This window comes from Pseudomonas sp. zfem002 (genome assembly GCF_032621685.1).
Taxonomy (GTDB): domain Bacteria; phylum Pseudomonadota; class Gammaproteobacteria; order Pseudomonadales; family Pseudomonadaceae; genus Aquipseudomonas; species Aquipseudomonas japonica.
This window is the reverse complement of sequence record NZ_JAVYJH010000016.1, coordinates 71,624-128,291: the sequence shown is the minus strand read 5'-3', so window position 1 is coordinate 128,291 and position 56,668 is coordinate 71,624. Positions and strand designations below refer to the sequence as shown.

General features: G+C 64.0%; 49 protein-coding genes, 2 tRNA genes and 2 pseudogenes. 38 read left to right on the top strand and 15 right to left on the bottom strand.

Annotation, left to right across the window (positions count from 1 at the left end; genetic code table 11):
- A pseudogene (locus RTI28_RS18815) lies at positions 1 to 226 on the top strand (group II intron reverse transcriptase/maturase); the annotation flags it as partial.
- Between the two features lie 211 nt (positions 227 to 437).
- Here the strand turns inward: RTI28_RS18815 and RTI28_RS18810 are convergent.
- A complete protein-coding gene (locus tag RTI28_RS18810; RefSeq protein ID WP_316921857.1) occupies positions 438 to 1,943 on the bottom strand; it encodes a histidine kinase in 1,506 nt (501 codons plus the stop codon).
- 135 nt (positions 1,944 to 2,078) lie between these two features.
- Between RTI28_RS18810 and serB the strand changes: the two genes are divergently transcribed.
- Complete coding sequence (serB, locus tag RTI28_RS18805; protein ID WP_316921856.1) at positions 2,079 to 3,293, top strand: phosphoserine phosphatase SerB; 1,215 nt, start codon at positions 2,079 to 2,081, stop codon at positions 3,291 to 3,293.
- A 151-nt stretch (positions 3,294 to 3,444) separates the two neighbouring features.
- The gene (locus RTI28_RS18800; RefSeq protein WP_316921855.1) at positions 3,445 to 3,852 is read left to right on the top strand and encodes a lectin OAA; all 408 of its coding nucleotides are present in this window, start codon (positions 3,445 to 3,447) and stop codon (positions 3,850 to 3,852) included.
- Between the two features lie 74 nt (positions 3,853 to 3,926).
- On the opposite strand, the gene asd is transcribed toward RTI28_RS18800, so the two are convergent.
- From asd to RTI28_RS18785, 3 genes are read right to left on the bottom strand one after another with little or no spacing between them, the layout of a single operon-like run.
- On the bottom strand, positions 3,927 to 4,787 hold the full coding sequence (gene asd / locus RTI28_RS18795) for an archaetidylserine decarboxylase (protein WP_316921854.1): 861 nt from the start codon (positions 4,785 to 4,787) through the stop codon (positions 3,927 to 3,929).
- A gap of 9 nt (positions 4,788 to 4,796) precedes the next feature.
- The gene (locus RTI28_RS18790; protein WP_316921853.1) at positions 4,797 to 5,606 is read right to left on the bottom strand and encodes a rhodanese-like domain-containing protein; all 810 of its coding nucleotides are present in this window, start codon (positions 5,604 to 5,606) and stop codon (positions 4,797 to 4,799) included.
- A gap of 46 nt (positions 5,607 to 5,652) precedes the next feature.
- Positions 5,653 to 7,188, bottom strand: a complete 1,536-nt coding sequence (locus RTI28_RS18785) for an HDOD domain-containing protein (protein ID WP_316921852.1) — start codon at positions 7,186 to 7,188, stop codon at positions 5,653 to 5,655.
- Between the two features lie 131 nt (positions 7,189 to 7,319).
- Here RTI28_RS18785 and motA point away from each other — a divergent pair, with 131 nt between their 5' ends.
- Both motA and motB read left to right on the top strand, forming a co-directional pair.
- Complete coding sequence (motA, locus tag RTI28_RS18780; RefSeq protein ID WP_316921851.1) at positions 7,320 to 8,171, top strand: flagellar motor stator protein MotA; 852 nt, start codon at positions 7,320 to 7,322, stop codon at positions 8,169 to 8,171.
- A 3-nt stretch (positions 8,172 to 8,174) separates the two neighbouring features.
- Entirely contained in the window at positions 8,175 to 9,200 is a 1,026-nt protein-coding gene (motB, locus tag RTI28_RS18775) for a flagellar motor protein MotB (protein WP_316921850.1), read from the top strand.
- A 219-nt stretch (positions 9,201 to 9,419) separates the two neighbouring features.
- Here the strand turns inward: motB and RTI28_RS18770 are convergent, their stop codons facing one another.
- Together RTI28_RS18770 and rsgA are read right to left on the bottom strand one after the other, a co-directional pair.
- Positions 9,420 to 9,890, bottom strand: coding sequence for a TIR domain-containing protein (locus RTI28_RS18770; RefSeq protein ID WP_316921849.1), 471 nt, complete (start codon positions 9,888 to 9,890; stop codon positions 9,420 to 9,422).
- Positions 9,891 to 10,051: 161 nt separating this feature from the next.
- Entirely contained in the window at positions 10,052 to 11,083 is a 1,032-nt protein-coding gene (gene rsgA / locus RTI28_RS18765) for a small ribosomal subunit biogenesis GTPase RsgA (protein ID WP_316921848.1), read from the bottom strand.
- A gap of 93 nt (positions 11,084 to 11,176) precedes the next feature.
- On the opposite strand from rsgA, the gene orn reads away from it, so the two are divergent.
- Both orn and RTI28_RS18755 read left to right on the top strand, forming a co-directional pair.
- Positions 11,177 to 11,719 (top strand): oligoribonuclease, encoded by a 543-nt coding sequence (gene orn, locus RTI28_RS18760; protein WP_316921847.1) that lies wholly within the window; start codon positions 11,177 to 11,179, stop codon positions 11,717 to 11,719.
- Between the two features lie 100 nt (positions 11,720 to 11,819).
- Positions 11,820 to 12,431 carry a trimeric intracellular cation channel family protein gene (locus RTI28_RS18755; RefSeq protein ID WP_316921846.1) on the top strand — a complete coding sequence of 204 codons (612 nt, stop codon included), beginning with the start codon at positions 11,820 to 11,822 and terminating at the stop codon, positions 12,429 to 12,431.
- Here RTI28_RS18755 and queG read toward each other — a convergent pair whose 3' ends face one another.
- A complete protein-coding gene (gene queG / locus RTI28_RS18750) occupies positions 12,432 to 13,508 on the bottom strand; it encodes a tRNA epoxyqueuosine(34) reductase QueG (protein ID WP_316921845.1) in 1,077 nt (358 codons plus the stop codon).
- Between the two features lie 64 nt (positions 13,509 to 13,572).
- Here queG and RTI28_RS18745 point away from each other — a divergent pair, with 64 nt between their 5' ends.
- The 13 genes and pseudogenes from RTI28_RS18745 to RTI28_RS30400 all read left to right on the top strand — a co-directional run bounded on the left by RTI28_RS18745 (position 13,573) and on the right by RTI28_RS30400 (position 27,912).
- Positions 13,573 to 14,433, top strand: a complete 861-nt coding sequence (locus tag RTI28_RS18745; protein WP_316921844.1) for an NAD(P)H-hydrate dehydratase — start codon at positions 13,573 to 13,575, stop codon at positions 14,431 to 14,433.
- Positions 14,421 to 14,891: a tRNA (adenosine(37)-N6)-threonylcarbamoyltransferase complex ATPase subunit type 1 TsaE gene (gene tsaE, locus RTI28_RS18740; RefSeq protein ID WP_316921843.1), complete on the top strand. Its 471-nt coding sequence runs from the start codon at positions 14,421 to 14,423 to the stop codon at positions 14,889 to 14,891. The genes RTI28_RS18745 and tsaE overlap by 13 nt, the downstream gene beginning before the upstream one ends.
- Positions 14,892 to 14,893: 2 nt before the next feature.
- Entirely contained in the window at positions 14,894 to 16,330 is a 1,437-nt protein-coding gene (locus RTI28_RS18735) for an N-acetylmuramoyl-L-alanine amidase (RefSeq protein WP_316921842.1), read from the top strand.
- Entirely contained in the window at positions 16,327 to 18,228 is a 1,902-nt protein-coding gene (gene mutL, locus RTI28_RS18730; protein WP_316921841.1) for a DNA mismatch repair endonuclease MutL, read from the top strand. Before RTI28_RS18735 ends, mutL begins: the two co-directional genes overlap by 4 nt.
- 2 nt (positions 18,229 to 18,230) lie before the next feature.
- A complete protein-coding gene (gene miaA, locus RTI28_RS18725; protein ID WP_316921840.1) occupies positions 18,231 to 19,205 on the top strand; it encodes a tRNA (adenosine(37)-N6)-dimethylallyltransferase MiaA in 975 nt (324 codons plus the stop codon).
- Between the two features lie 92 nt (positions 19,206 to 19,297).
- Entirely contained in the window at positions 19,298 to 19,558 is a 261-nt protein-coding gene (gene hfq, locus RTI28_RS18720; protein ID WP_009399549.1) for an RNA chaperone Hfq, read from the top strand.
- Positions 19,559 to 19,570: 12 nt separating this feature from the next.
- Positions 19,571 to 20,872, top strand: coding sequence for a ribosome rescue GTPase HflX (gene hflX / locus RTI28_RS18715; RefSeq protein WP_316921839.1), 1,302 nt, complete (start codon positions 19,571 to 19,573; stop codon positions 20,870 to 20,872).
- Between the two features lie 96 nt (positions 20,873 to 20,968).
- Positions 20,969 to 22,138, top strand: coding sequence for an FtsH protease activity modulator HflK (gene hflK / locus RTI28_RS18710; RefSeq protein WP_316921838.1), 1,170 nt, complete (start codon positions 20,969 to 20,971; stop codon positions 22,136 to 22,138).
- Complete coding sequence (gene hflC, locus RTI28_RS18705; protein ID WP_316921837.1) at positions 22,138 to 23,007, top strand: protease modulator HflC; 870 nt, start codon at positions 22,138 to 22,140, stop codon at positions 23,005 to 23,007. Before hflK ends, hflC begins: the two co-directional genes overlap by 1 nt.
- Positions 23,008 to 23,273: 266 nt before the next feature.
- Entirely contained in the window at positions 23,274 to 24,461 is a 1,188-nt protein-coding gene (locus RTI28_RS18700) for an ATP phosphoribosyltransferase regulatory subunit (RefSeq protein WP_316921836.1), read from the top strand.
- A 56-nt stretch (positions 24,462 to 24,517) separates the two neighbouring features.
- Complete coding sequence (locus tag RTI28_RS18695; protein ID WP_316921835.1) at positions 24,518 to 25,810, top strand: adenylosuccinate synthase; 1,293 nt, start codon at positions 24,518 to 24,520, stop codon at positions 25,808 to 25,810.
- Positions 25,811 to 26,313: 503 nt separating this feature from the next.
- Positions 26,314 to 27,006 (top strand): annotated as a pseudogene (locus RTI28_RS30405) (methyl-accepting chemotaxis protein); the annotation flags it as partial.
- A 21-nt stretch (positions 27,007 to 27,027) separates the two neighbouring features.
- Positions 27,028 to 27,912 carry a methyl-accepting chemotaxis protein gene (locus tag RTI28_RS30400; protein WP_410479011.1) on the top strand — a complete coding sequence of 295 codons (885 nt, stop codon included), beginning with the start codon at positions 27,028 to 27,030 and terminating at the stop codon, positions 27,910 to 27,912.
- On the opposite strand, the gene RTI28_RS18685 is transcribed toward RTI28_RS30400, so the two are convergent.
- The 4 genes from RTI28_RS18685 to RTI28_RS18670 form a co-directional block, all read right to left on the bottom strand.
- Complete coding sequence (locus RTI28_RS18685; protein WP_316921833.1) at positions 27,913 to 29,478, bottom strand: iron ABC transporter permease; 1,566 nt, start codon at positions 29,476 to 29,478, stop codon at positions 27,913 to 27,915. It lies immediately after the preceding gene.
- A complete protein-coding gene (locus RTI28_RS18680) occupies positions 29,478 to 30,491 on the bottom strand; it encodes an extracellular solute-binding protein (protein ID WP_316921832.1) in 1,014 nt (337 codons plus the stop codon). Before RTI28_RS18680 ends, RTI28_RS18685 begins: the two co-directional genes overlap by 1 nt.
- A gap of 249 nt (positions 30,492 to 30,740) precedes the next feature.
- Positions 30,741 to 30,827 (bottom strand) — tRNA-Leu (locus tag RTI28_RS18675).
- Between the two features lie 76 nt (positions 30,828 to 30,903).
- Positions 30,904 to 30,990 (bottom strand) — tRNA-Leu (locus tag RTI28_RS18670).
- Between the two features lie 278 nt (positions 30,991 to 31,268).
- Between RTI28_RS18670 and rnr the strand changes: the two genes are divergently transcribed.
- Entirely contained in the window at positions 31,269 to 33,866 is a 2,598-nt protein-coding gene (rnr, locus tag RTI28_RS18665; RefSeq protein ID WP_316921831.1) for a ribonuclease R, read from the top strand.
- Entirely contained in the window at positions 33,863 to 34,609 is a 747-nt protein-coding gene (gene rlmB, locus RTI28_RS18660) for a 23S rRNA (guanosine(2251)-2'-O)-methyltransferase RlmB (RefSeq protein ID WP_316921830.1), read from the top strand. Before rnr ends, rlmB begins: the two co-directional genes overlap by 4 nt.
- A 133-nt stretch (positions 34,610 to 34,742) precedes the next feature.
- On the opposite strand, the gene RTI28_RS18655 is transcribed toward rlmB, so the two are convergent.
- The gene (locus tag RTI28_RS18655; protein ID WP_316921829.1) at positions 34,743 to 35,666 is read right to left on the bottom strand and encodes an IS110 family transposase; all 924 of its coding nucleotides are present in this window, start codon (positions 35,664 to 35,666) and stop codon (positions 34,743 to 34,745) included.
- A 437-nt stretch (positions 35,667 to 36,103) separates the two neighbouring features.
- Here RTI28_RS18655 and rpsF point away from each other — a divergent pair, with 437 nt between their 5' ends.
- The 8 genes from rpsF to RTI28_RS18615 all read left to right on the top strand — a co-directional run bounded on the left by rpsF (position 36,104) and on the right by RTI28_RS18615 (position 45,661).
- Positions 36,104 to 36,529 (top strand): 30S ribosomal protein S6, encoded by a 426-nt coding sequence (rpsF, locus tag RTI28_RS18650; protein ID WP_010221605.1) that lies wholly within the window; start codon positions 36,104 to 36,106, stop codon positions 36,527 to 36,529.
- 28 nt (positions 36,530 to 36,557) lie between these two features.
- Positions 36,558 to 36,788 carry a 30S ribosomal protein S18 gene (gene rpsR, locus RTI28_RS18645; protein WP_009403887.1) on the top strand — a complete coding sequence of 77 codons (231 nt, stop codon included), beginning with the start codon at positions 36,558 to 36,560 and terminating at the stop codon, positions 36,786 to 36,788.
- 36 nt (positions 36,789 to 36,824) lie between these two features.
- Entirely contained in the window at positions 36,825 to 37,721 is an 897-nt protein-coding gene (locus RTI28_RS18640) for a hypothetical protein (RefSeq protein WP_316921828.1), read from the top strand.
- 21 nt (positions 37,722 to 37,742) lie between these two features.
- Complete coding sequence (rplI, locus tag RTI28_RS18635) at positions 37,743 to 38,189, top strand: 50S ribosomal protein L9 (protein ID WP_042120276.1); 447 nt, start codon at positions 37,743 to 37,745, stop codon at positions 38,187 to 38,189.
- A 110-nt stretch (positions 38,190 to 38,299) separates the two neighbouring features.
- A complete protein-coding gene (gene dnaB / locus RTI28_RS18630) occupies positions 38,300 to 39,697 on the top strand; it encodes a replicative DNA helicase (RefSeq protein ID WP_316921827.1) in 1,398 nt (465 codons plus the stop codon).
- 106 nt (positions 39,698 to 39,803) lie between these two features.
- A complete protein-coding gene (locus RTI28_RS18625; protein ID WP_316921826.1) occupies positions 39,804 to 42,107 on the top strand; it encodes a YgiQ family radical SAM protein in 2,304 nt (767 codons plus the stop codon).
- A 186-nt stretch (positions 42,108 to 42,293) separates the two neighbouring features.
- The gene (locus tag RTI28_RS18620) at positions 42,294 to 44,759 is read left to right on the top strand and encodes a circularly permuted type 2 ATP-grasp protein (RefSeq protein ID WP_316921860.1); all 2,466 of its coding nucleotides are present in this window, start codon (positions 42,294 to 42,296) and stop codon (positions 44,757 to 44,759) included.
- Positions 44,759 to 45,661 carry a transglutaminase family protein gene (locus tag RTI28_RS18615; RefSeq protein ID WP_316921825.1) on the top strand — a complete coding sequence of 301 codons (903 nt, stop codon included), beginning with the start codon at positions 44,759 to 44,761 and terminating at the stop codon, positions 45,659 to 45,661. Before RTI28_RS18620 ends, RTI28_RS18615 begins: the two co-directional genes overlap by 1 nt.
- Here the strand turns inward: RTI28_RS18615 and RTI28_RS18610 are convergent.
- Positions 45,646 to 46,233: a TIGR00730 family Rossman fold protein gene (locus tag RTI28_RS18610; protein ID WP_316921824.1), complete on the bottom strand. Its 588-nt coding sequence runs from the start codon at positions 46,231 to 46,233 to the stop codon at positions 45,646 to 45,648. The two genes, RTI28_RS18615 and RTI28_RS18610, sit on opposite strands and share 16 nt — an antisense overlap.
- Positions 46,234 to 46,582: 349 nt before the next feature.
- Between RTI28_RS18610 and azu the strand changes: the two genes are divergently transcribed.
- The gene (gene azu, locus RTI28_RS18605; RefSeq protein WP_316921823.1) at positions 46,583 to 47,029 is read left to right on the top strand and encodes an azurin; all 447 of its coding nucleotides are present in this window, start codon (positions 46,583 to 46,585) and stop codon (positions 47,027 to 47,029) included.
- Positions 47,030 to 47,111: 82 nt separating this feature from the next.
- On the opposite strand, the gene nadE is transcribed toward azu, so the two are convergent.
- Positions 47,112 to 47,939: an ammonia-dependent NAD(+) synthetase gene (nadE, locus tag RTI28_RS18600; protein ID WP_316921822.1), complete on the bottom strand. Its 828-nt coding sequence runs from the start codon at positions 47,937 to 47,939 to the stop codon at positions 47,112 to 47,114.
- 3 nt (positions 47,940 to 47,942) lie between these two features.
- Positions 47,943 to 49,148 carry a nicotinate phosphoribosyltransferase gene (pncB, locus tag RTI28_RS18595; RefSeq protein ID WP_316921821.1) on the bottom strand — a complete coding sequence of 402 codons (1,206 nt, stop codon included), beginning with the start codon at positions 49,146 to 49,148 and terminating at the stop codon, positions 47,943 to 47,945.
- Positions 49,149 to 49,610: 462 nt separating this feature from the next.
- Here pncB and RTI28_RS18590 point away from each other — a divergent pair, with 462 nt between their 5' ends.
- The 7 genes from RTI28_RS18590 to RTI28_RS18560 all read left to right on the top strand — a co-directional run bounded on the left by RTI28_RS18590 (position 49,611) and on the right by RTI28_RS18560 (position 56,634).
- Positions 49,611 to 50,747 carry a branched-chain amino acid ABC transporter substrate-binding protein gene (locus RTI28_RS18590; RefSeq protein WP_316921820.1) on the top strand — a complete coding sequence of 379 codons (1,137 nt, stop codon included), beginning with the start codon at positions 49,611 to 49,613 and terminating at the stop codon, positions 50,745 to 50,747.
- Between the two features lie 163 nt (positions 50,748 to 50,910).
- On the top strand, positions 50,911 to 51,825 hold the full coding sequence (locus tag RTI28_RS18585) for an ABC transporter permease subunit (RefSeq protein ID WP_316921819.1): 915 nt from the start codon (positions 50,911 to 50,913) through the stop codon (positions 51,823 to 51,825).
- A 2-nt stretch (positions 51,826 to 51,827) separates the two neighbouring features.
- Entirely contained in the window at positions 51,828 to 53,117 is a 1,290-nt protein-coding gene (livM, locus tag RTI28_RS18580; RefSeq protein ID WP_042120263.1) for a high-affinity branched-chain amino acid ABC transporter permease LivM, read from the top strand.
- Positions 53,114 to 53,989 (top strand): ATP-binding cassette domain-containing protein, encoded by an 876-nt coding sequence (locus tag RTI28_RS18575; RefSeq protein WP_316921818.1) that lies wholly within the window; start codon positions 53,114 to 53,116, stop codon positions 53,987 to 53,989. The genes livM and RTI28_RS18575 overlap by 4 nt, the downstream gene beginning before the upstream one ends.
- Positions 53,986 to 54,702, top strand: a complete 717-nt coding sequence (locus RTI28_RS18570) for an ABC transporter ATP-binding protein (RefSeq protein ID WP_316921817.1) — start codon at positions 53,986 to 53,988, stop codon at positions 54,700 to 54,702. Before RTI28_RS18575 ends, RTI28_RS18570 begins: the two co-directional genes overlap by 4 nt.
- Before the next feature lie 139 nt (positions 54,703 to 54,841).
- Positions 54,842 to 55,168 (top strand): hypothetical protein, encoded by a 327-nt coding sequence (locus tag RTI28_RS18565; RefSeq protein WP_316921816.1) that lies wholly within the window; start codon positions 54,842 to 54,844, stop codon positions 55,166 to 55,168.
- Between the two features lie 695 nt (positions 55,169 to 55,863).
- Positions 55,864 to 56,634, top strand: coding sequence for an SDR family oxidoreductase (locus RTI28_RS18560; RefSeq protein WP_316921815.1), 771 nt, complete (start codon positions 55,864 to 55,866; stop codon positions 56,632 to 56,634).
- The last annotated feature ends 34 nt before the right edge of the window (positions 56,635 to 56,668 follow it).

The window sequence follows — 56,668 nt, the reverse complement described above, 5'->3', positions numbered from 1 at the left end:
ATGTTTCAGCTGGCGGCAATGGAAGCAACCCTCTACGAGGGCCAACAACCTGATGCGTCTGGGGCTGAGTCGAGAGCGTGCTTGCAAATCTGCCTTCAATGGCCGAGGCCCATGGTGGAACTCGGGTGCGCCGCATGTGAATCAGGCGCTGCCGAAGAAACTATGGGATCGGCTTGGGCTTGTCTCGATACTGGATACGATCAACCGGCTTAGTCGCATGACCTGAACCGCCGTGTACGGAACCGTACGCACGGTGGTGTGAGAGGACGGCGGGTGTGAATCCGCCTCCTACTCGATCTGGCAAGACGCTCTCTGTAGGAGCGGGCTTTGCCCGCGAAAGGACCGCGAAGCGGTCCCTGATAGCGCTGCCGTCTGGGACCGCTGCGCGGTCCTTTCGCGGGCAAGCCGCGCTCCTACAGGGGCGCGCAGCCAGCCGGTCAGCTTTTTACTTGCCGCTCATGCATCCGCGCCAGTTGCCGTTCCAGCATCGACGGGTATGGCTCCATCAAGCGCTCCACGCAGCAAGCCCCTTCCGGGCTGGCAATCGGGCGAATCCGTGCGCGCTGGCGAATCAGCGCGTCATCGCTGATTTTGCGCTCCACCAGCAGCAGATTGCGGCTGTGCTGCGACAGGGCCAGGGCGTCCTGGGCCTTCTCGGTCAGCAGCAGGTCGATCTGGCTGAGGCCGTGCAGGTCTTCGCCCAGGGCCAGGCCCAGTTGCAGCTGCAAGGTGATGCCGCTGTCCGCCACTTCCACCTGCAGGGCATGGCCCAGCGCCCGTAGCAGTTCGCCACAGCAAATGGCGTTGGTCAGGTAGTCCTCGCCGCTGTCCTGGCTGTGGAACAGCAGCAGGGTGCTGCCGTCATTGAGGGTCTGTACCTCGCTTTCGTACAGCGACGCGGCCTGTTCCAGGCAGTCGCGGTAACGGTCCAGCAATTCGGTCAGGCGCGCGCGGGGCAGGCGCCGCAGCTGTTCCTGGGAGCCCAGTTGCACGGCGAGGACGGCGCTTTTCTGCGGTTCGCGCGGCGCGGCCGGCTTGATCGCGGCAGCGCTGGCGGATGGCGCCACGTCACCCAGGTCGGCGAAGGCGTCGTCGTCCTCGTCTTCTTCGGCTTCCACGCTGCGCGCTTTCGGGCGCGCCACGGCGGGCGTCTCGTCGAAGTCCGGATCGCGCAGGTCGCGAATCTCGAATGGCTCGCTTTCTTCTTCGAAAGGCTCTTCGACTTCCGGCTCCGGCTCGACTTCCTTCGGCGGCGGGGCGAAGCGTGCGTGCAGTTGCCGGGCCAGGTCGCCGATTTCGTCCTGGCGCTCGGTGGCCGGGGTGTATTCGTCGAGGTCGCGCAGCCAGACCCGCAGTTGCAGCAGCGGCGTGGAGACGTAGCGACCCAGGCGCAGGCTCATGGTCAACGCCAGGGCCAGCAGGATACCGGCGAGGATGCCCATGCTCTGCATGCTGATGGTCATCGGCTGCTGGAACTGGCTCATGTCCAGGCTGATGCGCAGCTGCCCGGCGGTGACGTCCTGGAAGGTGATCTTGGTCTGGTAGAGGCCCTCGGCCTCGCCCAGCAGGCTGTTCTTCGGACGCTGGCCGGCCTCGGCGAGGATGCGGTTGTCCACGCTGTAGATGGCGGCGTGGGCCACCAGCGGGTTTTTCACCAGGTTGCCGAGCAGCACGTTGAGGCTGAGGATGTCGTTGGACACCAGCAGCTCGGTGGCGGACGTGGCGGTCTGGGTGGTCAGGCTCTGCCCGAGGGCGTCGGCCTGTTCATGCATGGCTTCCTTGAACTGCAAACCCATCACGCAGGCGTAGATCACCAGCGCCAGGGCCACCAGGAAGATGTTGTGACAGGCGATGCGCAGTGCCAGTGGCACGCGACGCTGACGCAGGGCACGAAAGATCAGCAGGAAGAAATTGTCGGTTTTGACGGGCGTGGGCCGGTTCACTGAGCGCGGCTCTTTATGACGGAGAAATTGCTGCGCAGTATAGCGAGCGGCCTCGGGGCGGCAAAGTATCGACTGCGCCCGATGGTCTGCAAAAGGCGGTAGAATGCGCATTTTTTCCACGACTCGGAGCCCGTCTTGCGCGAAATCGTCTTGATCAACATCACCGGTGAGGACCGTCCGGGTCTGACCGCGGCCATTACCGGCGTTCTGGCCCGTGGTGGTGTGAATATCCTCGATATTGGCCAGGCGGTGATCCACGACACCCTGTCCTTCGGCATCCTCGTCGAGATCCCCGATACCGACCAGGGTTCCTCGGTACTCAAGGACCTGCTGTTCACCGGCTACGAGCTGAACCAGCAGGTGCGTTTCACCCCGGTGTCCGAAGACGACTACCGCAACTGGGTGGCCAACCAGGGCAAGCCGCGCCACATCGTCACGCTGCTGACGCGCAAGGTCACCGCCGAGCAGCTGCAGCGGGTCAGTTCCATCACCGCCAAGTACGGCCTGAACATCGATCATATCGACCGCCTGTCCGGTCGCGTGGCCCTGGATACCCCGGTGGAGCAGGGCAAGGGCTGCATCGAGTTCTCCGTGCGCGGCGAGCCGGCCGATCCACAGGCGCTGCGTGCCGAATTCCTCAGCGTTGCCCAGGAACTGAACGTCGACATCGCCTTCCAGCAGGATTCGCTGTTCCGTCGCAACCGCCGCCTGGCGGTGTTCGACATGGACTCGACGCTGATCGAGGCAGAAGTGATCGACGAACTGGCCAAGGCCGCCGGCGTCGGCGAGCAGGTTTCCGAGATCACCGAACGCGCCATGCGCGGCGAGCTGGATTTCCGCGCCAGCTTCAAGGAGCGCCTGGCGCTGCTCAAGGGCCTGGATGTCAACGTGCTGGACGCCATCGGCGCTTCGCTGCGCCTGACCGAAGGCGCCGAGACCCTGTTCGCCGAACTCAAGCGCCTGGGCTACAAGACCGCCATCCTCTCCGGTGGCTTCACCTACTTCGCCAAGCAGCTGCAGGCCAAGCTGGGCATCGACTACGTGTTCGCCAACGAGCTGGAAGTGGTCGACGGCAAGGTCACCGGTGTCGCGGTCGAGCCGATCGTCGATGCCCAGCGCAAGGCCGACCTGCTTGCCGAACTGGCGCAGAAGGAAGGCCTGCAGATGGAACAGACCATTGCCGTCGGCGATGGCGCCAACGACCTGCCGATGCTCGGCATCGCCGGCCTGGGCGTGGCCTTCCGCGCCAAGCCGCTGGTGCGCCAGTCGGCCAAGCAGGCGATTTCCACGCTGGGCCTGGACGGTGTGCTCTACCTGCTGGGCATGCGTGATCGCGAAGGAAATGCGTGATAGAGCGAATGGTTCTAACCATTCGTCCCTTGTTCCCTGACGATCTTTAGCCTGCGTCTAGGCTTGCTCGCGTACGGCCCGATCCCGAGGGCCGTGCGGCCGGTCCGGAAACTGGCCGGTCCCCACCAGCAACTTCAAGGAGATGAAGTTCATGGCGAACAACAAGTACGCAGTTCAGAACCAATGGGGTGGTAACAGTGCACCGTGGCATCCAGGTGGAACCTGGAAGCTCGGTGGGCGGGACAATCAACACGTAGTCGCCATCGATATCCGTTCCGGCGATGGCGGTGTGACCTTCAAGGGCAACATGACCTACTCGGGCGAAGGTCCGATCGGCTTCAAGGCCAAGCGCGTCGCGCAGAACCGCTACGAAGTCCAGAACCAGTGGGGCGGCAACGACGCACCCTGGCATCCGGGTGGCGAATGGGTCATTGGCGGTCGTGACAATCAGAGCGTTGTCGCCCTGAGCGTCAAGTCGAACGATGGCGGCAAGAGCCTCGACGGCACCAACACCTATGACAACGAAGGGCCGATCGGCTTCCGCAGTCATCTGGAGTAAGGCGTCAGGCTGAAGAGCCGCCCCTCTAGCCAGGGGCGGTTTTGTTTTTGGGGCTGCAAAGCGGCCCCAAAAGGTCAGGCCTTCGGCAGCGCCAGGCACTGGCCCATGGATACCGCAGAACCGGCGCCGAGGCTCTCGGCCCACTTCACCTGCTCCGGACCGAACAGCACGATGGCGGTCGAGCCCAGTTTGAAACGACCCAGTTCCGCGCCTTTTTCCAGATGGATCGGCGCGCGGGACGCTTCGTCGTAGCGGAAGGTCTTCAGCTCGCGCTTCGGCGGGGTGACCAGGCCGGCCCATACCGTCTCGATCGAGGCGACGATCATCGCACCCACCAGTACCACGGCCATCGGACCGCGCTCGGTGTCGAACAGGCAGACCACGCGCTCGTTGCGGGCGAACAGTTCCGGGACGTTTTCCGCAGTGGTCTGGTTCACCGAGAACAGCCGGCCAGGCACGTAGATCATTTCGCGCAGGGTACCGGCCAGCGGCATGTGCACGCGGTGGTAGTCCTTCGGTGACAGGTACACGGTGGCGAACTCCCCCCCCATGAACGGCGCGGCATTGGCCGGGTCGCCGCCGAGCAGTTCCTGGGCACTGAAGCTGTGGCCCTTGGCCTGGAAGATGCGGCCGTGCTCGATCGGACCGAGCTGGCTGATCGCGCCATCGGCCGGGCAGAGGATCGCGCCCGGGGTCGGGTCCAGCGGGCGGGCGCCGGGTTTCAGGGCGCGGGTGAAGAAGTCGTTGAAGTGTTCGTAGGCGGTGACGTCTTCGACCAGGGCCTGCGACATGTCCACCTGGTAGCGCTTGGCGAACCAGGTGGTGAAGGCGTTCTTGAACCAGCGCACGCGGCATTCGGCGATGCAGCCGGCCAGGCGCGAGAGCAGGTGATGCGGCAGCAGGTACTGGCTGATGATGAACAAGCGGGATTTCATTGGGTTTCCTTAAACTTCGACGGGCGTGTCCGGATGGTTGCCCCATTCGCCCCAGGAGCCGGCGTACGCCTTGACCCGTGGGTAGCCCAGGTGCTTGGCCACCAGGTAGGTGAAGCCCGAGCGGTGGTGAGTCTGGCAGTGGGTGACCACTTCCTTGTCCTTGCTGATGCCGAGCTGTTCGAGGATCTGCGGCATGTCCTTGCGGATGCGCAGGGCGTCGTTCAGGTCCATGCCGGCGGTCCACTCGAAGTTGACCGCGCCGGGGATGTGCCCACCCTTGGCGGCGAGGACCTTCTCGCCGCGGTATTCGCCGGGGCTGCGCGCATCCCAGATCGCCAGGTCGGCGGCGCCGAGGCGGCTCTGCAGGTACTCGCGGGTGGCAGTGGGTTCGTCGTGCAGCACCAGGTTGACCGGGCCGCCGGCGCTGGCCGGGACGTCGGTGCTCAGCTTGTTCGCCGGCCAGGCCTGCACCCCGCCATTGAGGTAGTGGTAGCGCGAGTGACCGATGACATCCAGCAGCCAGATGAAACGTCCGGCCCAGCCGCCGCCTTCATCGTCGTAGACCACGTAGGTGGCGTCGGGACGATGGCCCAGTTCTCCGAATAGCTTTTCCAGCTCGGCCTTGGCCGGTGCCAGGCCCGGTGCCGGTGGCTGGCCCAGTTGTGTGCGCTTGGGATCGACGAAGCGGGCGCCGGGAAGGTGGCCGCTGCCATAGCGATTGACGCTGGTCAGGTCGACCAGGATCAGTTCCGCCGAGTCGAGGCGTGGCAACAGGTCCGCCGGTTCGATCACCAGGGGCAAGCCAGAGAAGTCGGTCATCCAGATACTCCAGATCGGATCAGAGGGTGGCGATTGTAGCGCAGGGTCAGGCGCTGCGGTTGCTGAAGGTGGCGAGGGCACGTTCCAGGCACTGCGCGGTCCTGGCGAAGGCCTGCACGCTGACTTCCGAGAACGGTCCGCCACCCTGGTCGGCCATCAGCACCATCACCACCTTGCCGTTGTTCGACAGCGAACGCAGGAGCAGGTGCTCCCCGCGAAACAGCGCGCGCAGACTGGCGGGCAGCAGGGCGGAGAACTGCGCGTGGTTCTGCGGGGTCAGGCGCAATTGCGCGGATTGCGCCAGCAGGCGCTGCAGCAGCTTGCTCTGGGTGACCGGCACGGTGAGGTTGGCCGCCTGCGCCGGTATCCCGGCCAGTTGATGGACGCGCAGGAAACTCTGCGTCCTGTCGCTCATCAGCAGCAGGATCCGTTTCATCCCGCAGGCTTGCAGGGCGTCGCGGGCATAGCCGGTCAGGTGCATGGCGTTGGAGAACGGGCTGGGCTCGCTGAGCAGCTCGGCGCAGAACTTGCGCCAGTCGCCGAGGGCCTTGGTGTCCGGCGTCCCCGCCTGCTGCATGCCGCGGGGCACGTAGCAGGCATCCCACGGCCAGAGCAGCATCTGCGCTGGATGGAACACCCCCTCGAGCGCGTGCTTGCGCGCGCTCTGCGCGGCCTGATGGTGGCTCTGGCCCTGGACATCCTCCAGCGGCACCTGCAGGTAGAGCGCGATCAACTGTTGCCAGCGCTGAATGTGCGTGCCGGTCCACGCATGCTGCGACGCCAGGGCCAGGCCGTTGGCCAGCAGCACGGTATTGGCCGGGTGGTTGAGCCAGCGGCGCAACGCCGGATCGGCGTCCAGGCGCTGTTGCTGGCGCAGCGGGTTGTGGTCGCGGGCGATATGCATGACCTTGACCAGCAGCCGGCGCTCTTCCTGCAGCAGGTGGTAACCCTGGGTGACCCAGGTCGGCAGGCGCCAGAACTCGGCCAGGGCCTGGCACAGGCCGAGCAGGCGCACGCCGAACAGTTCCCGCTCCACTTTCGGTGCCGGCTCGCCGCGGTGCACCACGCGCAGTTCCCACTCCTCCAGCAATTGCGGGTGGGTCAGGGCAAGTGGCCAGAGCGGTGCAAGAAACAGCAGGCTGCCCCAGTGAATGTCCTGCCAGAGGCGGGCGAGACGGCTGGCGAACATGCCGCTGGCCTGCTGGCTCGCATGCTGGCTGATCATCTGCAGTTGGCGCAGGGCCAGGGGAATCTCGTTGGCCGGCGCCGTGGGCAGGCGCTCCACCAGCGACTCGACGCGGGCCAGGCCCAGGCGATTCAGCGCAACTTCGAGGTTTTCCGCCGGCTCGGCGATGCTGGCGTGGGTATGGCGATTGGCTTCGCGCATCACACTGAGCACCAAAGCCGGACTATCCTGCATGACTTCGGCAATGTCGCGCAGCGACCGGCGACTGTCCGCGATGGCGGTTTTCACGCGGTCGTGGCTATGGCAGGGAACCGGAAGGTGAGTGCTATCCAGTCGTTTGATCCAGGCGTCGAGAGTCTTCGGATTCGTAGTTGGCACGATGGTTTCACTAGGCATGCTGGAATTGGGCCAAGCTGGCTTTTCGCCTTGACTGGCTATAGTCTGGCGCAGAACTGCCGATAAGTAGAAGAAGAGTTTTACGAACTTCCGCCCCCGACCCGAGACCCGACAGTAAGTGCTTTCTATCTATGGCTAAAATTATCGGCATCATCGTCGTATTCGCGAGCGTGCTTGGCGGATACGTGCTCTCCCACGGCAAGATCGCGGCCCTGATCCAGCCTTTCGAGGTGCTGATCATCGGCGGCGCTGCGTTCGGTGCATTCCTCCAGGCCAACCCTGGCTACATGACCATGCATGTGGTGAAAAAGTCGCTGAGCATGTTCAGCAGCCGCTTTTCCCATGCCTTCTATATAGAAGTGCTCGGTCTGGTCTACGAGATCCTCAACAAGAGCCGCCGCGAAGGCATGATGGCGATTGAGGGCGACATCGAGGATGCCGCCGCCAGTCCCATCTTCGCCAAGTACCCGGCGGTGCTGAAAGACGAGCGCATGACCGCGTTCATCTGCGACTACCTGCGCATCATGTCCACCGGCAACATGGCCCCCCACGAGCTGGAAGGCCTGTTCGACATGGAGCTGCTGAGCCTGAAGGAAGAGCTGGAGCACCCGTCCCATGCGGTGACCGGTATCGCCGACGGCATGCCCGGCTTCGGTATCGTCGCGGCGGTACTGGGTATCGTGGTGACCATGGCGTCCCTCGGTGACGGCGACCAGAAGTCCATCGGCCTGCACGTCGGTGCGGCGCTGGTCGGTACCTTCTTCGGTATTCTCGCGGCCTACGGCTTCTTCGGTCCGCTGGCGCACTCGCTGGCCCATGACGCCAAGGAAGAGCTGAATACCTACGAAGCGATCAAGGCTTCCCTGGTGGCTTCGGCTTCCGGCATGCCGCCGTCGCTGGCGGTCGAGTTCGGGCGCAAGGTGCTCTATCCGAAGCACCGTCCGAGCTTCGCCGAGCTGGAACAAGCAGTCCGCGGTCGCTGATCCATGGAAAACAATCAGCCGATTATCATCAAGCGCGTCAAGCGCTTCGGCGGCGGTCACCACGGCGGTGCGTGGAAGATCGCCTTCGCCGACTTCGCCACGGCGATGATGGCGTTCTTCCTGGTGCTCTGGCTGCTGTCCACGGCCACGCCGGAACAGAAGATCGCCATCGCCGGCTACTTCAAGGACCCGATCGGGTTCTCCGAAAGCGGCACGCCGTACATCATCGACCTCGGTGGTTCGCCGCAGCTGGCGCCGGAAAAGACCATCAACCCGGAAGAGAAGGCCGAGCCGACGCCGGAAAGCAGCGTGATCAGCCCCGAGCAGGCCGAGAGCCTGGCCGAGCAGGTGGAGCGCGAGCGTCTCGAACTGGTCCTGCAGGAGCTGCAGAACAAGGTCGAACAGAGCCCCGATCTGCAGAAGTTCAAGGACCAGATCCTCTTCGAGATCACCCAGGACGGCCTGCGCATCCAGATCGTCGACGCCGAGAACCGGCCGATGTTCGACCTGGGCAGCGCGCGCCTGAAACCGTATTTCGAAGACATCCTGCTGGCCATGGCCGACACCATCAAGACGGTGCCGAACAAGATCAGCGTCAGCGGCCACACCGACGCCAAGCCGTATGCCGGCAGTGGCGAGTACGGCAACTGGGAGCTGTCGGCCAACCGCGCCAACGCCGCGCGGCGTGCGCTGGTCGCTGGTGGCTATCCGGATGGTCAGGTGGCGCGGGTGGTGGGTTATGCCTCGTCGTCGCTGTTCGACCGCGAACATCCGCTGAATCCGGTCAACCGGCGCATCGACATCGTCGTGCTGACCAAGAAGGCGCAGCGGGCCATCGAAGGCGAGCAATCGGCGCCGGACAATCCCGCCCCGGATGCCGCCGCACCGGGCGCGCCGGCCCAACCAGGTGCCGCGGCGCCGGCACCGCAGCCGGAAGCCGAACCGCTGCAGCCCCATGAGCTGCGCGAGAAGCTGAACATCTTCGAGGACGGTACCCTGAAGATGGATGAGCCTGGCAAGAAGCAGTAAGCGCCAGCTTAAAAAAGCCCGCCCGGAGTGATTCGGGCGGGCTTTTTTCATGGGGCTGTCATCTGTCCTCGTAGGAGCGTGGCTTGCCTGCGAAGGACCGGGCCACGGTCCCCAGACACATCACAAGCGGGACTGCTGCGCAGCCCTTCGCGGTGGTTCGTCACACGACAAGCCACGCTCCTACGGCGGCAGTGCAGGCATGCGGTGTATTGCATGTCGTCAGAAGCCCCGGCGCAGGCGGGCCTTGAGATCGGTGTGGAAGAACTCCGCGTTGTTGCGGTTGGTCTCGCCGGCATCCTTGCTGATGGCGCGGCGGAAGGTCTGCTCGTCATGGTAGGCGCTGACGAACAGGTCGATATGCTCGCGCCGGGTCAGGGTGGGCCAGCGCTCCAGGTAGCTGGGCAGGCTGCCTTCGCATTGATAGAAGGCCAGGCGGCGGTTCAGCTGGGTCGCGCTGCCGAGGCTGAAGGGGATCCACCATTCATCCAGGCCGCCCTGGCCGAGCACGGTGATCATGTGGGTGCAGGCATTGATATTGGTGTTGAGCAGGGTGCAGGTATCGTCGGTGGTCTGCTGGGCCTGCGGGTCGAACAGTTCGAGGCAGGTATTGATACCTTCGAGCTTGAGCCGTTCGTTGATCACGAACGCATCGAGGCGGTCAGGGTGGCGGTAGCTGATGAATACAGGCATCACGAAGCGTCCTTTCTGGTGAAAGCGGCGACGATCAGTGAATTCCTCAGGCCCGGCAATAGATGGCTGGAAACAAAGAATGGTCCTACGTTTCCGTGTGAATAGCCCTACAGATAAAGCTTACAAGCGGTATTCCCGGCCAGGGCAATACCGCTGTGCACTCAGTAGCTGTCCTGCGGCAGGCTGGCGATGATCGAGCGGTAGCTGTTCATCCGCTGCTGCTGGATGCGCCCGTCTTCCAGGGCCTTGAGCAGGGCGCAGCCGGGTTCGCGGTCATGCTTGCAGTCGCGGAAGCGGCAGCTGCCGAGCAGGTCGGCGAACTCGATGAAGCCGGCTTCGACATCGTCGCGGCTGACATGCACCAGGCCGAACTCGCGGATACCGGGGGAGTCGATCAGCTCGCCGCCGCCGGGGAAGTGGTAAAGGCGCGCGGTGGTGGTGGTGTGCTGACCCTGGCCGGACCATTCCGACAGCGCGCCGACCCGGGTCTGCACCTCGGGCAGCAGGCTGTTGACCAGCGACGACTTGCCGACCCCGGACTGGCCGACGAACACGCTGATATGGCCGTCGAGCATCTTCTGCAGTTGCTCCATGCCATTGCCGTGGTGCGCCGACACTTCCAGCAGCGGATAGCCCAGCTGCCGGTACACCGCCAGCAGGGCATTGAGCGCCGGACCGTTCTGTTCGTCGATCAGGTCGGCCTTGTTCAGCAGCAGCAACGGGCAGATGCCGGCATGCTCGGCCGCCACCAGGTAGCGGTCGATCAGGTTGGCGTGGGGCTCCGGCGCTGGGGCGAAGACGATCACGATCAGGTCGACGTTGGCCGCCACCGGCTTCAACTGGCCGCGGCTGTCGGGACGGCACAGCTCGGTGCTGCGGGGCAGTTGCGCGACGATCACGCCGATGCCCTGGTTGCCGGCACGCCAGACCACGCGGTCGCCGGTCACCAGCGCCGGCAGGTTGGCGCGCAAGTGGCAACGGAAGACCTGGCCGGCCTCCTCGCCATCATCGGCCTCGACCTCCACCTGGACACCGAAATGCGCAATCACCAGGCCGGTCTGTTCCGGACCCAGATCGCCACCTTCGAGCACCTCCAGGGCGCGCTCCTCACGTTTCGCGGCGCGGGCAGCGCGTTCTTCCTGGATCTTTTCGATGCGCCAGTTCTGGCGGCGATTGAGCTGGCGTTTGGCCATGAATGTCTCGTCGTTAAAGCGGGGATGTTGAAACGGCGTCGAGTTTAGCACGCTCCACTAGGCTAAACTGCGCACCTACCGAGGAGCCCAACCATGCAGAACCCACAGAATCTGATCTGGATCGACCTGGAAATGACCGGTCTGGACCCTGACCAGGACGTCATCATCGAGATGGCCACCATCGTCACCGACAGCGATCTCAACACCCTGGCCGAAGGCCCGGTGATCGCCATCCACCACAGCGACGAAGTCCTTGCCCGCATGGACGACTGGAACACCCGCACCCACGGCGCTTCCGGGCTGACCCAGCGGGTGCGCGAAAGCACCATCGACATGGCCGCGGCCGAGGCGCAGACCATCGCCTTCCTCGAACAATGGGTGCCGAAGGGCAAGTCGCCGATCTGCGGCAACAGCATCTGCCAGGACCGTCGTTTCCTGTATCGGCACATGCGTGGGCTGGAAAACTACTTCCACTACCGCAACCTGGACGTCTCGACCCTGAAAGAACTGGCCGGTCGCTGGGCGCCGCAGGTCAAGGATGGCTTCAAGAAGGGCAGCACCCACCTGGCGCTGGACGACATCCGCGAGTCGATCGCCGAGCTGCGTCACTACCGCGAGCATTTCATCAAGTTCTGACTGCAGCTCCTACAAGGGAGAGTCAGTCAAGCGGGATGCCCCCTTTTGGTGCCAGCAGCAACTGGTTAGACTGCGCGCCCCTTTTTCCCGGACCCGCACCATGCTGTTGATGCTCTACCTCATCGCGATCACCGCCGAAGCCATGACCGGCGCCCTGTCCGCCGGCCGTCGCGGCATGGACTGGTTCGGCGTGGTGCTGATCGCCTGCGTCACCGCCCTGGGTGGCGGTTCGGTGCGCGACGTGCTGCTGGGGCATTACCCGCTGACCTGGGTCAAGCACCCGGAGTACCTGGTGCTGACCAGTGTCGCGGCACTGCTGACCATCTTCATCGCACCCCTGATGCGTCACCTGCGCTCGCTGTTCCTGGTGCTCGACGCCCTGGGCCTGGTGGCCTTCACCCTGATCGGCTGCATGACCGCGATGGAGCTGGGCCACGGCATGCTGGTGGCGTCCATCAGCGGCGTGGTCACCGGGGTGTTCGGCGGTATCCTGCGGGACATCTTCTGCAACGACATTCCGCTGATCTTCCGCCGCGAGCTGTACGCCAGCGTGTCCTTCGCCGCTGCCTGGTGCTACATGGCGTGTGTCTACCTGAAGCTGCCGGCCGAGCAGGCGATCCTGATCACCCTGTTCGGCGGCTTCCTGCTACGCCTGCTGGCGATCCGCTTCCACTGGGAAATGCCCAAGTTCCATTACAACGACGAGCACTGATCAGGCGGGCGCGAACTGGCGCTCGGCGTGCTGCCTGAGCGCCCACTCGACATGCTCGCGGACCAGTTCGGACGGGTAGTCGCGGCGGGCGTTGAGGGCTTCCAGCACCACGATGGTCGAGGGCGCATTGCCCAGGCCCACCGCCAGATTGCGCAGCCAGCGCTCATAGCCGGCGCGGCGCAGGGGCGAGCCTTCGGTGCTGGCGAGAAAGCGTTCCTCATCCCACATGAACAGTTCCGCCAGCCCGGCGTTGTCCAGGCCATGGCGCGGCTTGAAGTCGTTCTCCCTGGTCTCTTTGGCGAAGCGATTCCACGGGCAGACGATCTGGCAGTCGTCGCAACCGAACACGCGGTTGCCGATCATCCCCCGCAGTTCCTCGGGGATCGCGTTCTTCAACTCGATGGTCAGGTAGGAAATGCAGCGCCGCGCATCCAGCTGGTAAGGGCCGACGAAGGCCTTGGTCGGGCAGATGTCCAGGCACGCGCTGCAGCGGCCGCAGTGTTCGCTGGCCTGGGCGGCGTCCACCGGCAGGGGCAGGTCGACGAACAGTTCGCTGAGGAAGAAATAGCTGCCGGCCTTGCGGTTGAGCAGCAGGGTGTTCTTGCCGATCCAGCCGAGGCCGGCCTGCTCGGCGATGGCCTTTTCCAGCACCGGGGCGCTGTCGACGAAGGCGCGGAAACCGAACGGGCCGATCTCCTTCTGGATGCGCTCGGCCAGGTGCTGTACGCGCTTGCGCACCAGCTTGTGGTAATCGCGACCGAGGGCATAACGGGAGATGTAGGCTTTTTCCGGTTGAGCCAGGCGCTGGGCCATCTGCGTATCGCCGGGCAGGTAGTCCATGCGCAGCGAGACCACCCGCAGCGTGCCGGGAACCAGTTCGTCGGGATGGGAGCGCTTGCTGCCGTGGGCGCCCATATAGTCCATCTCGCCGTGGTAGCCGGCGGCCAGCCAGCGTTCCAGGTGCTGTTCGTGCTCGGCCAGGTCCACGCCGGCGATGCCGACGTGGGCAAAACCCAGTTCGCGCCCCCAGTTCTTGATCGACTGGGCGAGGGCGGGGAGATCGATGGAAGCGGACATGCGAAATAGGGCAATAAAGAGACAGGTGCGTATAATTCTGCCAGACATCGGAGCCCAACGACGCATGCCTCAGACCAAACACCCTTCTCACGAACCGCTGGTGCTCACCCGCGACGTCCTTCCACGCCTGCCCGCGCGGCCGGCGGATGCCCATAAAGGCCAGTTCGGCCATGTCCTGGTGGTCGGTGGCGACCGTGGCACCGGTGGTGCGGTGCTGCTCAGCGCCGAAGCGGCATTGCGTTGTGGCGCCGGCCTGGTCTCGCTGGCCAGTCGTGCCGAACACGTACCCGCCGCGCTGGCGCGCCTGCCGGAGGTCATGAGCCTCGGCGTGCATTCGGCCAACCAGTTGATGGCGCCGATCGAGCGCGCCACGGTGCTGGTGGTCGGGCCGGGGCTGGGGCAGGTGGCGTGGGGGCGCAGCCTGCTGTCGGCAGTGGCCAGTTCGCGCCTGCCGCAGGTCTGGGATGCCGATGCCCTGAACCTGCTGGCCTCCTCGCCCGTGGCCCTGGTCCGCGGCAGCGTCATCACCCCCCATCCGGGCGAGGCGGCGCGTCTGCTGGGTATTTCCACCGAGGCCGTGCAGGCCGACCGGCCGGGTGCGGCACGCAAGCTGGCGCGCAAGTACAACGCGGTCTGCGTGCTCAAGGGCGCCGGTACCCTGGTCGCCGATCCGCATGGCCAGCTGGCCCTGTGCAAGCGCGGCCACCCGGCCATGGCCGGTGCCGGGCTGGGGGATGTGCTCAGCGGCGTGCTCGGCGCCTTGCTGGCCCAGGACATGACCGCCTGGGATGCCGCCTGCCTCGCGGTCTGGCTGCACGCCTGCGCCGGCGAGCGCCTGGGTGACCAGGGCCGTGGCCTGGCGGCGCACGACCTGGTCCCATCTATTCGTCAGTTGTTGGAGGAGCATTCAGCGTGTCAGGCATAACCCTGTTTCTGGCCGATGAGCAGGCCATGGTCGACCTCGGTGCGCGTATCGCCCGGGTGACCCAAGGCCATGGTGTGATTTTTCTCGAAGGTGACCTCGGCGCGGGCAAGACCACCCTGTCGCGGGGCATCATCCGTGGCCTCGGGCATACCGGAGCGGTGAAAAGTCCTACATTTACAGTTGTGGAACCGTATGAAATTGGTGAAGTCCGAGCATTTCACTTCGACCTCTATCGCCTGGTCGATCCCGAAGAGCTGGAGTTCATGGGGATTCGCGACTACTTCGAGGGTGACGCCTTGTGTCTGTTCGAGTGGCCGGACAAGGGTGAGGGCATTTTGCCAAAGCCGGACCTGACCATTACCATAAGCCCCCAGGCGGGTGGCCGGTCGTTGAGCCTGCTGCCGCAAGGTGCTCGCGGTGAAGCCTGGTGTGCCGCTCTGGCCTTGGAATTCAAATAGAAATGGGGAAAGGTATGCGCTTTCGCGCACTGGTTGCCGTCGTAGGACTGCTGCTTACGGCAGTGACCGTTGAGGCCTTCGCTGTCACGCAGGTCAAGAGCATGCGTCTGTGGCGGGCACCGGACAACACGCGGCTGGTCTTCGACCTCTCGGGCCCGGTGGAGCACAGCGTGTTCACCCTGACCGCGCCGGATCGCCTGGTCATCGATATCAATGGCGCCACCCTGGCCGCACCGTTGAGCGCGTCCACCTCCAACACGCCGATCACCAGCGTGCGCTCGGCGCAGCGGACCCCCACCGATCTGCGCGTGGTGGTCGACCTGAACAAGGCCGTCACCCCGAAAAGCTTCACCCTCGCGCCCAACGCCCAGTATGGCAACCGCCTGGTGGTCGACCTGTACGACCAGGAAGCCGACGCCGTGGCCGCGACCGCGCCACCGACCCCCGTCGCCACCGCGCCAACCACCCCGGCCGTGCCGGTTACCCCGACGCAGCCGGCGATCAAGCTGCCGCCGGTACCCAACGGCAAGCGCGATATCGTCATCGCCATCGACGCCGGTCACGGCGGCGAGGACCCGGGCGCCTCGGGCTCACGCGGCCAGCATGAAAAGGACATCGTCCTGCAGATCGCCAAGGAGCTGCAGCGCCAGATCAACACCGAGAAGGGCTTCCGCGCCGAACTGACCCGTACCGGCGACTACTTCATCCCGCTGCGCAAGCGCACCGAGATCGCCCGCAAGAAAGGCGCCGACCTGTTCATCTCGATCCACGCCGACGCTGCACCATCGAAGGCGGCGTTCGGGGCTTCGGTGTTCGCCTTGTCCGATCGTGGCGCCACTTCCGAAACTGCGCGCTGGCTGGCGGACAGCGAAAACCGTTCCGACCTGATCGGTGGTGCCGGCAACGTCAGCCTCGACGACAAGGACCGCATGCTCGCCGGCGTGCTTCTCGACCTGTCGATGACCGCGTCCCTCAGTTCCAGCCTCAACGTCGGGCAGAAAGTGCTGGGCAATATCGGCCGGGTCACCTCGTTGCACAAGCGCCGGGTGGAGCAGGCCGGGTTCATGGTGCTGAAGTCGCCGGACATCCCGTCGATCCTGGTGGAAACCGGCTTCATCTCGAATGCCAACGAAGCGGCCAAACTGGCCACACCGAGCCACCAGCAATCGCTGGCGCGATCGATCCACAGTGGCGTGAAGCAGTTCTTCCAGCAGAACCCGCCGCCGGGCACCTACATCGCCTGGTTGCGTGACACCGGCAAGATCGCCCAGGGGCCGCGTGAGCATACGGTGCGTCCGGGCGAGACCCTGGCGATGATCGCCGTGCGCTACCAGGTCAGCGTCGCTGCGCTGCGCAGCAGCAACAGCCTGAAGAGCGATGAGCTGAAAGTCGGCCAGAACCTGGATATTCCCGCCACGACCCTGGCGGCCCAGCCATGAGTGCGGGCTCCCGTATCGAACTGCTCAGCCCGCGCCTGGCCAACCAGATCGCCGCGGGCGAGGTGGTCGAGCGCCCGGCTTCGGTGATCAAGGAACTGCTGGAGAACAGCCTGGATTCCGGTGCCCGCCGCATCGATGTGGAAGTGGAGCAGGGCGGCGTCAAGCTGCTCAAGGTGCGTGACGACGGCAGCGGCATCGCCTCCGACGATCTGCCGCTGGCGCTGGCCCGCCACGCCACCAGCAAGATCCGCGACCTCGAGGACCTGGAGCGGGTGATGAGCCTGGGTTTTCGTGGCGAGGCCCTGGCCTCGATCAGCTCGGTAGCGCGCCTGACCCTGACCTCGCGTACCCGTGACGCCCAGCAGGCCTGGCAGGTGGAAACCGAAGGCCGCGACATGTCGCCACGGGTGCAGCCGGCCGCGCATCCAGTGGGCACGTCGGTGGAAGTCCGCGACCTGTTCTTCAATACGCCGGCCCGGCGCAAGTTCCTCAAGACCGAGAAGACCGAGTTCGACCACCTCCAGGAAGTGATCCGGCGTCTTGCGCTGGCGCGCTTCGATGTGGGCTTTCACCTGCGCCACAACGGCAAGAGCATCCTCAGCCTGCATGAAGCGCCGGACGAGATTTCCCGCGCGCGGCGGGTCGGTGCCGTGTGCGGCCCGGGTTTCCTCGAGCAGGCGCTACCGATCGAGATCGAGCGCAACGGCTTGCGCCTGTGGGGCTGGGTCGGCCTGCCCACGTTCTCGCGCAGCCAGGCGGACTTGCAGTACTTCTTCGTCAACGGCCGCGCGGTGCGCGACAAACTGGTGGCCCATGCCGTGCGCCAGGCCTATCGCGACGTGCTGTTCAACGGCCGGCACCCGACCTTCGTGCTGTTCCTCGAGCTCGATCCGACCGGGGTCGACGTCAATGTCCACCCGACCAAGCACGAAGTGCGCTTTCGTGATGGGCGCATGGTTCACGATTTCCTCTACGGCACCCTGCACCGGGCGTTGGCCGATGTGCGGCCGGACGATCAACTGGCCGCTCCCGCGGCGACCGCGGAAATCACCCGGCCGACCGGTCTGCAGGCCGGCGAATTCGGACCGCAGGGCGAGATGCGCCTGGCCGCCAGCGTGCTCGAGCAACCCGTAGCCGCGCCCGTGGCGAGCCCGGCCGGCAGCGCTGGCGCAGGGGGTGGCGGTTATCAGTACAACTACACGCCACGCCCGGCGCCAAACGTTCCGCTCAACGAGGCGCGCGAGGTCTACCGCGAGTATTTCGCCCCGTTGCCAAGCGCGGAGCCCGCGCCACTGCCGCAAAGCGAACGTGACATCCCGCCGCTGGGTTACGCCCTGGCGCAGTTGAAGGGCATCTATATCCTCGCGGAAAACGCCCATGGCCTGGTGCTGGTGGACATGCACGCCGCTCATGAGCGGATCATGTACGAGCGCCTGAAAATCGCCATGGCCAGCGAAGGCCTGAGCGGCCAGCCGTTGCTGGTGCCGGAGTCCCTGGCCCTGAGCCAGCGCGAGGCTGACTGTGCCGAGGAGCATGCGCAGTGGTTCCAGCGGCTGGGCTTCGAGCTGCAGCGCCTGGGGCCGGAAAGCCTGGCGATCCGGCAGATTCCGGCGCTGCTCAAGCAGGCCGAGGCCAATCGCCTGGTGCAGGACGTGCTTGCCGACCTGATGGAATACGGCACCAGTGACCGCATCCAGGCGCACCTGAACGAACTGCTCGGGACCATGGCCTGTCACGGCGCGGTGCGCGCCAATCGGCGCCTGGCCATCCCGGAAATGAACGGTCTGCTGCGTGACATGGAAAACACCGAGCGCAGCGGCCAATGCAATCACGGTCGTCCGACCTGGACCCAGATGGGGCTGGACGACCTGGACAAACTGTTTTTGCGCGGTCGTTGATGATGGCGGATTCCAGACCTCCGGCGATATTTCTGATGGGCCCGACCGCCGCGGGCAAGACCGACCTGGCCATCGAGTTGACCAAGGTGTTGCCGTGCGAGCTGATCAGTGTCGACTCGGCGCTGATCTATCGCGGCATGGATATCGGCACGGCCAAGCCGTCGAAGGAAATCCTCGCGGCCCATCCGCATCGCCTGATCGACATCCTCGACCCCGCCGAAAGCTATTCGGCGGCGGATTTTCGGCGCGATGCCCTCGAGGCCATGGCCGATATCACCGCGCGCGGCAAGATTCCGCTGCTGGTGGGCGGCACCATGCTCTATTACAAGGCGCTGCTGGAAGGTCTGGCGGACATGCCGCCGGCCGACCCGCAGATTCGCGCCGAACTGGAAGCCTTGGCACAGCAGCAGGGGCTACAGGCGCTGCATGACGAACTGGCGGCCGTGGACCCGGTCTCGGCGGCACGCATTCATCCGAATGATCCGCAGCGTCTGATCCGTGCACTTGAAGTGTATCGGGCGAGCGGTTCAACGATGACTTCACATCGTTTGCGTCAAGCTGAGCAAAGTAATAGCACTGCCACTTCTGGGCAGGGGCAATTGCCCTATACTGTCGCCAGCCTGGCCATCGCACCGCGGGACCGGCAGGTTCTGCACGAGCGAATTGCGGCAAGATTCACACAAATGCTGGAACAGGGCTTCGTTGACGAGGTCCGATTGCTGCGTGCGCGAAGTGACTTGCACGCGGGGCTGCCGTCTATACGGGCAGTGGGGTATCGCCAGGTCTGGGATCATCTTGATGGCAAGCTGACTTCAGTTGAAATGCAGGAGCGCGGCATCATTGCCACTCGCCAGCTGGCGAAGCGGCAGTTCACCTGGTTGCGCAGTTGGGCCGATCTGCACTGGTTGGACAGCCTGGCTTGCGACAATCTGTCTCGCACCTTGAAATACCTCGGGACCGTCTCCATATTGGGCTGAATCCCGCAATTGCCGTCTATCCTTGGGGGTGGGGCGGCTTGAGCCATCAGTTTTCTTGTTTTTTACTATTGATCCTTACAGGAGTGCGGCATATGTCAAAAGGGCATTCGCTACAAGACCCTTACTTGAATACTTTGAGAAAAGAAAAAGTCGGGGTTTCGATCTATCTGGTCAACGGCATCAAGCTGCAAGGCACCATCGAGTCCTTCGACCAATTCGTCATCCTGCTGAAGAACACTGTCAGCCAGATGGTCTACAAGCACGCGATCTCGACCGTTGTTCCGGTCCGTCCAATTCGTCTGCCTAGCGCAGCTGATGCCGATCACGGCGACGCTGAGCCAGGTAACGCCTGATAGGAGCCTGCTTTGTTCTTTGAGCGCCACGGTGGTGGTGAGCGAGCCGTTCTCGTTCATCTGGAAGGTCAGAGCCCTGAGGCGCGCGAAGACCCGCAGGAGTTCCAGGAGCTGGCGCTGTCGGCCGGTGCCGATATCGTCGCGCTCGCCAATGTGGCGCGACACCAGCCCACTGCCAAGTTTCTGATTGGCAGCGGCAAGGTCGAGGAACTGCGCGACCTGGTCAAGGCCGAAGAGGCCGACCTGGTGATCTTCAACCACACCCTCACCCCGAGTCAGGAACGCAACCTCGAGCGCGTTTTCGAGTGTCGCGTGCTTGACCGTACCGGCCTGATCCTCGACATCTTCGCCCAGCGCGCGCGGACTCACGAGGGCAAGCTGCAGGTCGAACTGGCGCAGCTCGAACACATGAGCACGCGCCTGGTCCGCGGCTGGACCCACCTTGAACGGCAGAAAGGCGGTATCGGTCTGCGCGGTCCGGGTGAAACCCAGCTGGAAACCGACCGCCGCCTGCTGCGTGTGCGTCTGCGGCAGATCAAGGCGCGCCTGGAGAAGGTACGCAGCCAGCGCGAACAGGCGCGACGCGGACGCAAACGCGCCGATGTGCCTTCGGTTTCACTGGTGGGCTACACCAACGCCGGCAAATCGACCCTGTTCAATGCGCTGACCGCTTCGGATGTCTACGCCGCCGACCAGCTCTTCGCCACTCTCGACCCGACCTTGCGCCGGCTGCAGCTGGACGATATCGGGCCGATCGTGCTGGCCGACACCGTGGGTTTCATTCGTCACCTGCCGCACAAGCTGGTCGAGGCTTTTCGGGCTACGCTCGAAGAGTCGAGCAACTCCGACCTGCTGCTGCATGTGATCGACGCCCACGAGCCCGAGCGCATGGCGCAGATCGAACAGGTCATGGCGGTGCTTGGCGAGATCGGTGCCGAAGGCTTGCCGATCCTCGAGGTGTATAACAAACTCGATCTGCTTGAAGGCATTGAGCCACATATTCAGCGAAATGCCGACGGCAAGCCGGAGCGGGTCTGGGTTTCGGCCCGCGAAGGTCGCGGACTGGAACTGGTGGGGCAGGCGATTGCCGAGTTGCTGGGGGACGATCTTTTTGTCGGTACCTTGCGCCTGGAACAGCGTTACGCGCGCTTGCGCGCGCAGTTCTTCGCGGCGGGGGCCGTGCAGAATGAAGCGCATGACGAGGAAGGCAGCAGCCTGCTGGCCGTGCGCCTGCCAAGGGCCGACTTCAACCGCCTGGTGGCGCGCGAAGGGCTTGAGCCAGTTGCGTTCATCGAACAACACACTTTGCAATAAAAGCCTGACGACGCGGTCAGGCGGCCGTGACAGGCATTCTGTAGCATTGGACGGCGCGCCGTTGGCGCGTCTTTGCTTTATCAGATGGAGAGCGCTATGGCTTGGAATGAGCCGGGTGGCAACTCGAACAATCAGGATCCCTGGGGTGGGCGCCGTGGCGGTGGTGGCGGCGACAAGAAAGGCCCTCCGGATCTCGACGAGGCCTTCCGCAAGCTGCAGGATAGCCTGAACGGCATGTTCGGCAGTGGCAAGAAACGTGGTGGCGGCGACAGCCTTCCCAAGGGTGGCGGCTTTGGCCTGCTGGGCGTTGGTCTTGCCGTACTGGCGGCTATCTGGCTGTACAGCGCGGTCTATGTCGTGGACGAGCAGGAGCAGGCCGTGGTGCTGCGCTTCGGCAAGTATTACGAAACCGTCGGACCGGGTCTGAACATCTATTTCCCCCCGATCGATCGCAAGTACATGGAAAACGTCACGCGCGAGCGTGCGTACACCAAGCAGGGCCAGATGCTGACCGAAGACGAGAACATCGTCGAAGTGCCGCTGACCGTGCAGTACAAGATCAGCAACCTGCAGGACTTCGTGCTGAACGTCGATCAGCCTGAAGTCAGCCTGCAGCACGCCACCGACAGCGCCTTGCGCCATGTCGTGGGTTCCACTTCGATGGACAAGGTGCTGACCGAGGGCCGCGAGCAGATGGCCATCGAGATCAAGGAGCGTCTGCAACGCTTCCTCGACACCTACCGCACCGGTATCACCGTCACCCAGGTCAACGTGCAGAGCGCGGCAGCCCCGCGTGAAGTGCAGGAAGCCTTCGACGACGTGATCCGCGCCCGCGAAGACGAGCAGCGCGCCCGCAACCAGGCCGAGTCCTACGCCAATGGCGTGGTTCCTGAGGCCCGTGGTCAGGCGCAGCGCATCATCGAAGATGCCAACGGTTATCGCGATGAAGTCATCTCGCGCGCCAAGGGTGAGGCCGACCGCTTCACCAAGCTGGTCGCCGAGTATCGCAAGGCGCCGGAAGTCACTCGCGAACGTCTGTACCTGGAGACCATGCAAGAGGTCTACAGCAACACCAGCAAGGTCCTGGTCAGTGGCAAGGACGGGCAGAACAACCTGCTCTACCTGCCGCTCGACAAGATGGTCGATGGCAGCCGCAATACCAGCGCACCGGCCAGCATCCCCGCGACGTCGGTCAATGACGCGGTGAACCGTGCCTCGGACATGCAACAGCAACAGCCGCAACTGCGCACCAGGGAGAGCCGCTGATGAGCAATAAATCGCTGATCGCCCTGATCGTTGGCGTCGTCCTGGCCATCGTTGCCTGGAACAGCTTCTACATCGTCGCCCAGACCGAACGTGCGGTTCTCCTGCAATTCGGTCGTGTGGTCCAGGCGGATGTCCAGCCCGGCCTGCACGTCAAGGTTCCCTATGTGAACCAGGTGCGCAAGTTCGACGCCCGTCTGATGACCCTCGACGCCCCGACCCAGCGGTTCCTGACCCTGGAGAAGAAAGCGGTGATGGTCGATGCCTACGCCAAGTGGCGGGTGAAGGACGCCGAGCGTTTCTACACCGCGACCTCCGGCATGAAGCAGATCGCCGACGAGCGTCTGTCCCGTCGTCTGGAAAGCGGCCTGCGTGACCAGTTCGGCAAGCGCACCCTGCACGAAGTGGTGTCCGGCGAGCGCGATGCGCTGATGGCGGACATCACCGGCTCGCTGAACCGCATGGCGGAGAAGGAGCTGGGCATCGAGGTGGTCGACGTTCGCGTCAAGGCCATCGACCTGCCGAAGGAAGTGAACCGCAGCGTGTTCGAGCGGATGAGCACCGAGCGTGAGCGTGAAGCTCGCGAGCACCGCGCCAAGGGTAACGAGCTGGCCGAAGGCATCCGTGCCGACGCCGATCGTCAGCGCCGCGTACTGCTGGCCGAAGCCTATCGCGAGTCGGAGGAGACCCGCGGTGACGGTGATGCCCAGGCCGCGTCGATCTATGCCAAGGCCTACGGCCAGGATCAGGACTTCTATGCGTTCTACCGCAGCCTGAATGCCTACCGTGAAAGCTTCAGCAGCAAGAACGACGTTCTGGTCCTCGACCCGAGCAACGAGTTCTTCCGCTTCATGAACAAAGCGAAACCGTGACACCCGATCACCCCGCTGGGCGGCTAATACGTCTGGCGGGGTGATTTCTGCAAGACAACGGGTGTATGATGCGGCAGCCGGGAAATTCCCGGCTTTTTTGCGTCTGCGAGATCGAATGATTCAACGCACGACGCAGCCCAGGATCTACGAGGGTATCGGCACTGCGGCAACGCTGGAATCGGCGCTGCGCGCGTGATTTGCCGGGACCTGCTTCACTCACGGCTGGCCCGCGGGCAGGCCGCCCGGACCACAGGGGAAATGGCGTAATGGCAACGGTAGACCGCTGGCTGCTGCCAGATGGCATCGAAGAAGTACTGCCACCGGAAGCGACGCGCATCGAGATTGCGCGTCGTCAGGTGTTGGATCTGTTCCAGAGTTGGGGTTACGAGTTCGTCGTGACGCCGCATATCGAGTACCTGGAATCGCTGCTCACCGGTGCCGGTCAGGACCTGGATCTGCGGACCTTCAAGGTGGTCGACCCGCAGTCGGGCCGGCAGATGGGGTTCCGCGCCGACATCACGCCGCAGGTCGCGCGCATCGATGCGCACACCCTGCGCCGCGAAGGCCCGACTCGCCTGTGCTATGCCGGCAGCGTGCTGCACGCTCAGCCGCGGGCACTGTCGACCTCGCGCAGCCCGATCCAGCTCGGTGCCGAGCTGTATGGCGATGCCAGCCCGGTCAGTGACGTCGAAGTGATCAGCCTGATGCTGGCCATGCTGCAACTGGCCGATGTGCCGGATGTGCACATGGACCTCGGTCATGTCGGCATCTACCGCGGCCTGGCCCGTGCCGCCGGCCTGTCCGGTGCGGTCGAGCAGCAGCTGTTCGATGCCCTGCAACGCAAGGCCATCGATGAAGTCGTGGCGCTGACCGCCAATCTGCCGGCGGATCTGGCCGGCATGCTGCGCGCCCTGACCGAGTTGTGCGGTGGCCGCGAAGTGCTGGAAGCCGCCCGCGTGCGCCTGGGCCGTGCCCCGGCGGCGGTGCTGGCGGCGCTGGACGACCTGATGAGCATCGCCGACCGGCTGACCTCGCGTTATCCGGATCTGCCGCTGTATTTCGACTTGGGCGAGCTGCGTGGCTACCACTACCACACCGGTGTGGTGTTCGCCGCGTTCGTTCCGGGTGTTGGCCAGTCGATCGCCCAGGGCGGTCGTTACGACGATATCGGCGCCGACTTCGGCCGGGCACGTCCGGCCACCGGTTTCTCCACGGATTTGAAGACCCTTGTGACACTGGGGCGGGCAGAGATCGTATTGCCCACTGGCGGGATCTGGATGCCCGACAGCGGCGACGCGGCTCTGTGGCAGTTGGTCTGCCAGTTGCGCAGTGACGGTCAGCGGGTTGTGCAGGCACTGCCTGGCCAGCCACTGACTGCCGCCATCGAGGCGGACTGCGACCGGCAATTGATTCTGCAAAACGGGCTCTGGCAGGTTCTGCCACTGGCCATCTGAGATTAGCCGCCGGCCCAGTGGCCGGCGCCAAGTTTGCGCGAATGAGGACAAGTGTTATGGGTAAGAATGTCGTAGTCCTGGGCACCCAGTGGGGTGATGAGGGCAAAGGCAAGATCGTCGATCTGCTGACCGAACATGCTGCCGCCGTAGTGCGCTACCAGGGTGGCCACAACGCCGGTCACACACTGGTCATCGACGGTGAGAAAACCGTGCTGCACCTGATTCCTTCGGGCGTGCTGCGCGAAGGCGTGCAGTGCCTGATCGGCAACGGCGTGGTGGTTGCACCTGACGCCCTGCTGCGTGAAATCGTCAAGCTGGAAGAGAAGGGCGTACCGGTTCGCGATCGCCTGCGCATCAGCCCGGCCTGCCCGCTGATCCTGTCCTACCACGTCGCCCTCGACCAGGCGCGCGAGAAGGCTCGTGGCGAGCAGAAGATCGGCACCACCGGTCGCGGCATCGGCCCGGCCTATGAAGACAAGGTCGCTCGTCGCGGCCTGCGCGTCGGCGACCTGTTCCACCGCGAGCGTTTCGCCGCCAAGCTGGGTGAGCTGCTGGACTACCACAACTTCCAGCTGGTCAATTACTACAAAGAGCCGGCCATCGACTTCCAGCAGACCCTGGACCAGTGCATGGAATACGCCGAGCAACTGAAGCCGATGATGCTCGACGTCACCGCCGAACTGCACGCGCTGCGTCGCGCCGGCAAGGACATCATGTTTGAAGGCGCCCAGGGCTCGCTGCTGGACATCGACCACGGTACCTACCCGTACGTGACCAGCTCCAACACCACCGCCGGCGGTATCGCCACCGGTTCCGGCGTTGGCCCGATGTACATCGACTACATCCTCGGCATCACCAAGGCCTACACCACTCGCGTCGGCTCCGGTCCGTTCCCGACCGAACTGTTCGATGACGTCGGTGCCTACCTGGCCAAGCGCGGTCACGAGTTCGGTGCCACCACCGGTCGTGCGCGTCGTTGCGGCTGGTTCGACGCCGTCATCCTGCGTCGCGCCATCGACGTCAACAGCATCTCGGGCCTGTGCCTGACCAAGCTGGACGTGCTGGACGGTCTGGAAACCATCCGCATCTGCGTGGGCTACAAGAACGAGAACGGCGCCGTCATCGACGCACCGACCGATGCCGACAGCTACATCGGCCTGGAGCCGGTGTACGAGGAAATGCCGGGCTGGACCGAGTCGACCGTGGGCGCCAAGACCCTGGAAGAACTGCCGGCCAACGCCCGTGCCTACATCAAGCGTGTGGAAGAGCTGGTCGGCGCGCCGATCGACATCATCTCCACCGGCCCTGACCGCAACGAGACCATCGTGCTGCGTCACCCGTTCGCCTGATTCGCTGAAGTAGCAACAACTGGGGCTGCAACGCAGCCCCAACGCCAAAGGCCCCTTTTCAGGGGCCTTTGGCGTTTTTGTCCTCCCTCTGCGGCACAAGCTTTGCTGTGAAATTGCCTTCAGGGATGCCATCACTGTAATGGCTCCGAAAAGCAGAGGGATTTATTGTGTCTGCGGTTATCTCATTGTTACGAAGCCGCCTCTTGCGGCCTGTCTTTGTGGCGCTTGGTATCGCTCTTTTGGTGCAAGTGGTGGTCGCTGTGGTTCTGACCCGCAGCACGGTCACCGCACTGGAAGCCGATCTGGGCAATCGTCTGGGCACCGACAGCCAGAAACTGGCGACGGAGCTGGACCAGGCCGCGAAGGAGGTCAGCTCGGGGCTGAGCAGCCTTTCCGAAAGTACCCGCCAGCGCCTGACTGCCGGTTTGTCGTCGCGTCTGGAAGAAGAACAGGCGCAATTGCGCGCCACCCTGGAGAAAAACCTGCGCGATTCGGCCAACGACATGGCCGAGCTGCTCGCCTCGGTGGCACCCCGGGCCATCTGGGACGTCGATGTACCGACCCTGTCGGAGTTCGCCCGGCGTGCCCAGCGCAATCCCAACGTCCTGTTCGTGGTCTATGACAACGCCGAAGGCGAACACCTGACCCGCTATCTCAACCGTCAAAATCCGGTCAACCAGGCCCTGCTGGAAAAAGGCCAGGGCGAACGGGCGCTGGACAAGGTCCTGGATGCCGCGCGCAAGGACCCGTCGGTGTATTTCCTCGAAGCCTCGATCAACCCCAACGGCGTGGAGATCGGCAAGGTGCTGATGGGCGTTTCCACTGCGTCGGTGGACGCTGAGCTGCAGGCGCTGGACAAGCGTTTCTCCGCGTTGATCGCCAGCGGCGACCAGTTGGTCGCCGACAGCCTGACCAGCGCCGCCGCCGGCAGCACCAAGGCCTTGCAGAGCCGTCTGCAGACTGCCCAGGACAGTGCCCTGCAGATGAAAGCCAACACCTCGCAAAGCGTCCAGGATGCTGCCTCCACCCTGCGCTGGCGCATCGGCCTGGGCCTGGCCCTGGTGGGTTGTGGCGTGCTGCTGGTGGTCGCGGTGGTGCTCGGCCGGCGCGTGGTGAACAAGCTGCGCCTGCTGATCGCCGCGCTCGATGACCTGGCCGCCGGCGAAGGCGACCTGACCAAGCGCGTGAGCATCGACAGCCGCGACGAGATCGGCGACATGGCGGCGGCGGTCAACCGCTTCGTCGACAAGCTGCAGCCCATCGTGCGCGAGGCCGGGGAAGTGGCCCAGCGCACCGGCATCGAAATCAGCAGCATGGCGCAGCACAGTGCCGGTGCTGACTCGGCCGCGGCGATGCAGCGCGACGAAGTGGCCGAAAGCCTGCGTGCCCTGTCGAGCATGGCCGACGAGGCCCAGGCGGAAAGCCGGGCCATGCAGGAAGCCCTGCAGCAGGTAGTGGACATCCGCCAGGCCACCGACGAGAACAGCCGCAGCTCGGCCCAGGTGGCCAAGCTGATCGAGGCCCTGGCCGGGCAGGTGGAGACCGGTTCGAAAGTCATCGAACGCCTGGCCGAGCAGAGCGAGCAGATCGAAGTGGTGCTGACGGTGATCCACGGTATCGCCGAACAGACCAACCTGCTGGCCCTGAACGCGGCGATCGAGGCGGCGCGGGCCGGGGAGACCGGGCGTGGCTTCGCTGTGGTCGCCGACGAGGTGCGTGCCCTGGCGAGCAAGACGCAGAGCTCCACGGGCGACATCCAGGCGCATATCGGCGCGCTGCAGCAGGGGGCGAAGGAGGCGGTGGCGGCGATCAGCCAGGCCGGGCGTCAGGCCAGCGAGGGCTTGCTGGTGTTGCGCGACAACGCCCGTCTGCAGCAGACCGTGCAGGTGTCGGTGGAGCAGGTGCACGCGGCCATCGGTCTCGCCACCCGTGCTGCCGAGCAGCAGGCCCAGGGGGCGCAGGCGGTGCGGGGCAGGGTGGAAAACATCCATGCCCAGGCCGAACGGGCGGCCCAGGTGGTGATGCAGACCACCGCCAGCAGCAAGGTCCTCGACGGTCTGGCGGCCCAGCTCAAGGCCAGCCTGGGCCAGTTCCGCGCCTGATCAGGCGCGGTTCAGGTACATCCGGGTGGTCAGCAGGTACACCGGCAACCCGGACACCAGGATCAGCAGCGCCGCATAGGGCGCCGCCGCGGCGAACTCGACGTTGGCGGTGTGCGCCCAGACCTCGGTGGCCAGGGTGGTCATGCCGGTGGGGCTGAGCAGCAGGGTCGCGGTCAGCTCCTTCATGGCGTCGAGGAACACCAGGGCGAAGGCGGCGGCCAGGGCCGGGAAGATGATCGGCAGGGTCACCCGGCAGAACGCCGTGAAGGGCGTCGCGCCGAGGGTTCGTGCGGCTTCTTCCAGCTGCGGCGCGGCCTTGGTCAGCGCGGTGCGTACCGGCGCCTGGGCCAGGGGCAGGAACAGCAGGGCATAGGCCAGCAGCAACAGTCCCGTGGTCTGGTACGCCGCCGGCACGTAGTGCAGGGCGAAGTACACCAGCGTCAGGGCAATCACCAATCCCGGCAGGGCATGCAGCAGATACGGCAGGCGTTCGGCCCAGATCGCCAGGCGGCCCTTGTAGCGCACCACCAGGAAACTCACCGGCAAGGCCAGCAGCAGGCTGACGCCCGCGCCACCCAGCGACAGCGACAGCGACGAGAACAGCGCCCGGCTGATGTCCGCGACCGGGAAGGCCGCCGACGAGCCCACGCTCAACCAGTACGCCAGCATGCCCAGGGGAATGCCGCTGCCGAGGATCGCCAGGCCCAGGCAATACAGCTGGCCCAGCGGCATCCAGGCCCGCAGGCGCAGCGGCGCGCCACGCCGCGCCACACCCTGGCCGATCCGCACGTGGCGGGCCTTGCCGCGCACCCGCAGTTCCAGCCAGAGCATCAGCAGGCACATCAACAGCAGCACCGCCGAAAGCATCGCCGCGTTGGCGTTGCTGAATTCCAGCTCGAACTGCTGGTAGATCGCCGTGGTGAAGGTCTGCAGGTTGAGGATCGACAGCGCGCCGAACTCCACCAGCATGTGCAGGGCGATCAGCAGGCAGCCGCCGAGCACCGACGGCCACAGCAGCGGCAGGGTGACCCGGCGGAACACCGCCCAGCGATTACAGCCCATGGTCCGCGCCGACTCCTCCAGCGAGGTGTCGAGGTTGCGCAGGGTCGCCGCCACCGGCAGGAACACCAGCGGGTACTTGGACAGGCTCATCACCAGGATCGCACCCCACAGCCCTTCGAACTTCGGACTCAGGGAGACCCAGGTGAAGCCGCTGACGAACGACGGCACGGCGAATGGCAGGCACAGGATCACGCCCCACAGACGGCGTCCCGGCAGGTCGCTGCGCTCCAGCAGCCAGGCCAGCGACAGGCCGACCAGCGCGCAGCTCAGGGTGACCCCGACCATCAGCAGCAGGGTGTTGCGCATCAGGCCCCAGACGAAGGGCCGCCAGATCAGGCGCAGTGCTTCGTGCCAGCCGGCCTGCCAGGTCTTCAGCGCGACGTACAGCAGCGGCAGCAGGCTCAGGCCGACCAGCAGCAGGACCGGAAGTACCACCCAGAACGAGGGTCGCTTGCGCCGCGGCACGAAGCCGGTGGCCGGCGCCACGGGAAGCGCGGTGCTCATCAGAGCAGGCCGACTTCGCGTTCGAGCTCCAGCGCTTCCTCGGCGTTGCCCAGGTCGGCCGGGGTGATCGGCGGCGGACGCAGCGCTTCGAACGGCTTCAGGCCCTGGTCGGAAACCATGCCCTTGTGCAGCGGGTACTCGGCGGTGGTCTGGGTGATGACGCGCTGGCCTTCCTCGCTGGCCATCCAGGCGAGCAGGGCCTGGGCCTCCTGCGGATGCTTGCTGGCTTTGACCGCGGCGGCGCCGGAGATGGTCATCAGGCCGCCGACATCGCCGTCGGCCAGGTAGTACAGTTTCGAATCCAGCTGGCCGCGTTCCTTTTTCAGGGCGTACCAGTAGTAGTTGTTCACCAGCACCGCGGCGACTTCACCGTTCTCCACGGCTTTCAGTGCCACCATGTTGTTGGTGTAGGTCTTGCCGAAGGCTTTGAGGCCGGTCAGCCATTCCTCGGCGGCTTCGCGGCCGTGGAGCTTGAGGATGGCCACCGCCTGTTCCTGGAAGGCGCCGCTGGTGGGCACGAAGCCGACCTTGCCGTCCCACTCGGGGTTGGCGAAGTCCATGACCGATGGCGGCAGGTCTTTCTCGGCGATCACTTTCGGGTTGAAGGCCACCACCCGGGTGCGCGCGGTCACGCCCATCCAGGTGCCGTTGGCGGCGACGAATTCCTTGGGCAGCACGTCCAGGGTGGTCTGCTCGATCTTCGCCAGCAGGCCCAGCTCGCCGAGGTTGTTCAGCGGTGGCGATTCTTCGGTGTAGATCACGTCGGCCGGAGAGCGCTCGCCCTCTTCGATGATCTGGCTGGCCAACTGGTTGCTGCTGCCTTTGCGGATATTGATATGGATGCCGGTCTTGGCCTCGTAGGCCTTGGCGATGGCCTCGCCGATTTCCTTGTGCTGGCCGTTGTAGAGCGTCAGAGTCACCGGGTCGGCGGCCAGGGCGGCCGGTGCAGCGAGCACCAGACCTAGGAGGGAAACGGCCAGGCCGCGCAGAATCGGGGTACGGCGGATCGTCATGCGGGTGGTTCCTCGCTTACGGCTACATATTTGGAAACAATGGTAAACGAAATTGTTTCTCAAGTGGCCGCATGACGGGAAATTCATGAGCAGGCTATCGGATCGTTTTATGGCGTGGAGCTTGCGCGCATGTTCGGGCGGGCGCGGAAGTCGATCTTTGGCGGGAAGTGCTGAGGGAAGGAGGAGAGGGCGTGCAGCCCCTGAATCGCAGGCATAAAAAAACCCGCTTTCGCGGGTTTCTTTGAAATATGGTGCCCAGAAGAAGACTCGAACTTCCACGACCGTAAGGTCACCAGCACCTGAAGCTGGCGTGTCTACCAATTTCACCATCTGGGCAAAGTTTGAAGCAGTTGAAACATGATCAGTGTAGCGTGTCGCATAAATTCCAGATCGGTGATCTGAAATTTGAAATTGGTGCCCAGAAGAAGACTCGAACTTCCACGACCGTAAGGTCACCAGCACCTGAAGCTGGCGTGTCTACCAATTTCACCATCTGGGCATTTCGTTGATTTCGCTTCGATGCATTACAGCGTGACATCGTGCGGCTTCTCAACTATAACGACGGTCTCCGTCGCTGTGGTGCGCACTATACGGATGCCCCCAGGGGCTGTAAACCCCCATCCGAAAAAAATCTTAAAAAATTCAAGCCGTTGATCGACCTCCGCCGAGAAACGCCAAACAGCCCGTCCCCGGCGGGGGCTGTCCAAGGCTGAAATTTCCGGTTTCAATACGGCTATGCCAAACTAACCCTTATATAGACAAGGTGAACCCCTCCTAATGGCCGATTGGCAGTCCCTCGATCCCGAGGCCGCTCGTGAAGCGGAAAAATACGAAAACCCCATCCCTAGCCGTGAGCTGATCCTCCAGCACCTCGCCGAACGAGGCTCGCCGGCTGCGCGCGAGCAACTGGTTGAGGAATTCGGCCTGCAGACCGAGGACCAGATCGAAGCCCTGCGTCGCCGCCTGCGGGCGATGGAGCGTGACGGCCAGCTTATCTACACCCGGCGTGGCACCTATGCCCCGGTGGACAAGCTCGACCTGATCCTCGGCCGCGTTTCCGGCCACCGCGACGGCTTCGGTTTCCTCATCCCCGACGACGGCACCGAAGACCTGTTCCTCAGCCCGTCGCAGATGCGCCTGGTGTTCGATGGCGACCGCGCCCTGGCCCGGGTCTCCGGTGTCGACCGCCGCGGCCGCCGCGAAGGCGTGCTGGTGGAGATCATTTCCCGCGCCCACGAAAGCATCGTCGGCCGCTATTTCGAAGAAGGCGGCATCGGCTTCGTCACCGCCGACAACCCGAAGATCCAGCAGGAAGTGCTGGTCACCCCGGGCCGCAATGCCGGCGCCAAGATCGGTCAGTTCGTCGAGGTGAAGATCACCCACTGGCCGACCCCGCGCTTCCAGCCCCAGGGCGATGTCGTCGAAGTCATCGGCAACTACATGGCGCCGGGCATGGAAATCGACGTGGCCCTGCGCAGCTACGACATTCCTCACGTCTGGCCCGAGGCAGTGCTCAAGGAAGCCCGCAAGCTCAAGCCGGACGTGGAAGAGAAGGACAAGGAAAAGCGCATCGACCTGCGCCACCTGCCGTTCGTCACCATCGACGGTGAGGACGCCCGCGACTTCGACGACGCCGTGTACTGCGAAAGCCTCGGCAAGCTGCGCCTGTTCTCCGGTGGCTGGCGTCTGTACGTGGCCATCGCCGACGTCTCCAGCTATGTGCGTCTCGGTTCGGCGCTGGACACCGAAGCCCTGGTTCGCGGCAACTCGGTGTACTTCCCCGAGCGGGTGATCCCGATGCTGCCGGAGGAACTGTCCAACGGCCTGTGCTCGCTGAATCCGCACGTCGATCGCCTGGCCATGGTCTGTGAAATGACCATGAACAAGTCCGGGCAGATGGTCGACTACCAGTTCTACGAAGCGGTGATCCACTCCCATGCGCGACTGACCTACAACAAGGTCAGCAGCATGCTCGAGCATTCGCGTACCCGTGAAGGCCGCGCCCTGCGCGAGGAATACAGCGAAGTGGTGCCGCACCTGAAGCAGCTCTATGCGCTGTACAAGGTGCTCCTGGCCGCCCGTCATACCCGTGGCGCGATCGACTTCGAGACCCAGGAAACCCGCATCATCTTCGGCGCCGAGCGCAAGATCGCGGAAATCCGTCCGACCGTGCGCAACGATGCCCACAAGCTGATCGAGGAATGCATGCTGGCGGCCAACGTGGCCACCGCCGAGTTCCTCAAGAAGCACGAGATTCCGGCCCTGTACCGGGTCCACGACGGTCCGCCGCCGGAGCGTCTGGAAAAGCTGCGCGCCTTCCTCGGCGAGCTCGGCCTGTCCCTGCACAAGGGCAAGGACGGTCCGTCGCCGAAGGACTACCAGGCCCTGCTGGCCAATATCGCCGACCGTCCTGACTTCCACCTGATCCAGACCGTCATGCTGCGCTCCCTGAGCCAGGCGGTGTACAGCGCCGACAACAACGGCCACTTCGGCCTGAACTACGAGGCGTACACCCACTTCACCTCGCCGATCCGTCGCTATCCGGACCTGCTGGTGCACCGCGCCATCCGCAGCGTGATCCGCTCCCGCCAGGACACCCCGCACGTCAAGCGCGCCGGGGCGATGAGCATTCCCAAGGCGCGGATCTACCCGTACGACGAGAACACCCTGGAGCAACTGGGCGAACAGTGCTCGATGAGCGAGCGGCGCGCCGACGAGGCGACCCGCGACGTGGTCAACTGGCTCAAGTGCGAATACATGAAGGACCGCGTCGGCGAGTCCTTCCCGGGCGTGATCACCGCGGTGACCGGCTTCGGCCTGTTCGTCGAGCTGACCGACATCTATGTCGAGGGCATGGTCCACGTCAGCGCGCTGCCGGGCGACTACTACCATTTCGACCCGGTTCACCACCGTCTTACCGGCGAGCGCACCGGTCGCAGCTTCCGCCTCGGCGATACCGTCGAAGTGCGGGTGATGCGCGTCGACCTGGAGCAGCGCAAGATCGATTTCGAGATGGCCGAGAACACCCTGAAGGCGCCGATCGGCCGCAAGCAGCGTGCACCCGAGCCTGCGGCTACGGGGGCGAAGATCGCCATCGGCGGCAAGGCTGCGCCGGAGCAGGAAGAGCGTCCGGCCCGACGCAACAAGAAGGGTGAAACCTCCGAGGCCTATTTCTCCTCCCATGCCGCGGCGAACAACGCCGAAGTGCGCAAGAGCCGGGAAATGAAGAAGGCGCTGCTGGCCGATGCCAAGCATGCGCACGCCAGTGGCAAGTCGGCGGGCAAGTCGTCCGCCAAATCGGACAAGCCGACCAAGCACCGCAAGGGACCGCCGAAATCCGGTTCCTCTTCCCGCAAGAGCAAAGGCAAGTCATGAGTCAGTTGGAAAAGATCTACGGCGTGCATGCCGTGGAAGCCCTGTTGCGCCATCACCCCAAGCGGGTCAAGCAGATCTGGCTGTCCGAGGGGCGTAGCGAGCCGCGTATCCAGGCGCTGCTCGCCCTGGCCGCGGAGTACCGCGTCAGCGTCGGCCAGGCCGAGCGTCGCGAGCTGGATGCCTGGGTCGAGGGCGTGCATCAGGGCGTGGTCGCCGAGGTCAGCCCGAGCCAGGTCTGGGGCGAGGCGATGCTCGAGGAACTGCTGGAGCGTACGGAGAGCGTGCCGCTGCTGCTGGTGCTGGACGGCGTCACCGACCCGCACAACCTCGGCGCCTGCCTGCGTACCGCCGATGCCGCCGGCGTGCTGGCGGTGATCGTGCCGAAGGACAAGTCGGCGACCCTGACCGCGGCGGTGCGCAAGGTCGCCTGCGGCGCCGCCGAAGTGATCCCGCTGGTGGCAGTGACCAACCTCGCGCGGACCCTGGAAAAGCTGCAACAGCGCGGCCTGTGGGTCGTCGGCACCGCCGGCGAGGCGCAGCAGGAGCTGTATCAGCAGGACATGACCGGGCCGACCGTGCTGGTCATGGGCGCGGAAGGCAAGGGCATGCGCCGCCTGACCCGCGAGCACTGCGATTTCCTGGTGAAGCTGCCGATGGCTGGGAGTGTCAGCAGCCTGAACGTGTCGGTGGCGACCGGGGTTTGCCTGTTCGAGGCGGTGCGGCAGCGTTCGGCAGGCAAATAGCCGTTCTTGCCATCCCTTGTGGGAGATTCTATGGCCGGAGGCAATTTTTTGCCGATGGCCTTTTCTGCCCTTCCCATTTTCCAAAGACGTGAGCTGTCGCACCTGTGAGGGCGCTCCCAGGTGTAAGACTGTCTTAAAGATTTAATCGCTGTGAGCTGCCATAAGCCAGCCGAGCCAGCTTTCTTGAAAGGATTACCAGCGCCTGAGTCGTCTTCTTGCCTCGCTCCAGATGGTGCGCGTAAAACTGCTTCCAGGTACTGGTCCGACTGCCGCTCATCGCCGCGTTATGCAGTAATCTGCGAACCTCCGAGTCTCCACGCTTGCTCAATCGTCCTCGGCCGACCCACTTGCCGGACTGAGCCGTTATCACGTCCATTCCCAAGTACGCGACAAACGCATCGCTGTTGGCAAACTCACCGCGCATGAACGACATCACCAAACCCGCGGCCGTGAGAAAACCAACACCAGGCAGTTGGCGAAGGCGACGTAACTGATCCTTAAGCCCCGCTTCTTCGACGGCCTCGCGCAAACGCACTTCGAACAATCGCTCAAGTCGTTTGAAGGTCTTTTCGATGATCTCGAGTTCTTTCTCGAACAACTTTTCTCCCGACAAGCTCATTCGCATCATGCCGCGCATTTCCACGACTTTAGCGCGGCGTCGCAGCAGCATCTGGAGCTCGCGGTGACCGGGTGGTGCCGGCACCCATACCTTCAGTGACGCACGCTCCCTGTTCAGAAAACGGGCAAGCAAGGTGGCGTCATTTGCGTCAGTCTTTGCTCGCACACCGAGGCTGTCACGGTATCGGCTCAGCCTAAGACCATCGACCACATAAACACTCAAGCCGGCACCATGAGCCTGCTCAGCAAGCTCCATGTGATAGGAACTGGTTGCCTCAATGGCCAAGGCCGACCCCTTGGGGACCGTCTTGAGCCAGGTCTTGATCGATTTCGGGGTATTGGGGATGGCGAAGGGCTTGGTGTCTGGACCGCTTTGAATCACCAATTCGTCTTTGGCGACATCCACACCGGCTTCGAAGGGTACTGCGGGCATTGCCATTGGTAACTGTTCCTTATCGGCGCTTGGGGTGTTGAAAGGAGGAGGGGTGATTTCTCCCACGGTCTGTACTGCTCGCGACAGTCAGAAGCGAGTTATGTCCCTCCTCCTCCCTTCAAGTCTCACACCATACAAGCGAGCTTGCTCGCGAAGGACCGCGTGGCGGTCCCGAAATCATTGATCCCTGATCGGGGGGGGCCAGGTTTTGCGGCCGCTGCGCGGCCGTTCGCGAGCAGGCTCTCTCCCACAATCGTTCCTGAGCCGGCCTTCTATCGGTGCTGCTCAATATTTCACCAATCTCCTTGCTTGTCCCACCGCGCTTCTCTACAATTGCGCGCCTTGTCCCGGGCATACGTGCCTGGTTCAGGACAAGACATACAGTGTCATTCACTCCTTGTCTGACCGCTTTGTCGGCAGACTACAACCCGTAAGGAGCATTCATGCGTCATTACGAAATCATCTTCCTGGTCCACCCTGACCAGAGCGAGCAAGTCGGCGGCATGGTTGAGCGTTACACCAAGCTGATCGAAGAAGACGGCGGCAAGATCCACCGTCTGGAAGACTGGGGCCGTCGTCAACTGGCCTACGCCATCAACAATGTTCACAAGGCTCACTACGTGATGCTGAACGTTGAGTGCACCGGCAAGGCCCTGGCCGAGCTGGAAGACAACTTCCGCTACAACGATGCCGTGATCCGTAACCTGGTCATCCGTCGTGACGAAGCTGTTACCGGCCAGTCCGAGATGCTGAAGGCTGAAGAAAACCGCAGCGAGCGCCGTGAGCGTCGTGACCGTCCTGAGCATGCTGACAGCGCCGATGGCGACGACAGCAATGACAGCGACAACAGCGATAACGCTGACGAGTAATCCACGGACCTTTTGAGGAGCCTATTACATGGCACGTTTCTTCCGTCGTCGTAAATTCTGCCGCTTCACTGCTGAAGACGTGAAAGAGATCGATTACAAAGATCTCAACACCCTGAAAGCTTACGTATCCGAAACCGGCAAGATCGTTCCAAGCCGTATCACTGGTACCAAAGCTCGTTATCAGCGTCAGCTGGCTACCGCTATCAAGCGCGCCCGCTTCCTGGCCCTGCTGCCCTACACCGACAGCCACGGCCGCTGAGACCGGGTCGTCGACAAGTAGCAAAGGATAGATTGCATGCGGGCCCTGGCTGATTTCATCATGCGCGGTCGCGTGCAGGCCACTCTGGTAGTGGTTGGTTGTGCGGCATTGCCGCTGCTGTTCTGGTTGAGTGCCGCCGCCGGGAGCCTGGTGTTCCTGCGGCGCGGTTTCAAGGACGCCTCCGGTGTCCTTGCCTGGGCTTTGCTGCCGGCTTTGGCCTGGTGGTTCTTCGGCGAGCCGCGCACCTTGATGGTGTTGCTGGGTACGCTGGGTCTGGCTGCGCTGTTGCGCGCCGGGCAGTCCTGGAACCGGGTGCTGTTGTCCAGCATCGCCCTGGGCCTGGTGTATGGCGCTGTTCTGGGTTCGGTGTTCCGCGAACCGATCGACATGCTCGCGCAAGAGATCGCCAAGATCCTTCCGCAGATGCTCGACGGGATCTACCAGAAATTGACGGTAGAAGAGCGGGGCCGGCTGGAAGGGCTGATCGCACCGGTGCTCACCGGCCTGATCGCGGCCTTGTTGCAGGCCGTCAGTGTGCTGGCCCTGATGTTGGGTCGCTACTGGCAGGCAGCTTTGTATAACCCGGGAGGCTTCGGTCGCGAGTTCCGCGCCGTGAGACTGCCGCTGGCGGCGGCGCTGGTGCTGCTGGTGCTGATCCTGGTCGGACCGAACTTCGGTACCGAACTGGCGATGCTGACACCGCTGTGCACCATCCCGCTGGTCTTCGCCGGACTGGCCGTGATGCACGGCCTGGTGGCGCAAGGGCGACTGGCGAAGTTCTGGCTGGTCGGGTTGTACGTGACGCTGCTGCTGTTCATGCAGCTGATTTATCCGTTGCTCGTGGTTCTGGCCATTGTCGACAGCCTGATTGATTTTCGCGGACGCGGGGCGTCCAACGACGCCGATAACGGCTCCGCGAACGGTGAAGGTTAAAAGTTAAGAGGTTTATACCAAATGGAACTGATCCTGCTGGAAAAAGTCGCCAACCTGGGCAACCTGGGCGACAAAGTTAAAGTCAAGTCGGGCTACGGTCGTAACTTCCTGCTGCCATTCGGCAAGGCTGTTTCCGCTACCGCCGCCAACCTGGCTGCGTTCGAAGAGCGTCGTGCCGAGCTGGAAAAAGCAGCTGCCGACAAGAAAGCTTCGGCTGAAAGCCGCGCTGCTCAACTGGCCGAACTGGAAGTCACCATCACCGCTACCGCTGGCGATGAAGGCAAACTGTTCGGTTCGATCGGCACCCACGACATCGCTGACGCCCTGACCGCCTCCGGCGTCGAAGTGGCCAAGGCTGAAGTTCGTCTGCCGAACGGCACCATCCGTCAGGTTGGCGAATACGACGTAGCCGTGCACCTGCACAGCGACGTTGAAGCCACCGTTCGCGTGGTCGTCGTCGCAGCCTAAGCTGTATCGACCTGCTGGCCCCCTCGGGGTCAGCCGGTTAACATCGGGCACGATTCTGCATTGCAGGTCGTGCCCTTTGTCTTTTTCAACACCCAGATTTCCAGGTGGCCATGAACGAGATAACCGCCCCAGAGCAATACGATCTGCAAACCGCCGCGCTGAAGGTGCCGCCGCATTCCATCGAGGCCGAACAGGCCGTGCTCGGTGGCCTGATGCTGGACAACAACGCCTGGGAGCGGGTGCTCGATCAAGTCTCCGACGGCGATTTCTACCGGCATGACCACCGCCTGATCTTCCGCGCCATCCACAAGCTGGTCGACCAGAACATCCCGTTCGACGTGGTGACCCTGCACGAGCAGCTGGACAAGGAAGGCCTGAGTTCGCAGGTCGGTGGCCTCGGCTACCTCGGCGAACTGGCGAAGAACACCCCGTCGGTGGCCAACATCAAGGCCTATGCGCAGATCATTCGCGAGCGCTCGACCCTGCGCCAGCTGATCAGCATCAGCAACGATATCGCCGACAGCGCCTTCAACCCGCAGGGGCGCAACGCCGAGGAAATCCTCGACGAGGCCGAGCGGCAGATCTTCCAGATCGCCGAAGCGCGGCCCAAGACCGGCGGCCCGGTAGGGGTCAACGAACTGCTGACCAAGGCCATCGACCGCATCGACACGCTGTTCAACTCCGACAGCGAGATCACCGGCCTGTCCACCGGCTACACCGACCTCGACGAGAAGACCAGCGGCCTGCAGCCGGCCGACCTGATCATCGTCGCGGGCCGTCCGTCCATGGGCAAGACCACCTTCGCCATGAACCTGGTGGAAAACGCCGTCCTGCGCAGCGACAAGGCGGTGCTGGTGTACTCCCTGGAGATGCCAGGCGAATCGCTGATCATGCGTATGCTCTCGTCCCTCGGGCGCATCGACCAGACCAAGGTGCGTTCCGGCCAGCTCGACGACGACGACTGGCCGCGCCTGACCTCGGCGGTCAACCTGCTCAACGACCGCAAGCTGTTCATCGACGATACCGCCGGCATCAGCCCGTCGGAGATGCGCGCGCGGACCCGGCGCCTGGTGCGTGAGCACGGCGAGATCGCCATGATCATGATCGACTACCTGCAACTGATGCAGATCCCGGGTTCCAGCGGCGACAACCGGACCAACGAGATTTCCGAGATCTCCCGCTCGCTCAAGGCCCTGGCCAAGGAATTCAACTGCCCGGTCATCGCCCTGTCGCAGCTCAACCGCTCCCTCGAACAGCGTCCCAACAAGCGCCCGGTGAACTCCGACCTGCGGGAATCCGGAGCGATCGAGCAGGACGCCGACGTGATCATGTTCGTCTATCGCGACGAGGTGTATCACCCGGAGACCGAGCACAAGGGCATTGCCGAGATCATTATCGGCAAGCAGCGGAACGGCCCGATCGGCTTCATCCGCCTGGCCTTCATCGGCAAGTACACGCGCTTCGAGAACCTCGCTCCGGGCAGTTACAACTTCGACGACGACGAGTAAGCGCGTCGCTTCACCAATTCCGACCTTCAGCGTCGGAATTGGTCAATTTTTGTGCTATTCTCCGCGCCCGTGATTTTCCTGCCCCCCCAAAAAACCGGTCACTGACATGCAAGCAGCCAAACCACTCTTCGACTATCCCAAGTACTGGGCCGAATGCTTCGGGCCAGCGCCGTTCCTGCCGATGAGCAGGGAGGAGATGGATCAGCTCGGCTGGGACTCCTGCGACATCATCATCGTGACCGGCGACGCCTACGTCGACCATCCGTCGTTCGGCATGGCCATCATCGGCCGCCTGCTCGAAGCCCAGGGCTTCCGCGTCGGGATCATTGCCCAGCCGAACTGGCAGTCGAAAGACGACTTCATGAAGCTCGGCGAGCCGAACCTGTTCTTCGGTGTCGCCGCCGGCAACATGGACTCGATGATCAACCGCTACACCGCGGACAAGAAGATTCGTTCCGACGACGCCTACACCCCCGGCGGCCTGGCCGGCAAGCGTCCGGACCGCGCCAGCCTGGTCTACAGCCAGCGCTGCAAGGAAGCCTACAAGCATGTGCCGATCATCCTCGGCGGCATCGAGGCTTCGCTGCGCCGCATCGCGCACTACGACTACTGGCAGGACAAGGTGCGCCACTCGATCCTGATCGACGCCTGCGCCGACATCCTCCTCTACGGCAACGCCGAGCGCGCCGTGGTGGACATCGCCCAGCGCCTGGCCGCCGGCGAGCGCATCGAGGACATCAGCGATATCCGCGGTACCGCCTTCATTCGCCGCGACACCCCGCAGGGCTGGTACGAGATCGATTCGACCCGGATCGATCGTCCGGGCAAGGTCGACAAGATCATCAACCCCTACGTCAACACCCAGGACACCCAGGCCTGCGCCATCGAGCAGCAGAAGGGCGAGGTCGAGGACCCCAACGAGGCCAAGGTCGTCCAGATCCTCGAAAGTCCGCGGATGACCCGGGAAAAGACCGTGATCCGCCTGCCGTCGTTCGAGAAGGTGCGCAACGACGCGGTGCTCTACGCCCACGCCAACCGCGTGCTGCACCTGGAAACCAACCCGGGTAACGCCCGGGCCATGGTGCAGAAGCATGGTGAAGTCGACGTTTGGTTCAACCCGCCGCCCATTCCGATGACCACCGAGGAAATGGACTACGTGTTCGGCATGCCCTACGCGCGGATCCCGCATCCGGCCTACGGCAAGGAGCGGATCCCGGCCTACGAGATGATCCGTTTCTCGGTGAACATCATGCGTGGCTGCTTTGGCGGTTGTACCTTCTGCTCGATCACCGAGCACGAGGGCCGGATCATCCAGAACCGTTCCCACGAGTCGATCATTCGCGAGATCGAGGAAATCCGTGACAAGGTCCCGGGTTTCACCGGCGTCATTTCCGACCTCGGCGGGCCGACCGCGAACATGTACCGGATCGCCTGCAAGAGCACGGAAATCGAAACCCACTGCCGCAAGCCGTCCTGCGTGTTCCCGGGTATCTGCCCGAACCTGAACACCGACCACTCGTCGCTGATCAAGCTGTACCGCAGTGCCCGTGCCCTGCCGGGGGTGAAGAAGATCCTGATCGCCTCGGGCCTGCGCTACGACCTCGCCGTGGAGTCGCCGGAGTATGTCCGCGAACTGGTCACGCACCACGTTGGCGGCTACCTCAAGATCGCCCCGGAGCACACCGAGGAAGGCCCGCTGAACCAGATGATGAAGCCGGGCATCGGTACCTATGACCGCTTCAAGCGCATGTTCGAGAAGTTCTCGAAGGAAGCGGGCAAGGAGCAGTACCTGATCCCGTACTTCATCGCCGCGCACCCGGGCACCACCGACGAAGACATGATGAACCTGGCCCTGTGGCTCAAGGGCAACGGCTTCCGCGCCGACCAGGTGCAGGCGTTCTACCCGTCGCCGATGGCCTCGGCCACGGCGATGTACCACTCGGGCAAGAACCCCCTGCGCAAGGTCACCTACAAGAGCGAAGGGGTGACCATCGTCAAGAGCGAGGAGCAGCGTCGCCTGCACAAGGCCTTCCTGCGCTACCACGATCCGAAGGGCTGGCCGATGCTGCGTGAGGCCCTGCAGCGCATGGGCCGTGCCGACCTGATCGGTCCTGGCAAGCACCAGTTGATCCCGCTGCACCAGCCGGACACCGACAGCTACCAGAGCGCCCGGCGCAAGAACTCGACTCCGTCGGGCAGCCACAAGGTGGCCAAGGAACAGAAGATCCTCACCCAGCACACCGGTCTGCCACCGCGCGCGAGCAATGGCGCCAAGCCATGGGACAAGCGCGAGGAAGCCAAGGCTGCCGCCTTCGCCCGCAACCAGGAAGCGGCCAAGGCACGCAAGGACGCCGCCAAGGGTGGCAAAGGCAAGGGCAAGACCAAGCGCCAGCCGGTGTTGCCGCGTTAAGCCCCATGACGGGGCTTGCGCCCCGTCATGAAGCCTCTTCTTGCACTGTCTCAGTGCATTGCCGGCCGAAACTTTGTAGGAGCTGGCTTGTCGTGTGACGAACCACGCTCAGAGCCATGCATGAGGCCTGCTCGCTGGCATAAGTCTTGCCGCGTTTGCGCGCATGACTTCCCTGTGAGCACGCCGATGCCCGACCTGCTGGATGCCCTGAACCCAAGCGCCACGACCTGGCATGAAATGCTCGCCGTCGATGGCCGCGTGCGTCCGCACTGGCGCGAGCTGCTTGCCCATCTGCAGCGCAGCGGTGCGCAGCAACTGAGCCAGCGCCAGTCCCTGCTCAATCGGCAACTGCGGGAAAACGGCGTGACCTACAACATCTACGCCGACCCCGATGGCGCCGACCGCCCCTGGGAGCTGGACCTGCTGCCGCAGGTGATTCCCGCCGCGGAATGGGCCGAGTTGGCCCGCGGCATCGCCCAGCGCGCCCGCCTGCTGAACGCGCTGCTGGCGGATATCTACGGCCCGCAGCGCCTGATCGGTGAAGGGCTGCTGCCCGCGGAGCTGATCTTCGGGCACAACAATTTCCTCTGGCCGTGCCAGGGCCTCCAGGTGCCGGAGCAGACCTGGCTGCATCTCTACGCGGCCGACCTGGCGCGCGGGCCGGATGGCCGCTGGTGGGTGACCGCCGACCGCACCCAGGCGCCGTCCGGCGCGGGGTACGCCCTGGAAAACCGTACCGTGGTGTCCCGTGCCTTTCCCGAGCTGTACCGGGATCTGCATGTGCAGCACCTGGCCGGCTTCTTCCGCACCCTGCAGCAGAGCCTGGCGCGCCTGGCGCCGAGCGGGCGGGAAACGCCGCTGGTGGTGCTGCTGACGCCCGGGCGTTTCAACGAAAGCTGGTTCGAGCACTTGTTCCTCGCCCGCCAGCTCGGCTATCCGCTGGTGGAGGGCAGCGACCTGACGGTGCGCGATGGCACGGTCTATCTCAAGACCCTCGGCGGCCTGCGCCGGGTCCACGCGATCCTGCGCCGGCTCGACGACGATTTCTGCGACCCCCTGGAATTGCGCACCGACTCGGCACTGGGCGTGCCCGGCCTGCTGGATGCGGTGCGTCAGGGCCGAGTGCTGGTGGCCAATGCCCTGGGCAGCGGGGTGCTGGAGTCGCCGGGCCTGCCAGGCTTTCTGCCGGCGATCAGTCGGCGCCTGCTGGGCGAGGAACTGATCCTGCCGTCCATCGCCAGCTGGTGGTGCGGCGAACCGGCGGCGCTGGAGCAGGCACTGGAAAAGATGCCGGACCTGCTGTTCAAGCCGGCGTTTCCCTCGCAGAGCTTCCAGCCCCTGCTCGGCCGCGACCTCGACGCGGCGCAGCGTCAGGCGCTGACCGCGCGGCTGAGGGCGCGGCCCTACGCCTATGTCGCCCAGGAGCTGGCGCAGTTGTCCCAGGCACCGGTATGGCAGGGCGATGGCCTGAAGGACCGGCCGGTGGGCATGCGCGTCTATGCCGTGGCCAGTGCCGATGGCTGGCGCGTGCTGCCGGGCGGCCTGACTCGGGTGGCGGCGCAGGCCGATGCCGAGGTGGTCTCGATGCAGCGCGGCGGTGCCAGCAAGGACACCTGGGTCCTCGGCGAACACGCCGCCCGCGGCGAGCAATGGCAGGCCAGTCGCCGGCTCGGCGTGGCCGACCTGGTCCGCGCCGACCCCTATCTGCCCTCGCGGGTAGTGGAAAACCTGTTCTGGTTCGGTCGTTACTGCGAGCGCTGCGATGCCAGTGCGCGGTTGCTGCGGATTCTCCTGGGGCGCTACCTCGACGGCGACTCGCCGCAGGCGCTGGACGCGGCGCTGCGCCTGGCCGAGGAACTGTCCCTGTTGCCCACGGAGGGAAGCCTGGACACCCGCCTGCGCATGGCCTTGCTCGACCCTGCCTGGAGTTTCAGCCTGCGCGCCAGTCTGCAGCGTCTGCAATGGGCGGCGGGGCAGGTGCGGGGCAAGTTGTCGCGGGAGAACTGGCAGGCCCTGAGCGAATTGCAGCGCGAGGCGCAGCGCCTGGACGACCTGTCCGCGGACTTCAGTGAGCTGCTGGATTTTCTCGACCGCCTGATCCTGTCCCTGGCGGCGCTGTCCGGCTTCGCCCTCGACGACATGACCCGTGACGAGGGCTGGCGCTTTCTCCTGACCGGGCGCCGGATCGAACGCCTGCACGCCTTGAGCAGCAGTCTCGCGGGGTTTCTGCGGGGCCCGGCGGCGAGCGACCAGGCTGGCCTGGAGTGGTTGCTGGAGCTGGCCAACAGCAGCATCACCTACCGCTCCCGCTATCTCGCGGTGGCGCAGTTGGTGCCGGTGCTGGACCTGCTCCTGCTGGATGAGCAGAACCCCCATGGCGTGCTGTTCCAGTTGCGCTCGCTGCTGCGTTCGCTGGAGCGCCTGCAGAGTCCGGCGGAGAACGAACTGCTCGGGCTGGCGGAGCGCCTCAGGCATTTCGACTTGCGCAGCCTGGAACATCTGCTGTTTGGCGAGGCCAGCCTGAGCGCGGTGCTCGACGGGCTGGCGGCGATGCTGGAGCAGATCGCTGAAGGGGCCGAAGCCGCAGCGCAACGCCTGGCGTTGCGCCATTTCGCCCATGTCGATGTCAGCCAGCAGACGGTGTCCGCCTGATGAGTGCGCGTTACCAGATTCTTCACGATACCCATTACCGCTACGCCAGCCCGGTCTCGCTGGCCCAGCAACTGGTGCACCTGTGGCCGCGGGACTGCCCCTGGCAGCGTTGCGAGGAGCGGCTGCTGGAGGTGACGCCGACGCCGACCCGGCGCCGCGACGAACAGGATGTGTTCGGCAATCCCCTGACCCGCCTGGGCCTGGACTATCAGCATGACGAACTGCGGGTCAGTACCCGGGTGCGTATCGAAGTCATGTCGCGTGCGTTGCCGACGCTGTCCGCTTCGCCGCCCTGGGAACAGGCGCGGGATGCCTTGGCCTATTCGCGGCAGACGCTGACAGAGGCGTTGCTCGAAGCCAGCCGTTATCGCTTCGAATCGCCGTTCGTGCGCCTGAAAAGACCCTTCGTGGCGTTTTCCGAACCCTGTTTCGCCGCCGGTGTGCCGTTGCTGCAGGCGGTGCGGGCGCTGATGGAGAAGATCTTTCGCGAGTTCACCTTCGATGCGGGGGCGACCCAGGTCGCCACCCCGCTGGTCGAGGTCCTGCAGCGGCGGCGCGGGGTCTGCCAGGACTTCGCCCACCTGATGCTGGCCTGCCTGCGTTCGCGGGGGCTGGCGGCGCGCTATGTCAGCGGCTACCTGCTGACCCGACCACCGCCCGGGCAGGCCCGGCTGATCGGGGCCGATGCCTCCCATGCGTGGATCTCGGTGTTCTGCCCGCGCCACGGCTGGGTGGATTTCGATCCCACCAACAACCTGCTGCCGGCGCTGGAGCACATCACCCTTGGCTGGGGCCGCGACTTCGCCGATGTCTCGCCGCTGCGCGGAGTGATCCTCGGCGGTGGCAGCCACGACCCGGAGGTGCGGGTGACGGTGTTGCCGCTGGATCAGCTGGGCGGCTGATCCTTCCATTTGGGCGCTGCCAGCGGCTGCCAGGCGTCCAGGGCATCGAGCAGGGCATCCGGCGCCGCGTCGACCTGCAGCATCGCGCGGTGATGCGGGCGGACGAAGCCCTCGTCCACCACATGGTCGAGAAAACCGGTGAGTTTTTCGTAGAAGCTGTTCACCTCCAGCAGGCCCAGCGGCTTGCCGTGGTAGCCGAGCTGGCCCCAGGTCCACACTTCGAAGAGTTCTTCCAGGGTGCCGAGGCCGCCGGGCAGGGCGATGAAGGCATCGGCCAGTTCGGCCATGCGCGCCTTGCGCGCGTGCATGCCGTCGACCACTTCCAGGCGGCTCAGGCCGGGATGGGCGATCTCGGCGCGTTGCAGGCTGACCGGAATGATGCCGATCACTTCACCGCCAGCCGCCAGCGCGGCATCGGCGACGATGCCCATCAGACCCACGGCGCCACCGCCGTAGACCAGGGTCAGGCCACGCCGGGCGATGGCCTGGCCAAGGGCGACCGCGGCCTCGCGGTAGACCGGGCTGACGCCGTTGCTGGCACCACAGAACACACAAACGGAACGTAGAGACATGTCTTTCTCCGGGTCGAAAACGGCCACAGGGTACGGACATGGGGCGGGTCTTCCAAGCCCTCTGTCACTCCGGACGGGAGAACTCGCAGGCGGTCCCGCTGGCGCCGCAGGCATAGGCGGCGAGCAGGCTTTGCATGAAATTACTCAGGGACATGTCGGATTACTCCTAAATGAGAGGTTGTCTCATCGTCCTACATGGAGGCATGATGCGGCACTTTGTTTGTCTTGATGCATGCCATAGAAGAATTTCACTGCCCGATCAGGGTCTTATCCTTGACCCACATCAGCAGCGCGAGCCGCGGGATGGGGCAGTCTGATTTCAATAAAAAACCTGTCATGGAGATTCACGATGTTTGCCAAATTCGTTGCCGTTTCCCTGCTGACCGTTGCCAGTGCCCAGGTAATGGCCGCCGACTGCAAAGTCACTGTCGAGTCCACCGACCAGATGACCTACAACACCAAGGAAATCGCCATCGACAAGAGCTGCAAGCAGTTCACCGTCGAGCTGAAGCATGTCGGCAAGCTGCCGAAGAACGTCATGGGCCACAACCTGGTGATCACCAAGGCTGCCGATGAGCAGGCCGTTGCCACCGCCGGCATGGCCAAGGGCGTTGCCGCCGACTACCTGGACGCCAGCGATGCGCGCATCGTCGCGCACACCAAGCTGATCGGTGGTGGCGAGTCCGACTCGGTGAGCTTCGACGTGTCCAAGCTGGCCGCTGGTGAATCCTACGGCTTCTTCTGCTCCTTCCCAGGCCACATCGCCATGATGAAGGGCACCATCGTTCTGAAGTAATTGCTGCGATCAGCCGGCCTCCACAGGGTCCTGGTGTACACCGGACCTGTGGAAGCTGGCTTGCCGGCGATGCTTTTCTTTCTTACGGCGCGAACGGCATTTCCCGCTTGTGCTGTGTCTTTTCGTACGTCCGCTTGATGATGTCGAACGCTTCCTCGCTGACGGGCTCGCCATGCAGGAACGCATCGATCTGCGCGTAGGTCACGCCGTGCGAGGCCTCGTCCGGCTTGCCCGGGGCCAGGTCTTCGAGGTCGGCGGTCGGCACTTTTTCCACCAGTGATTCCGGGGCGCCGAAGCTGCGCGCGATGGCCCGTACCTGATTTTTCACCAGGCCGCTCAGCGGGGCCAGGTCGCAGGAGCCGTCACCGAACTTGGTGAAGAAGCCCATCACCGCCTCGGCGGCATGGTCGGTGCCGATCACCAGGCCGGCGCGGGCACCGGCGATGGTGTACTGGGCCACCATGCGCATGCGCGCCTTGGTGTTGCCGACGACGAAATCGACCATGGCCGGTTTGCCGCCTTCCAGGGCCTTGACCTCGGCCGCCAGGGCGCGGACCGCCGGGGCGATGTTGACCGTGTGGCACTCGTCCGGCTGGATGAAATCGATGCAGGCCTGGGCATCGTGTTCGTCGTGCTGCACGTGGTAGGGCAGGCGCACGGCAATGAAGCGGTACTGCTCGTCGCCGCTCTGCTGGCGCAGTTCGTTGATCGCCCGCTGGGCCAGCAGCGCCGCGGTCAGCGAATCGACGCCGCCACTGATGCCCAGGACCAGGGTCTTGAGCCCGGCATTCTTCAGGCACTGCTGGATGAAGGCGACGCGCCGGGTGACTTCGACGTCGAGCTCGGCGCGGTCGGCGAACGGCGGCTGGACCTTGAGCTGCTGCGCGATCTCTCGCTGGACGGCTTGCATGGGTTACTCCTCGCTGGGAACTTGGAAAACGTGACGCAGGTAAGAGACGAAATTCGGGTCGCGGCACTGGGTCTTGGCGGCCTCGTCGGAGATCTTCGCCACGGGCTGGCCGTTACAGTCGGTCATTTTAAGCACGATGCTCATCGGCGCCACTCCGGGGATGTCGCAGGTGAGGTTGGTACCGATGCCGAAGCTGACATTGATGCGTCCGCGCAGTGCCCGGAAGATTTCCAGTGAGCGGGTCAGGTTGAGGCCGTCGGAAAACACCAGGGTCTTGGTCATCGGGTCGATTCCGAGCTTGCGGTAGTGGGCGATGGCCTTTTCCGCCCAGATCACCGGATCACCGGAGTCGTGGCGCAGGCCGTCGAACAGCTTGGCGAAGTACAGATCGAAATCGCGCAGGAAGGCATCCATGGTGATGCAGTCGGTCAGGGCGATGCCGAGCAGGCCGCGGTATTCGCGGACCCAGCAGTCGAGGGCGGCGATCTGGCTGTCGATCAGGCGCGGGCCGAGCTGCTGGTGGGCCATGATCCATTCATGGGCCATGGTGCCCAGCGGCTTGATATCCAGTTTCCATGCCAGGTGCACGTTGCTGGTACCGACGAAGCGCGCCGGGAACTCGGCCGCGAGCACCTTGACCACGGTTTCCTGGACACCGTAGGAGAAGCGCCGGCGGGTGCCGAAGTCGGCCACCTGCAGCTCGGCCAGCTCGTCGTCGCTGGCATTGGCGCGCAGCCAGTCGAACTTGCGCAGCAGTTGCTCGCGGGCCTGCTCCAGGCGCACCTGTGGATAACGATTGCGGTTGCGCACCTCGCTGATGATGGCCAGCAGCGGCACCTCGAACAGGATCACATGCAGCCAGGGGCCGTGCAGGCGCAGGTAGAACTGATCGTTCTCGATGCCCATCTTCAGGTAGCGCAGGTTGAAGCGGAACAGGCCGAGAAAACGCAGGAAGTCCGGCTTCATGAAGCTGATCTTCTCGAGAAAGCCCAGTTGCTCGTCGCTGATGCTCAGGTCGGCGAGGCGCTCGACCTCGGCACGGATCTGCCCCAGATAGGGGCGCAGGTCTTCCCCGTTGCGGCAGCGGAACTCCCATTCGACGTCGACGTTGGGGTAGTTGTGCAGCACCGCCTGCATCATCGTCAGCTTGTAGAAGTCGGTGTCCAGCAGGCTTTGCACGATGCGGTCGGCGAAGGCGCTTTCGCTCATATAAGGCTCCAGTTCCGGCGGGTGCCATCAAGGCTGTTCATTGTGCCAGCGTTTCAGCTGCGGGGTGGCTCGCGTCTCGCGAGTCATTCGGTAGCAGACTACATATAGCGGCGATTTCTCCAACGCGGTCTAGCCTCTTATGGTGCTTGCTGTAGCAGTCGCGCACCACGGATGTGCAGTTCCGTTACGCATGCTGTTACAGGTCGGTTGCACGTAAACACGCATCGGGGTTGCAATGATGGCATGTCTTGGTTGCGCCTTCCTCAAGCGGAAGGTGGCGCTTTGTGTCTGGTTTGCGGTTGCACGACCCGGAAAGAATGACCGTTGCCGCCTGCCGGCGAACCCTGGTGCGAGTTTTTTTCGAATGAAAAACCTATGGCACGGCCCTTGCTCGGAGCAAATGGCTGAAACAAGTTGCTGAAGTCGTAGTGCCAATCAAAAAAACATCAGGAGCACCACCACATGTCGCAGACGTTTTACAAGAAAGGCTTTCTCGCTCTCGCCGTAGCCACGGCGCTGGGCGTTTCTTCGTATGTCCAGGCCGATCTGAAGATCGGCGTCGCGGGCCCGATGACCGGTGCCAACGCAGCGTTCGGCGAACAGTACATGAAAGGTGCCCAGGCCGCGGCCGACGTGATCAACGCCAAGGGTGGGGTGAACGGCGAGAAGATCGTCCTGGTCAAGGGCGACGACGCCTGTGAACCGAAGCAGGCCGTGGCCGTGGCCAACCGCCTGGTGGACCAGGACAAGGTCGCGGGTGTGGTCGGCCACTTCTGCTCGTCTTCGACCATCCCGGCGTCCGAGGTCTATGACGAAGCGGGCGTGATCGCCATCACCCCAGGCTCGACCAACCCGCAGGTCACCGAGCGTGGCCTCGGCGCCATGTTCCGCATGTGCGGGCGTGACGACCAGCAGGGCATCGTCGCCGGCGACTACATCGTCGACGTGCTCAAGGGCAAGAAGGTCGTGGTCCTCCACGACAAGGACACCTACGGCCAGGGCCTCGCCGACGCGACCAAGGCACAGCTGGAGAAACGCGGCGTGAAGCCGGTGCTGTACGAAGGCCTGACCCGTGGCGAGAAGGACTTCAGCGCGGTGGTCACCAAGATTCGCGCCGCCGGTGCCGACGTCGTCTACTTCGGCGGCCTGCATCCGGAAGCCGGCCCGCTGGTCCGTCAGTTGCGCGAGCAGGGCCTGAAGGACATTCCGTTCATGTCCGATGACGGCATCGTCACCGACGAACTGGTGGCCACCGCTGGCGGCGCCCAGTACACCAACGGCGTGTACATGACCTTCGGCGCCGACCCGCGCCTGCTGCCGGACAGCAAGGACGTCGTGGAGCAGTTCCGCAAGGGTGGCACCGAGCCGGAAGGCTACACCCTGTATGCCTATGCCTCGGTCCAGGCGCTGGCTGCCGCCTTCGAGGGCGCCAAGTCGAACAAGGGCGAAGATGCCGCCAAGTGGCTCAAGGCCAATCCGGTGAAAACCGTGATGGGCGAGAAGAAGTGGGACAGCAAGGGCGACCTGACCGTCTCCGACTACGTGGTCTACCAGTGGGACGCCAACGGCAAGTATCACCAACTGGAAAAACAAAAATAACAATGGCATCCGGCCCGGGCTGCCAACGCCCGGGCCGTTGCCCGGTTCAGCGCCGTACCTGTCCCTTCTTGTAGATCTGCACAATCCTGCGCTGCGAGGGCCGTGTCATCCGGGGCCCGCCGTAGTCGGCGCTTGTGCAATCTCGAATACGTGAGATTGCGTTATGGATGGAATTTTCCTGCAGCAACTGATCAATGGACTGACCCTCGGGTCCGTCTATGGTCTGATCGCCATCGGCTACACAATGGTCTATGGCATCATCGGCATGATCAACTTCGCGCACGGCGAGGTGTATATGATCTCCGCTTACCTGGCGGCGATCAGCCTGGCATTGCTGGCTTATTTCGGTATCGAGTCGTTCCCCCTGCTGATGCTGGGGACCCTGTTGTTCACCATCGTCGTCACCGGGGTCTACGGCTTCACCATCGAACGCATCGCCTACAAGCCCCTGCGCAACTCCACCCGCCTGGCGCCGCTGATCAGCGCCATCGGCATCTCGCTGATCCTGCAGAACTACGCGCAGATCAGCCAGGGCGCCCGCCAGCAAGGCGTGCCGACCCTGCTCGAAGGCGCGTGGCGCTTCGAAGTCGGCACCGGCTTCGTGCAACTGACCTACACCAAGATCTTCATCCTCGTCGCCGCGTTCGCCGGCATGGCCCTGCTCACCTACGTGATCAAGTACACCAAGCTCGGCCGCATGTGCCGCGCCACCCAGCAGGACCGCAAGATGGCCTCGATCCTGGGGATCAACACCGACCGGGTGATTTCCTACGTGTTCGTCATCGGTGCGGTGATGGCCGCGCTGGCCGGCGTGCTGATCACCATGAACTACGGCACCTTCGACTTCTATGCCGGCTTCATCATCGGCATCAAGGCGTTCACCGCCGCGGTGCTCGGCGGTATCGGCTCGCTGCCCGGGGCCATGCTCGGGGGGATCGTGCTGGGCATCTCCGAATCGCTGTTCGCCGGCCTGGTCAACTCCGACTACAAGGACGTGTTCAGCTTCTCGCTGCTGGTGCTGATCCTGATCTTCCGTCCCCAGGGCCTGCTGGGTCGCCCGCTCGTGGCTAAGGTGTGAACATGTCCACTGCCAAAACTGCTTCTTCCGGTTTCGATATCAAACGCACCCTGCTGGAAACCATTGTCGCCGGCCTGCTCGCCCTGATCGTGTTCGGCCCGGTGGTGGGCGTGGTCCTCGACGGCTACGATTTCAACGCCGAGCCGACCCGCGTCGCCTGGCTGGTCGGCGGGGTGATGGCCGGGCGCCTGGTCATCAGCCTGTTCCTGCAGACCGCCGCCGGCCAGCGCATGCTCAGCGGCTTCGAAAGCGGTGGCTCGGGTGTCCACGTGCGGGCGCCGGACTACAAGTCGCGCCTGCGCTACATCATCCCGGCACTGATCGTCATCGCCATCGTCTTCCCGATCTTCGCCAACAAGTACCTGCTGACCGTGGTCATCCTCGGCCTGATCTACGTGCTGCTGGGCCTCGGCCTGAACATCGTGGTGGGCCTGGCCGGTCTGCTCGACCTCGGCTACGTGGCGTTCTACGCCATTGGCGCCTACGGCCTGGCGCTGGGCTACCAGTACCTCGGCCTGGGCTTCTGGACGGTGCTGCCGCTGGCGGCCATCGCCGCGGCACTGGCGGGGTGCATACTCGGCTTCCCGGTGTTGCGCATGCACGGCGACTACCTGGCGATCGTGACCCTGGGCTTCGGTGAAATCATCCGCCTGGTGCTGAACAACTGGCTGTCCTTCACCGGCGGTCCGAACGGCATGCCGGTGCCATCGCCGACCATCTTCGGCCTGGAGTTCGGCCGTCGGGCCAAGGACGGCGGGGTGCCGATCCACGAGTTCTTCGGCTTCGATTACAACCCCAACCTCAAGTTCGTGTTCATCTACGCGGTGCTGTTCCTCGTCGTCCTGGCGGTGCTGTACATCAAGCACCGGCTGACCCGCATGCCGGTCGGCCGGGCCTGGGAAGCGCTGCGCGAGGACGAGATCGCCTGTCGTTCCATGGGCCTCAACCATGTCCTGGTGAAGCTTTCGGCGTTCACCCTGGGCGCTTCAACCGCCGGCCTGGCCGGGGTGTTCTTCGCCAGCTACCAGGGCTTCGTCAACCCGTCGTCGTTCACCTTCTTCGAGTCGGCGCTGATCCTTGCCATCGTGGTCCTGGGCGGCATGGGTTCGACCGTCGGCGTGGTGATCGCCGCGTTCGTCCTGACCGTGGCGCCGGAACTGCTGCGCAGCTTCTCCGAATATCGCGTGCTGCTGTTCGGCGTGCTCATGGTGGTGATGATGATCTGGCGACCGCGCGGGCTGATCCGTATCAGCCGTGCCGGTGTAGTCCCGCGTAAAGGAGTGGCGCCATGAGCGACGACGTGATTCTGTCTGTGGATAACCTGATGATGCAGTTCGGCGGGATCAAGGCGCTGAGCGACGTCAGCCTGAAGGTCAAACGCAACGACATCTTCGCCCTGATCGGCCCCAACGGCGCCGGCAAGACCACCGTGTTCAACTGCCTCACCGGGTTCTACAAGGCCAGTGGCGGCAAGATCGAACTGAACGTGCGCGGTTCGCGTACCAATGTGATCCAGCTGCTCGGCGAACGCTTCCAGTTCGGTGACTTCTTCTCGCCGGCCCGCTTCGCCAGCCGCCTGCGCTACAAGATGTTCGGCGGTACCCACCTGGTCAACCGCGCGGGTCTGGCGCGGACCTTCCAGAACATTCGCCTGTTCCGGGAAATGTCCGTGGTGGAGAACCTGCTGGTGGCCCAGCACATGTGGGTCAACCGCAACCTGCTGGCCGGCGTGCTCAACACCAAGGCCTACCGCAAGGCGGAAAGCGACGCCCTCGACCATGCCTTCTACTGGCTGGAAGTGGTGGACCTGGTGGACTGCGCCAACCGCCTCGCCGGCGAGCTGTCGTACGGTCAGCAGCGCCGCCTGGAAATCGCCCGGGCCATGTGCACGCGGCCGAAGATCATCTGCCTCGACGAGCCGGCCGCCGGTCTCAACCCGCAGGAGACCGAGGCCCTGAGCCGGATGATTCGCGTGCTGCGCGACGAGCACGACATCACCGTGGTGCTGATCGAACATGACATGGGCATGGTCATGAGCATTTCCGACCATATCGTCGTGCTCGACCACGGCAACGTCATTGCCGAAGGCAAGCCCCAGGACATCCGCAACAACCCGACCGTGATCGCCGCCTACCTGGGTGCTGACGAAGAGGAGCTGGTATGAGCGCACCCATTCTCGAACTGCAGGACCTGGACGTGTTCTACGGGCCGATCCAGGCGCTGAAGAAAGTCTCGATGCACATCGACGAGGGCGAGACGGTCAGCCTGATCGGCGCCAACGGTGCTGGCAAGTCGACCCTGCTGATGTCGATCTTCGGCCAGCCGCGGGCGGCGGGCGGCAAGATCCTCTATCGCGGCACCGACATCACCCACAAGTCCTCGCACTACATCGCCTCCAACGGCATCGCCCAGTCGCCGGAAGGACGGCGGGTGTTCCCCGACATGAGCGTCGAGGAAAACCTGATGATGGGCACCATCCCCATCGGCGACCAGTATGCCGACCAGGACATGCAGCGCATGTACGAGCTGTTCCCGCGGCTCAAGGAACGGCGCAATCAGCGGGCCATGACCATGTCCGGCGGCGAGCAGCAGATGCTCGCCATCGCCCGGGCGCTGATGAGCCGGCCGAAGCTGCTGCTGCTGGACGAGCCGTCGCTGGGCCTGGCGCCGATCGTGGTCAAGCAGATCTTCTCCACCCTGCGCGAGCTGGCGCAGAGCGGCATGACCATCTTCCTCGTCGAGCAGAACGCCAACCACGCGCTGAAGCTGTCGGACCGGGCGTACGTGATGGTCAACGGGCAGATCCGCATGACCGGCACGGGGCAGGAGCTGCTGGTGAATGAGGAGGTGCGTAACGCCTATCTGGGCGGGCACTGATTTTTGCGGCCCTTCGCGGGCAAGCCTCGCTCCTACGGTAGGAGCGAGGCTTGCCCGCGAAGGGCCCCATGGGAACTCCCTCGACTTATCCCCAGTCGTACCCGTGTACCGTCTCGACGCTGCACAAGGAACCCATGTGATGTCCCACCGTTCCCTGCTCACTCCCACGCTTCTCGCCTGCGCCCTGCTGTTCGGCACGGCGGCGCAGGCCGAGGAAGCGGCCAAGGTCCAGATCGACTCTTCCGCCTCGTCTTCCGACAATCTCGCGGCGATCCACCGCGAATCCGGCATGAGCCACACCCTGCACGACTCCGGGGTCAGCGTGGCCGACCTGAAGAAGATGCGCGACACCCTCAACCAGAACGCCAGCGACCTGCAGGAACTGCGCCGCATCGTCGACGAGCAGTCGCGGCAGATTGGCGAACTGCAACGCCGTCTCGAAGACACCAACCGCAAGGTGCAGTGACCTTCCCTGTGGATTGAGCAGTTGGTCACAGGGTTGTCCACAGAAATGTGGAAAAGTTAGCGAAAGTGCTGCTTGCGATGCACCAGAAAGTCGCTGTAAGCAGTTGTTTTTCGTAGTGTTCAAGTTGTCCACGGATGATGTGGAAGTGATTGTGGGTAACTTGGTGGTATTTGCCTGGAGCCCTTGCAGGACGTGGCTTGCAGAGTGTTGTTCAATTTTTGAACAGCAACTTTGAAAGACCCGACTTGCGTATTTGTCAAGTTTGAAGTTGTGCAATGAAGCGCATTTCAAAGAGCATTGAAAGCCTGTGGATAAGTCTGTGGGCAAGCATTGGAAAGACGCTGCCAGACAGCGAAATTACAGGCGTTGCGCCAGTACCGGGATTATCCCCAGGCCGCCGCCAGCCGATGAACCTCTGTGTCGGCGGCCTGGCCGGCTCAGCTTTGCGCGGTGGGTCGTTCAAGGCTGTGAACAACTCCCCTGCGACTGTTATACAGTTGCCCCCAATCGGCGTGGAAAGCCCTGTGGATAAGGTGCGCATACCCTGCTCTGAGCCTTGTTAATCAAGGCTTTGCGAGAAATGTTCGTTTTTTGTACAGCTGCGCCAAGGCTTGCCGTCACCCGGTGTGCCGGGCATGCTGCAAGGCCTGCCTTTCCTCTCTTGCCTGTGGGCAAGTCCATCCAAGGAGAACCCAATGACTTCCACCGTATTCATCACCGGTGCCACTTCCGGCTTCGGCGAAGCCTGCGCCCGTCGTTTTGCCGAGGCGGGCTGGTCGCTGGTGCTGACCGGTCGTCGCCAGGAGCGTCTCGACGCGCTGTGCGCGGAGCTGGCGCAGAAGACCGAGGTCCACGGCCTGGTCGTGGACGTGCGTGATCGCAAGGCGATGGAGCAGGCGATCGCCAACCTGCCGCCGTCTTTCGCCAAACTGCGCGGGCTGATCAACAACGCTGGCCTGGCCCTGGGCGCCGATCCTGCGCAGAAGTGCGACCTGGATGACTGGGACACCATGGTCGACACCAATATCAAGGGCCTGATGTACAGCACCCGCCTGCTGCTGCCGCGGCTGATCGCCTACGGGCGTGGCGCGAGCATCCTCAACGTCGGTTCGGTGGCGGGCAATTACCCGTACCCGGGCAGCCACGTGTATGGCGGCACCAAGGCGTTCGTCGGGCAGTTCTCCCTGAGCCTGCGCTGCGACCTGCGCGGCACGGGAGTGCGGGTGACCAATATCGAGCCGGGGCTGTGCGAAAGCGAGTTCTCGCTGGTGCGCTTCGGCGGCGACCAGAGCCGCTACGACGCGACTTACGCCGGTGCCGAGGCGATCCAGCCGCAGGACATCGCCGAGACGGTGTTCTGGGTTCTCAACCAGCCGGCGCATATCAACATCAACAACCTGGAGCTGATGCCGGTGAGCCAGGATTGGGCGGGGTTCTCGATCGATCGGTCGGCCCAGAAGAATTGATCTGACTGGGCGGCCATTCTCTCGTAGGAGCGTG

Excerpts from the sequence above, each read along its gene's own strand:
- RTI28_RS18565 (WP_316921816.1), top strand. The coding sequence starts at position 54,842 with ATGTCCCACCGTTCCCTGCTCACTCCCACGCTTCTCGCCTGCGCCCTG.
- RTI28_RS18700 (WP_316921836.1), top strand. The coding sequence starts at position 23,274 with ATGGCAACGGTAGACCGCTGGCTGCTGCCAGATGGCATCGAAGAAGTA.
- RTI28_RS18755 (WP_316921846.1), top strand. The coding sequence starts at position 11,820 with ATGCTGTTGATGCTCTACCTCATCGCGATCACCGCCGAAGCCATGACC.
- RTI28_RS18685 (WP_316921833.1), bottom strand. The coding sequence starts at position 29,478 with ATGAGCACCGCGCTTCCCGTGGCGCCGGCCACCGGCTTCGTGCCGCGG.
- RTI28_RS18575 (WP_316921818.1), top strand. The coding sequence starts at position 53,114 with ATGAGCGACGACGTGATTCTGTCTGTGGATAACCTGATGATGCAGTTC.
- RTI28_RS18640 (WP_316921828.1), top strand. The coding sequence starts at position 36,825 with ATGCGGGCCCTGGCTGATTTCATCATGCGCGGTCGCGTGCAGGCCACT.
- dnaB (WP_316921827.1), top strand. The coding sequence starts at position 38,300 with ATGAACGAGATAACCGCCCCAGAGCAATACGATCTGCAAACCGCCGCG.
- rplI (WP_042120276.1), top strand. The coding sequence starts at position 37,743 with ATGGAACTGATCCTGCTGGAAAAAGTCGCCAACCTGGGCAACCTGGGC.
- azu (WP_316921823.1), top strand. The coding sequence starts at position 46,583 with ATGTTTGCCAAATTCGTTGCCGTTTCCCTGCTGACCGTTGCCAGTGCC.
- nadE (WP_316921822.1), bottom strand. The coding sequence starts at position 47,939 with ATGCAAGCCGTCCAGCGAGAGATCGCGCAGCAGCTCAAGGTCCAGCCG.
- rpsF (WP_010221605.1), top strand. The coding sequence starts at position 36,104 with ATGCGTCATTACGAAATCATCTTCCTGGTCCACCCTGACCAGAGCGAG.
- queG (WP_316921845.1), bottom strand. The coding sequence starts at position 13,508 with ATGTCCGCTTCCATCGATCTCCCCGCCCTCGCCCAGTCGATCAAGAAC.
- RTI28_RS18745 (WP_316921844.1), top strand. The coding sequence starts at position 13,573 with ATGCCTCAGACCAAACACCCTTCTCACGAACCGCTGGTGCTCACCCGC.
- RTI28_RS18590 (WP_316921820.1), top strand. The coding sequence starts at position 49,611 with ATGTCGCAGACGTTTTACAAGAAAGGCTTTCTCGCTCTCGCCGTAGCC.
- miaA (WP_316921840.1), top strand. The coding sequence starts at position 18,231 with ATGGCGGATTCCAGACCTCCGGCGATATTTCTGATGGGCCCGACCGCC.
- asd (WP_316921854.1), bottom strand. The coding sequence starts at position 4,787 with ATGAAATCCCGCTTGTTCATCATCAGCCAGTACCTGCTGCCGCATCAC.
- orn (WP_316921847.1), top strand. The coding sequence starts at position 11,177 with ATGCAGAACCCACAGAATCTGATCTGGATCGACCTGGAAATGACCGGT.
- rlmB (WP_316921830.1), top strand. The coding sequence starts at position 33,863 with ATGAGTCAGTTGGAAAAGATCTACGGCGTGCATGCCGTGGAAGCCCTG.
- RTI28_RS18570 (WP_316921817.1), top strand. The coding sequence starts at position 53,986 with ATGAGCGCACCCATTCTCGAACTGCAGGACCTGGACGTGTTCTACGGG.
- RTI28_RS18560 (WP_316921815.1), top strand. The coding sequence starts at position 55,864 with ATGACTTCCACCGTATTCATCACCGGTGCCACTTCCGGCTTCGGCGAA.
- RTI28_RS18620 (WP_316921860.1), top strand. The coding sequence starts at position 42,294 with ATGCCCGACCTGCTGGATGCCCTGAACCCAAGCGCCACGACCTGGCAT.
- motA (WP_316921851.1), top strand. The coding sequence starts at position 7,320 with ATGGCTAAAATTATCGGCATCATCGTCGTATTCGCGAGCGTGCTTGGC.
- RTI28_RS18770 (WP_316921849.1), bottom strand. The coding sequence starts at position 9,890 with ATGCCTGTATTCATCAGCTACCGCCACCCTGACCGCCTCGATGCGTTC.
- motB (WP_316921850.1), top strand. The coding sequence starts at position 8,175 with ATGGAAAACAATCAGCCGATTATCATCAAGCGCGTCAAGCGCTTCGGC.
- pncB (WP_316921821.1), bottom strand. The coding sequence starts at position 49,148 with ATGAGCGAAAGCGCCTTCGCCGACCGCATCGTGCAAAGCCTGCTGGAC.
- mutL (WP_316921841.1), top strand. The coding sequence starts at position 16,327 with ATGAGTGCGGGCTCCCGTATCGAACTGCTCAGCCCGCGCCTGGCCAAC.
- hflK (WP_316921838.1), top strand. The coding sequence starts at position 20,969 with ATGGCTTGGAATGAGCCGGGTGGCAACTCGAACAATCAGGATCCCTGG.
- RTI28_RS18735 (WP_316921842.1), top strand. The coding sequence starts at position 14,894 with ATGGGGAAAGGTATGCGCTTTCGCGCACTGGTTGCCGTCGTAGGACTG.
- rnr (WP_316921831.1), top strand. The coding sequence starts at position 31,269 with ATGGCCGATTGGCAGTCCCTCGATCCCGAGGCCGCTCGTGAAGCGGAA.
- RTI28_RS18615 (WP_316921825.1), top strand. The coding sequence starts at position 44,759 with ATGAGTGCGCGTTACCAGATTCTTCACGATACCCATTACCGCTACGCC.
- RTI28_RS18585 (WP_316921819.1), top strand. The coding sequence starts at position 50,911 with ATGGATGGAATTTTCCTGCAGCAACTGATCAATGGACTGACCCTCGGG.
- RTI28_RS18800 (WP_316921855.1), top strand. The coding sequence starts at position 3,445 with ATGGCGAACAACAAGTACGCAGTTCAGAACCAATGGGGTGGTAACAGT.
- RTI28_RS18680 (WP_316921832.1), bottom strand. The coding sequence starts at position 30,491 with ATGACGATCCGCCGTACCCCGATTCTGCGCGGCCTGGCCGTTTCCCTC.
- RTI28_RS18625 (WP_316921826.1), top strand. The coding sequence starts at position 39,804 with ATGCAAGCAGCCAAACCACTCTTCGACTATCCCAAGTACTGGGCCGAA.
- RTI28_RS18610 (WP_316921824.1), bottom strand. The coding sequence starts at position 46,233 with ATGTCTCTACGTTCCGTTTGTGTGTTCTGTGGTGCCAGCAACGGCGTC.
- RTI28_RS18655 (WP_316921829.1), bottom strand. The coding sequence starts at position 35,666 with ATGGCAATGCCCGCAGTACCCTTCGAAGCCGGTGTGGATGTCGCCAAA.
- hfq (WP_009399549.1), top strand. The coding sequence starts at position 19,298 with ATGTCAAAAGGGCATTCGCTACAAGACCCTTACTTGAATACTTTGAGA.
- RTI28_RS18790 (WP_316921853.1), bottom strand. The coding sequence starts at position 5,606 with ATGACCGACTTCTCTGGCTTGCCCCTGGTGATCGAACCGGCGGACCTG.
- hflC (WP_316921837.1), top strand. The coding sequence starts at position 22,138 with ATGAGCAATAAATCGCTGATCGCCCTGATCGTTGGCGTCGTCCTGGCC.
- RTI28_RS30400 (WP_410479011.1), top strand. The coding sequence starts at position 27,028 with ATGGCGGCGGCGGTCAACCGCTTCGTCGACAAGCTGCAGCCCATCGTG.
- RTI28_RS18695 (WP_316921835.1), top strand. The coding sequence starts at position 24,518 with ATGGGTAAGAATGTCGTAGTCCTGGGCACCCAGTGGGGTGATGAGGGC.
- rpsR (WP_009403887.1), top strand. The coding sequence starts at position 36,558 with ATGGCACGTTTCTTCCGTCGTCGTAAATTCTGCCGCTTCACTGCTGAA.
- RTI28_RS18785 (WP_316921852.1), bottom strand. The coding sequence starts at position 7,188 with ATGCCTAGTGAAACCATCGTGCCAACTACGAATCCGAAGACTCTCGAC.
- rsgA (WP_316921848.1), bottom strand. The coding sequence starts at position 11,083 with ATGGCCAAACGCCAGCTCAATCGCCGCCAGAACTGGCGCATCGAAAAG.
- livM (WP_042120263.1), top strand. The coding sequence starts at position 51,828 with ATGTCCACTGCCAAAACTGCTTCTTCCGGTTTCGATATCAAACGCACC.